48 protein-coding genes and 4 tRNA genes (2 of these 52 running past the window's edge) are annotated in these 57,671 nt (G+C 53.9%); 31 read left to right on the forward strand and 21 right to left on the reverse strand.

From position 1 onward, the window contains the following. Nucleotides 1-129, reverse strand: partial view of a tRNA glutamyl-Q(34) synthetase GluQRS gene (gluQRS, locus tag IDM49_RS02740; RefSeq protein WP_168614481.1) — the 5' end (the start) only. 828 nt of this gene lie to the left of the window's left edge; the window shows 129 of its 957 coding nt (coding positions 1-129); it begins with the start codon at nucleotides 127-129; its stop codon lies off the left edge, out of view. Nucleotides 130-335: 206 nt separating this feature from the next. Between gluQRS and IDM49_RS02745 the strand changes: the two genes are divergently transcribed. Continuing rightward, nucleotides 336-1,247, forward strand: coding sequence for an MBL fold metallo-hydrolase (locus tag IDM49_RS02745; RefSeq protein WP_190724945.1), 912 nt, complete (start codon nucleotides 336-338; stop codon nucleotides 1,245-1,247). Nucleotides 1,248-1,325: 78 nt separating this feature from the next. Here the strand turns inward: IDM49_RS02745 and IDM49_RS02750 are convergent, their stop codons facing one another. Further along, nucleotides 1,326-2,705: a phosphatase PAP2 family protein gene (locus IDM49_RS02750; RefSeq protein WP_228008165.1), complete on the reverse strand. Its 1,380-nt coding sequence runs from the start codon at nucleotides 2,703-2,705 to the stop codon at nucleotides 1,326-1,328. A 143-nt stretch (nucleotides 2,706-2,848) separates the two neighbouring features. On the opposite strand from IDM49_RS02750, the gene IDM49_RS02755 reads away from it, so the two are divergent. The 8 genes from IDM49_RS02755 to IDM49_RS02785 all read left to right on the forward strand — a co-directional run bounded on the left by IDM49_RS02755 (nucleotide 2,849) and on the right by IDM49_RS02785 (nucleotide 10,793). Continuing rightward, on the forward strand, nucleotides 2,849-3,862 hold the full coding sequence (locus tag IDM49_RS02755; protein ID WP_168614483.1) for an o-succinylbenzoate synthase: 1,014 nt from the start codon (nucleotides 2,849-2,851) through the stop codon (nucleotides 3,860-3,862). Between the two features lie 319 nt (nucleotides 3,863-4,181). Further along, nucleotides 4,182-4,313 carry a hypothetical protein gene (locus tag IDM49_RS12395; protein WP_265578803.1) on the forward strand — a complete coding sequence of 44 codons (132 nt, stop codon included), beginning with the start codon at nucleotides 4,182-4,184 and terminating at the stop codon, nucleotides 4,311-4,313. Nucleotides 4,314-4,643: 330 nt separating this feature from the next. Further along, nucleotides 4,644-6,350, forward strand: coding sequence for a 2-succinyl-5-enolpyruvyl-6-hydroxy-3-cyclohexene-1-carboxylic-acid synthase (gene menD / locus IDM49_RS02760; RefSeq protein WP_190724946.1), 1,707 nt, complete (start codon nucleotides 4,644-4,646; stop codon nucleotides 6,348-6,350). Nucleotides 6,351-6,451: 101 nt separating this feature from the next. Beyond that, nucleotides 6,452-6,832: a cupin domain-containing protein gene (locus IDM49_RS02765; RefSeq protein ID WP_190724947.1), complete on the forward strand. Its 381-nt coding sequence runs from the start codon at nucleotides 6,452-6,454 to the stop codon at nucleotides 6,830-6,832. A gap of 114 nt (nucleotides 6,833-6,946) precedes the next feature. Further along, nucleotides 6,947-7,645 (forward strand): demethylmenaquinone methyltransferase, encoded by a 699-nt coding sequence (locus tag IDM49_RS02770; protein ID WP_190724948.1) that lies wholly within the window; start codon nucleotides 6,947-6,949, stop codon nucleotides 7,643-7,645. A 48-nt stretch (nucleotides 7,646-7,693) separates the two neighbouring features. Further along, nucleotides 7,694-8,752 carry a polyprenyl synthetase family protein gene (locus tag IDM49_RS02775; RefSeq protein ID WP_190724949.1) on the forward strand — a complete coding sequence of 353 codons (1,059 nt, stop codon included), beginning with the start codon at nucleotides 7,694-7,696 and terminating at the stop codon, nucleotides 8,750-8,752. Between the two features lie 312 nt (nucleotides 8,753-9,064). Further along, nucleotides 9,065-10,651, forward strand: a complete 1,587-nt coding sequence (locus IDM49_RS02780; protein ID WP_190724950.1) for a sodium-dependent transporter — start codon at nucleotides 9,065-9,067, stop codon at nucleotides 10,649-10,651. A gap of 4 nt (nucleotides 10,652-10,655) precedes the next feature. Further along, nucleotides 10,656-10,793: a methionine/alanine import family NSS transporter small subunit gene (locus tag IDM49_RS02785; RefSeq protein ID WP_190724951.1), complete on the forward strand. Its 138-nt coding sequence runs from the start codon at nucleotides 10,656-10,658 to the stop codon at nucleotides 10,791-10,793. An 84-nt stretch (nucleotides 10,794-10,877) separates the two neighbouring features. Here IDM49_RS02785 and IDM49_RS02790 read toward each other — a convergent pair whose 3' ends face one another. Genes IDM49_RS02790 through IDM49_RS02810 form a run of 5 tightly spaced genes read right to left on the reverse strand, consistent with a single transcriptional unit; the run spans nucleotide 10,878 to nucleotide 17,034 of the window. Further along, nucleotides 10,878-11,960: an alkylhydroperoxidase domain protein gene (locus IDM49_RS02790; protein ID WP_190724952.1), complete on the reverse strand. Its 1,083-nt coding sequence runs from the start codon at nucleotides 11,958-11,960 to the stop codon at nucleotides 10,878-10,880. Between the two features lie 16 nt (nucleotides 11,961-11,976). After that, nucleotides 11,977-13,647 (reverse strand): dipeptide ABC transporter ATP-binding protein, encoded by a 1,671-nt coding sequence (locus IDM49_RS02795; protein WP_190724953.1) that lies wholly within the window; start codon nucleotides 13,645-13,647, stop codon nucleotides 11,977-11,979. Continuing rightward, nucleotides 13,644-14,447 (reverse strand): ABC transporter permease, encoded by an 804-nt coding sequence (locus IDM49_RS02800; protein ID WP_190724954.1) that lies wholly within the window; start codon nucleotides 14,445-14,447, stop codon nucleotides 13,644-13,646. Before IDM49_RS02800 ends, IDM49_RS02795 begins: the two co-directional genes overlap by 4 nt. Before the next feature lie 2 nt (nucleotides 14,448-14,449). Beyond that, nucleotides 14,450-15,385: an ABC transporter permease gene (locus IDM49_RS02805; protein WP_190724955.1), complete on the reverse strand. Its 936-nt coding sequence runs from the start codon at nucleotides 15,383-15,385 to the stop codon at nucleotides 14,450-14,452. Then, on the reverse strand, nucleotides 15,382-17,034 hold the full coding sequence (locus tag IDM49_RS02810; RefSeq protein WP_190724956.1) for a TIGR04028 family ABC transporter substrate-binding protein: 1,653 nt from the start codon (nucleotides 17,032-17,034) through the stop codon (nucleotides 15,382-15,384). Before IDM49_RS02810 ends, IDM49_RS02805 begins: the two co-directional genes overlap by 4 nt. A 116-nt stretch (nucleotides 17,035-17,150) precedes the next feature. Between IDM49_RS02810 and IDM49_RS02815 the strand changes: the two genes are divergently transcribed. Further along, a complete protein-coding gene (locus tag IDM49_RS02815) occupies nucleotides 17,151-19,061 on the forward strand; it encodes an FAD/NAD(P)-binding protein (protein WP_190724957.1) in 1,911 nt (636 codons plus the stop codon). 53 nt (nucleotides 19,062-19,114) lie between these two features. Here IDM49_RS02815 and rarD read toward each other — a convergent pair whose 3' ends face one another. Together rarD and IDM49_RS02825 are read right to left on the reverse strand one after the other, a co-directional pair. After that, nucleotides 19,115-20,074, reverse strand: coding sequence for an EamA family transporter RarD (rarD, locus tag IDM49_RS02820; protein ID WP_190724958.1), 960 nt, complete (start codon nucleotides 20,072-20,074; stop codon nucleotides 19,115-19,117). Nucleotides 20,075-20,230: 156 nt separating this feature from the next. Further along, nucleotides 20,231-21,562 (reverse strand): DUF6882 domain-containing protein, encoded by a 1,332-nt coding sequence (locus IDM49_RS02825; RefSeq protein WP_190724959.1) that lies wholly within the window; start codon nucleotides 21,560-21,562, stop codon nucleotides 20,231-20,233. A 206-nt stretch (nucleotides 21,563-21,768) separates the two neighbouring features. Between IDM49_RS02825 and IDM49_RS02830 the strand changes: the two genes are divergently transcribed. Continuing rightward, on the forward strand, nucleotides 21,769-23,130 hold the full coding sequence (locus IDM49_RS02830; protein ID WP_193836672.1) for an SseB family protein: 1,362 nt from the start codon (nucleotides 21,769-21,771) through the stop codon (nucleotides 23,128-23,130). A 104-nt stretch (nucleotides 23,131-23,234) separates the two neighbouring features. Here the strand turns inward: IDM49_RS02830 and IDM49_RS02835 are convergent, their stop codons facing one another. Further along, nucleotides 23,235-24,716 (reverse strand): catalase, encoded by a 1,482-nt coding sequence (locus IDM49_RS02835; protein ID WP_190724961.1) that lies wholly within the window; start codon nucleotides 24,714-24,716, stop codon nucleotides 23,235-23,237. Between the two features lie 95 nt (nucleotides 24,717-24,811). After that, nucleotides 24,812-25,324: a Fur family transcriptional regulator gene (locus tag IDM49_RS02840; RefSeq protein WP_190724962.1), complete on the reverse strand. Its 513-nt coding sequence runs from the start codon at nucleotides 25,322-25,324 to the stop codon at nucleotides 24,812-24,814. A gap of 380 nt (nucleotides 25,325-25,704) precedes the next feature. Here IDM49_RS02840 and IDM49_RS02845 point away from each other — a divergent pair, with 380 nt between their 5' ends. After that, nucleotides 25,705-27,918 (forward strand): sigma-70 family RNA polymerase sigma factor, encoded by a 2,214-nt coding sequence (locus IDM49_RS02845; protein ID WP_190724963.1) that lies wholly within the window; start codon nucleotides 25,705-25,707, stop codon nucleotides 27,916-27,918. Between the two features lie 129 nt (nucleotides 27,919-28,047). Continuing rightward, nucleotides 28,048-28,926 (forward strand): zinc metalloprotease HtpX, encoded by an 879-nt coding sequence (gene htpX / locus IDM49_RS02850; protein ID WP_190724964.1) that lies wholly within the window; start codon nucleotides 28,048-28,050, stop codon nucleotides 28,924-28,926. A gap of 242 nt (nucleotides 28,927-29,168) precedes the next feature. Here the strand turns inward: htpX and IDM49_RS02855 are convergent, their stop codons facing one another. Further along, entirely contained in the window at nucleotides 29,169-29,660 is a 492-nt protein-coding gene (locus IDM49_RS02855) for a YajQ family cyclic di-GMP-binding protein (protein ID WP_190724965.1), read from the reverse strand. A gap of 292 nt (nucleotides 29,661-29,952) precedes the next feature. Between IDM49_RS02855 and IDM49_RS02860 the strand changes: the two genes are divergently transcribed. The 3 genes from IDM49_RS02860 to trxA all read left to right on the forward strand — a co-directional run bounded on the left by IDM49_RS02860 (nucleotide 29,953) and on the right by trxA (nucleotide 31,031). Continuing rightward, complete coding sequence (locus IDM49_RS02860; protein ID WP_190724966.1) at nucleotides 29,953-30,264, forward strand: hypothetical protein; 312 nt, start codon at nucleotides 29,953-29,955, stop codon at nucleotides 30,262-30,264. Nucleotides 30,265-30,378: 114 nt separating this feature from the next. Continuing rightward, nucleotides 30,379-30,460 (forward strand) — tRNA-Tyr (locus IDM49_RS02865). A 184-nt stretch (nucleotides 30,461-30,644) separates the two neighbouring features. Next, on the forward strand, nucleotides 30,645-31,031 hold the full coding sequence (gene trxA / locus IDM49_RS02870) for a thioredoxin (RefSeq protein WP_168614505.1): 387 nt from the start codon (nucleotides 30,645-30,647) through the stop codon (nucleotides 31,029-31,031). A 61-nt stretch (nucleotides 31,032-31,092) separates the two neighbouring features. Here trxA and IDM49_RS02875 read toward each other — a convergent pair whose 3' ends face one another. Beyond that, complete coding sequence (locus tag IDM49_RS02875; protein ID WP_190724967.1) at nucleotides 31,093-32,085, reverse strand: DNA-3-methyladenine glycosylase family protein; 993 nt, start codon at nucleotides 32,083-32,085, stop codon at nucleotides 31,093-31,095. Nucleotides 32,086-32,203: 118 nt separating this feature from the next. On the opposite strand from IDM49_RS02875, the gene IDM49_RS02880 reads away from it, so the two are divergent. The 13 genes from IDM49_RS02880 (at nucleotide 32,204) to IDM49_RS02940 (ending at nucleotide 45,665) form a co-directional block, all read left to right on the forward strand. Next, nucleotides 32,204-33,802 (forward strand): DUF2079 domain-containing protein, encoded by a 1,599-nt coding sequence (locus IDM49_RS02880; RefSeq protein WP_190724968.1) that lies wholly within the window; start codon nucleotides 32,204-32,206, stop codon nucleotides 33,800-33,802. A gap of 358 nt (nucleotides 33,803-34,160) precedes the next feature. Next, the gene (locus IDM49_RS02885; RefSeq protein WP_228008166.1) at nucleotides 34,161-36,191 is read left to right on the forward strand and encodes a DEAD/DEAH box helicase; all 2,031 of its coding nucleotides are present in this window, start codon (nucleotides 34,161-34,163) and stop codon (nucleotides 36,189-36,191) included. A gap of 199 nt (nucleotides 36,192-36,390) precedes the next feature. Next, nucleotides 36,391-36,462 (forward strand) — tRNA-Thr (locus IDM49_RS02890). Nucleotides 36,463-36,493: 31 nt separating this feature from the next. Next, nucleotides 36,494-36,567 (forward strand) — tRNA-Met (locus tag IDM49_RS02895). A 1-nt stretch (nucleotide 36,568) separates the two neighbouring features. Beyond that, a tRNA-Thr gene (locus tag IDM49_RS02900) sits at nucleotides 36,569-36,640 on the forward strand. Between the two features lie 135 nt (nucleotides 36,641-36,775). Next, complete coding sequence (locus tag IDM49_RS02905; RefSeq protein WP_311242221.1) at nucleotides 36,776-37,417, forward strand: HD domain-containing protein; 642 nt, start codon at nucleotides 36,776-36,778, stop codon at nucleotides 37,415-37,417. 92 nt (nucleotides 37,418-37,509) lie between these two features. Further along, entirely contained in the window at nucleotides 37,510-38,520 is a 1,011-nt protein-coding gene (locus IDM49_RS02910; protein WP_190724970.1) for an LLM class flavin-dependent oxidoreductase, read from the forward strand. 171 nt (nucleotides 38,521-38,691) lie between these two features. After that, the gene (locus tag IDM49_RS02915; RefSeq protein WP_190724971.1) at nucleotides 38,692-39,987 is read left to right on the forward strand and encodes an Nramp family divalent metal transporter; all 1,296 of its coding nucleotides are present in this window, start codon (nucleotides 38,692-38,694) and stop codon (nucleotides 39,985-39,987) included. A 156-nt stretch (nucleotides 39,988-40,143) separates the two neighbouring features. Beyond that, a complete protein-coding gene (locus IDM49_RS02920; protein ID WP_190724972.1) occupies nucleotides 40,144-40,602 on the forward strand; it encodes a MaoC family dehydratase N-terminal domain-containing protein in 459 nt (152 codons plus the stop codon). Between the two features lie 6 nt (nucleotides 40,603-40,608). After that, nucleotides 40,609-41,067: a MaoC family dehydratase gene (locus tag IDM49_RS02925; RefSeq protein WP_190724973.1), complete on the forward strand. Its 459-nt coding sequence runs from the start codon at nucleotides 40,609-40,611 to the stop codon at nucleotides 41,065-41,067. A 204-nt stretch (nucleotides 41,068-41,271) separates the two neighbouring features. Next, complete coding sequence (locus tag IDM49_RS02930) at nucleotides 41,272-42,537, forward strand: MFS transporter (RefSeq protein WP_190724974.1); 1,266 nt, start codon at nucleotides 41,272-41,274, stop codon at nucleotides 42,535-42,537. Nucleotides 42,538-42,556: 19 nt separating this feature from the next. Then, nucleotides 42,557-43,654, forward strand: a complete 1,098-nt coding sequence (locus IDM49_RS02935; RefSeq protein ID WP_190724975.1) for a UDP-N-acetylmuramate dehydrogenase — start codon at nucleotides 42,557-42,559, stop codon at nucleotides 43,652-43,654. 1,615 nt (nucleotides 43,655-45,269) lie between these two features. Further along, nucleotides 45,270-45,665 carry a TIGR02611 family protein gene (locus IDM49_RS02940; RefSeq protein ID WP_168614515.1) on the forward strand — a complete coding sequence of 132 codons (396 nt, stop codon included), beginning with the start codon at nucleotides 45,270-45,272 and terminating at the stop codon, nucleotides 45,663-45,665. A 21-nt stretch (nucleotides 45,666-45,686) separates the two neighbouring features. On the opposite strand, the gene IDM49_RS02945 is transcribed toward IDM49_RS02940, so the two are convergent. The 8 genes from IDM49_RS02945 to IDM49_RS02980 form a co-directional block, all read right to left on the reverse strand. Next, nucleotides 45,687-46,124: a GntR family transcriptional regulator gene (locus IDM49_RS02945; protein ID WP_190724976.1), complete on the reverse strand. Its 438-nt coding sequence runs from the start codon at nucleotides 46,122-46,124 to the stop codon at nucleotides 45,687-45,689. Between the two features lie 16 nt (nucleotides 46,125-46,140). Continuing rightward, nucleotides 46,141-47,280, reverse strand: a complete 1,140-nt coding sequence (gene asd / locus IDM49_RS02950) for an aspartate-semialdehyde dehydrogenase (protein WP_190724977.1) — start codon at nucleotides 47,278-47,280, stop codon at nucleotides 46,141-46,143. Nucleotides 47,281-47,418: 138 nt separating this feature from the next. Further along, a complete protein-coding gene (locus IDM49_RS02955) occupies nucleotides 47,419-47,991 on the reverse strand; it encodes a dihydrofolate reductase (RefSeq protein WP_168614518.1) in 573 nt (190 codons plus the stop codon). Nucleotides 47,992-47,993: 2 nt separating this feature from the next. Continuing rightward, nucleotides 47,994-48,815: a thymidylate synthase gene (locus tag IDM49_RS02960; protein ID WP_190724978.1), complete on the reverse strand. Its 822-nt coding sequence runs from the start codon at nucleotides 48,813-48,815 to the stop codon at nucleotides 47,994-47,996. A 227-nt stretch (nucleotides 48,816-49,042) separates the two neighbouring features. Next, nucleotides 49,043-50,038: an NUDIX hydrolase gene (locus IDM49_RS02965; protein ID WP_228008167.1), complete on the reverse strand. Its 996-nt coding sequence runs from the start codon at nucleotides 50,036-50,038 to the stop codon at nucleotides 49,043-49,045. Nucleotides 50,039-50,189: 151 nt separating this feature from the next. Beyond that, a complete protein-coding gene (locus tag IDM49_RS02970; RefSeq protein ID WP_168614521.1) occupies nucleotides 50,190-52,415 on the reverse strand; it encodes an RNA degradosome polyphosphate kinase in 2,226 nt (741 codons plus the stop codon). 51 nt (nucleotides 52,416-52,466) lie between these two features. Continuing rightward, a complete protein-coding gene (mshD, locus tag IDM49_RS02975) occupies nucleotides 52,467-53,477 on the reverse strand; it encodes a mycothiol synthase (protein ID WP_190724979.1) in 1,011 nt (336 codons plus the stop codon). Between the two features lie 97 nt (nucleotides 53,478-53,574). After that, on the reverse strand, nucleotides 53,575-54,267 hold the full coding sequence (locus tag IDM49_RS02980) for a winged helix-turn-helix domain-containing protein (RefSeq protein WP_168614523.1): 693 nt from the start codon (nucleotides 54,265-54,267) through the stop codon (nucleotides 53,575-53,577). 177 nt (nucleotides 54,268-54,444) lie between these two features. On the opposite strand from IDM49_RS02980, the gene IDM49_RS02985 reads away from it, so the two are divergent. After that, nucleotides 54,445-55,203, forward strand: coding sequence for a hypothetical protein (locus IDM49_RS02985; protein ID WP_168614524.1), 759 nt, complete (start codon nucleotides 54,445-54,447; stop codon nucleotides 55,201-55,203). Nucleotides 55,204-55,535: 332 nt separating this feature from the next. Beyond that, nucleotides 55,536-57,671 carry the 5' portion of an MDR family MFS transporter gene (locus tag IDM49_RS02990; protein ID WP_228008168.1) on the forward strand. The gene runs 324 nt beyond the window's last position, so the window shows 2,136 of its 2,460 coding nt (coding positions 1-2,136); the start codon lies at nucleotides 55,536-55,538; its stop codon lies beyond the right edge, outside the window.

Genomic DNA, 57,671 nt, shown 5'->3' on the forward strand with positions numbered 1-57,671 from the left:
ATCGTGCCCCTCAGATCGCGCAAAAAGCCACGCGAACAAGGCGGTGCGCAGGTTGCCCAGGTGTAAATCGCCGGAAGGTGAAGGAGCGTAACGGCCAGCAGAAGGTGAAGACAATGTTTGAGAATCCATAGGCTTCAATATTAAAGGGTGGGACGCTAAACCTTTGAAAAGCGGCTAAAATACCGTAAAAAATAGGCTTCACTAGGAGATTCTTTCGCCGCTTATTACTTAACAATGAGGTCATCTTTGCGTCTTAAATGTGATAGAGAACGCAAAACACGGCGATTCTAGGTGCAAACCGCATCGATTCCTCAAGAGTGAAGTACCGTGGTGCTATGGCACGTACTACAGAAATAGCTGACGGCGTTTATCTCATTGCAACAGATAACTACCGTCTAAACTCCGGTCTTATTCTTGGATCGGAAGAAGCTATGGTGATTGATACCGGCGCTGGCCCTAGGCAAGGCGCCGAGATTTTACGCGCAGTTCGTAGAATCACCGAGCTCCCTCTCAGCGTTGTCAACACTCACACGCACTTTGACCGCTTCATGGGTAACGCCGTCTTTGAATCCGACGGTGCAGATGACTTCTGGGCGCATCCGCGCGCGGCGCACGCCATCGAAAAATACGGTGACCGTCAGCGCACCTATGTTGAGGTTCTTGAACCTGAAATGACTCACCAGCAGGGTGCCAATACCCACCTAGTTATTCCTAACCGTTTGCTTCCGGGCGACGGCAGCCGCGCATCCTTCACCAGGGTTGAACTTGGCGACCGCGCAGTCACCCTCTTTTACCTCGGCTTAGCGCACACCGATAACGATGTTCTGGTGGGCGTTGACGATGTCCTGTTCACCGGTGACATTCTTGAACAGGGTTCTGACCCTGCATTTGACGATTCTTACCCCGATCAGTGGGTCAGCACCCTTGAACAGCTTGCAGCGCTAGACCGTTACCGCGTGTTCGTTCCCGGCCACGGCATGCCCGTGGAGAGCCCCTTTATCGAGCGCATGGGGCAGACCATGAAGGACGCTATTCACAGCATTCGCGCTTCAAAACTGGATCAGAACGCTAGCACCACCGCGGCTATGTACAAGCTACCGTACAGCCCCGGTGCAACCCGCATCCTACTTGATCGACTCACCTGGCTGGATCAAAAAGAAGAAGCCGGCGTGAGCCTGTCGGAGGTTCACTTTGGCGATAACGAAACCGGACTTACCGGGCCTATTACCTTGGGCGAAGGTCAGTAGCTTTTTCGTAGATACACTCAGGGCGGCTGGAACTTTTGATGAGTTCCAGCCGCCCTGAGTGTATGCGCTTGTATGAGGTCAGTAAGTCCAGACCTTGGTGTAGACCTTACGCTTCTTATTTTGCGGTCTGAGCAGAGCAATCAAGATAGCGGTGCTGAAGAAAGCGACGGCCGCAATCATGCAGGTTGCGCCAATAACCGCTGAACCCGCCATGGTGTCGGTGTAGACCAGCAGATACATAGCAACCGCGCAGAAGCTGAGGAAGAACCCACCAATCAGTAGCAGCGGAATCATCACCAGGCCAGAGCGTTGTGTGTTGCTCATATCAAGCTCTTCGGATCGCAAGAAACGCAAGAGGGCGAGCCCCACGATGGTCCAGCTGGCGGTGACGAGAATGCCCGAGATGACGTCCACGGGGCGGTGCCATTCGTTGATAATCGTTGAGTAGCCAGCGGCAAGTGTAAAGAGCATGCCGATAAAACCGACCGCCGGACGCAGGCGCTTAGGCGATGCGAGGAACAGCATGGCAACAGCGCTTGCCGCGAACGTGGTATGCCCTGAAGGCGCTGAGTTCATCGTAGCTTCTTGAATGCCGTAGTTGGGCTTGGTGAGTATGACATTTTTGATGACCTGCGTTGTTGCGTTGGACGCCAACGCTACACCGATGCCGACGATAGCCGGGATAAAGCGGTGCTTCCAGATCAACACAAAGAGAAGGCCGGTGACAGCAAAGATGCCTGCTGCCGCGGGTATTTGATCGAGACCTGTGGCGGTCTGCGGCTGAATAGTGAGGAACTGGTAGGCGTATTCGCGGAAAGCTACTTCATCAAGTTGCTGGCCACTGGGGGTGAGCACAAAGAACCAGAGGCTTGCGCACAATAGCCCCACAATGAGTAGCCAGGCTAAGAGGTGCTGAATGATTCCCCAGGTGCTGGGGCGAGTCTGCCGAATATGCGAGGGTAGCCCTGAGCGCATAGCATTTGGAGCTTGGGGATTGGACTGATTGAAAGTCTGCGGGGCAACCTGCGTCTGATAATCGCGAGGTAGCTCTACCTGCTGATGAGAATTTTTAGTAGGCTGAGCGGGCAGAAGAAAGGACGCGACCTTGGAACCTTTTAAGGTAGGGCGCGTTATTTTCTGTAGCGGTCGTGTAGCATTTTTGCTAACGGGCATCTGCTGGGTTGCAGGCGCGGTGTGTGCTGCTCGCCCCGGAAAAACTTCGGTGGGATCATCGTTGAACTGAGAGCTACGTGCGCTTGCCGGTATTTCGTGGTGAGATTTATACGAAGAAGCCGCGGTAATGACGCGGGTTGGTTCGGTGTCGGGGCCTGCGACAGGGTGAGAGTCATTATCGAGGTTGAGAACCTCAGTTTTCTCGTCGTCAGAGAAAGCGTCGAATGAGAGGGTGCGCGAAGTGTCGTGAGGGGTGTTGCCCCGGTGATTATTTCGGTAACTCATAGACGGTATCCGCTTTCGCTTGATGACGTAAAAGTGAGTGTCGCAGCAAGATGCGACCAGTAGTTAACTATGCCCGAGAAACCTTTAGCTTTGCTGGGAATCTACTGTATTCGGTGTCAGCACTTACGCGGTAACGTAGAGCTATGACGAGTGCTAATGAATTAGTTGTACCCCCTCTTGACGATATTTTGTCCACTCTGCGTGTGGTGAGCATCCCTATGAAAGTGAAGTTCCGCGGAGTCACGTACCGTGAGAGCGCTCTTATTAAAGGCCCCGCTGGGTGGGGTGAGTTCGCTCCATTTCTTGAATATCAGCCAGCTGAAGCGTCCGCATGGCTGAAGGGCGCACTAGAGGCGGCGTGGCAGGGCTTCCCTGAACCTAAGCGTCATGAGATTCCTTTGAACGCCACTGTTCCTGCTGTTGGGGCTCATGAGGTTGAGCGGGTCCTTTCCCGTTATGAAGGCTCAATCCGCGAGGTAAAGGTGAAGGTTGCTGAGAAAGGACAAACGCTGAGCGATGATTGCGCGCGCGTGGCAAAGGTTCGGGAGCTTTTGCCCGATGCCGGTATTAAGGTGGATGCGAACATGGGCTGGGATCTACCGCAGGCCGTGGAATCGCTGACGCACCTTTCGGAGTATGACCTTCTTTATGCTGAGCAGCCGGTGGCAACTATTGAAGGTCTGGCGCAGGTTCGCGCTGAATTGCGTGAAAAGGGCAATTCTTTGTTGATTGCTGCGGACGAGTCGGTGCGCAAGGCGGAGGATCCGTTGAAGGTTGCGCAGGCTAAAGCAGCAGATGTGTTGATCATCAAAGCCGCCCCACTAGGAGGAATACGAAGTGCACTTAGAATTGTGGAAAAATCTGGTCTTCCGTGCGTGATTTCTTCTGCGCTTGAAACGTCTATAGGTATAAGTGCAGGTGCTGCGCTTGCGGCGTCGCTACCTGAGCTTCCTTTTGGATGCGGCTTAGGTACTGTCTCTTTGTTGGACGGCGATGTCACTGAAAACTCGCTCGTTGCACGAGATGGAATGTTGCCGGTGCGAACCGTGGAGCCTTCGCAAGAGTTGCTCACGCGATTTAGTGCTTCGGACGCGCGTGTGCGCTGGTGGCGTGAGCGAATTGAGCATAATTATGCGCACCTAGTAATAAATAACTAATTTAACGATTGGTTAAATAAATTTATAGCGATGAAATTTAGTTTGTTTAAAAAATAACGTTGGGTAAACAAAGCCCCTCACTTGGTTAGTTACTGGTGAATAGGGGACAAAATCTGGAAGTTGGTGCTGCTCAAATTCCTGAAAGTACCCTTGTATATAAAGAAAAAATAGAATCGGTGGAAAATATTTTTAAAAAATTGTCCCCAAACCGCCCACAAGTATGTTAGGCTGGTGCTACCGCAAACGGATACCGTAAATTACCCAACGGTAATGAAGTTTGTAGAGAATAAGTTGTAACCCCCGAACTTAAGGAAAACCTATGTTTTTGTTGATGGCCCCCGCATCAAAGAAGGCTCACTCTGTAGCGAAGAACCTGCGTCAGGTTTTCTTGACTCCTGAGCTCACCGAAGATGAGCGCTGGGATCTCTACTACGACTACCGCACCAACTAAGCTTCAACTGGTTGCGACCGTCCCCCAAAACTTAGTGTGGATTACTCCTTGCCACACTTGGCTACAAATGAGGTAGCCATATGCCAAAGCTCCTTAGCTGCCTTCCCCTAAAGCTAGGTTGAGCTGAAAGCATATTGATAAGCCCTCGCGTCTTACCCCAGACGCGAGGGCTTTTGTTTTAAGCATGCTCGTAGCGGAGTATGTCTAGGAGGATTACCTGACCACGGAATAACAGATGCGGTGGAAACTATTGTGGTGCGGTTTTTCACGTTAATCTGCCTTTGTTGCGCACCGGCTCAGATGTTAACGGGCGAGTAGAATAGAGCGGTGATGAGTGAATTACCCGTACCTGCTTCGATCTTTACCGCTGTTTCAGTTCTAGATTCTCTAGTTCGCATCGGTATGCGCCATGTGGTGGTATCACCGGGGTCTCGTTCCGCCCCCTTAGTGTACGCTGTGGCCGCACTTGAAGAGGCCGGGGTTGTGCAAACCTATGTGCGCACCGATGAGCGAACCGCAGGTTTCACCGCTCTTGGGTTGGCGAAATCATTGAATGAGCCGGTTGGAATCATCGTGACCAGTGGTACGGCGGTAGGCAACCTTATGCCCGCTGTCATGGAAGCTGATCATCAAGGACTGCCTCTGGTGGTTTTGAGTGCGGACCGTCCGCCGCGTCTTCGGGGAACCGGTGCTAACCAGACCACGAATCAGGTCAATTTTTTCGGCTCACACGTGCGCGCGACCGTTGATTTAACTGCTTACCCTGAAGAAAGCACGGGTGAACAGACCGTAGGTTTCAACGAGTGTCTTGCGGCATTAACCGGACGCGACGCGCATGTGTGGGGCAACGCATCGGGCACACCGGCAGGCCCTGTTCAGGTTAACTGTGCCTTTGATACACCGCTGACTCCGAATGACGCTGCCGAACAGATTCTTCCGCAGTGGGCGCAGAGCCTTAAAGAAGTAGAGCGTCCGGCATCCGTTATTGCTGCTGATCCCACCGTAGAACCGTGGCTTGGTTCAGATCATCTGCCCGCCGAGGGCTATCGAACCGTCGTCGTTGCCGGCGATGGCGCGGGCGCAATAGCTGCGGAATTTGCTCAAAAACTCGGGTTGCCGTTATTCGCTGAGCCATCATCGAACGCCTTGTTTTCTGCCAACGCCATTTGCGCATATCGAGAGGTGCTTTCTGAAAGCTTAGGGCAGCAGATAGAACGCGCTGTAGTTTTTGGCCACCCCACCCTGTCGCGTCCTATCTCGGCTTTGCTCGATAACGCAGATGTTGAAAAAGCTATCTATGAACCTGCACCCGTTGCCTGGTACGCTCCTGGGCGCCGTTCCGAAAAACCCTATAAATACATAGCTGACCTGGCACGGTTCGCCGGTAGCGGTCACGGTGTCTCAGTCGTAGGTTCTGAGCAGAGCTGGCTGAGTGCGTGGGTTCAGGCAGGCGAGAGCCGCCGCATCGAGCATCAGCAGAACATTGATCGATACCGTGAATCCGGCGAAAATTCAGGACGCGCCGCTGCGCTTGCACTGGTGCAAGATGCCTGGAACGCCTGCCGTGAAGACGGCGCTTCACTGGTCGTTGGGTCTTCGAATATTATTCGTGATCTCGATTTGGGTGTGGTGTCGCGCGCTACCTCACCGCGCGTCTACGCCAATAGAGGGCTGGCGGGTATTGACGGCACCATCGCCACAGCCATCGGCATCTCCCTAGCAGGGGAGAGCGGCAAAGAACGTGGCGCGTCCAAGCCCCAGAAAGTCCGCCTCATCGTTGGTGACCTCACCTTCTTGCACGACGCGTCCTCGCTGAACATTGGACCGCTTGAAACAAAGCCGGATGTAGAAATCATCGTGTTGAACGATCACGGTGGCGGTATTTTTGGCACGCTAGAGCACGGAAAATTAGGCAAAAAGCCCGTATATAAGAACGCGGTGCAACGGTATTTCACCACCCCGGTAGATGTGGATCTTGAGGCTCTAGCGCGCGCCTACGCATCCTCAGGAATTAGCGTAAAAATTGTGAACGTCTAGGTGCGCATCTGAGATTTTTCGCATAGCCCCTGCACAGTGCCATATTCAAGGCGTAACGTGGGGAGTGGAACGATCACTTTGCGTTTGCGAAAGGACTCATCATGGCAGGAACTCATGAAGGTACGGCTCTAGTTTTTCCTCAGCTTACCGAGGCCTTTGAACCGTTTGATAACAAGCCTCACGCGCAAAAGATTGTTGATGCAACCGGCGCTAACCTCGTCATCCTTGAATTTGCGCAGGGGCAGGTGTGGCGCGAGCACCACAGCGTTCACCCCGTGATCGTTCAGGTTCTCAAAGGACGCGTAGAGTTCACCGTCAAGGACGAGATTATTGACCTCGTGCCAGGCACTCCTATTCACCTCACCAGTCATCTGCTTCACGAAGTGCGTGCGATGGAACCTTCCACCGTTATGGTCACCATGCTCACCGGTGAAACTCACGAGCCCGCAAAGACCAACGTTGAAGGCATCCGCAGCATCTAGTTTCTTTTCACTCACAGAAAATAACGAGTGAGAAAGTGCGTAAAACACACTAAAAAATGTGCTGTGCTGACCGCTACGTACCCACAAAGCGTCAGAACGTGAAACAATAGCAAGGTGAATCGAGCAGACCTTAATAAGAAAACAAAAGACATTGCCTCAATGTTCGACGAGGTAGCACCGCGCTACGACCTCATGAACGGCATCGCGTCCCTGGGCCAGCACATTTACTGGCGTAAGCAGACTGTTGCCGCGGTCGACGCACGCCCCGGCCAGCGAGTTCTAGATATCGCTGCGGGCACCGGCACCTCCTCAGAGCCATTTGCCGATGCCGGTGTTGATGTTGTTGCCGCTGACTTGTCAGAAGGAATGCTGGCAGTTGGTCGCAAGCGTCGCCCCGACATGACCTTCGTCCAGGCGGATGTCACCGACCTGCCCTTTGAGGATGAAGAGTTCGACGCTGTCACCATGTCCTACGGTCTGCGCAACGTCGCTGATTTTCCTCGTGCCCTGCGAGAGATGTACCGCGTCACCAAACCCGGTGGACGCATCGTTGTGCTTGAATTTTCAACACCTGCGTTCGCACCCTTCGCAGCTATCTACAAGAACTGTGTTTTGCCTGCTATTCCTCCGGTCGCCAAGGTGTTGTCATCCAACCCCGAGTCGTACGTTTACTTGGGCGAATCAATCCTCGATTGGCCGGGGCAGGCCGAACTCGCGCAGCACTTTGCAGATGCAGGCTGGGCAGATGTGAAGTACCGCAACCTGACGGGCGGCATCGTTGCAATCCACCGCGGTTTCAAGCCTTCCAAGTAAACTGATAAAACACCTTCCTGATTCGAATAAAAGAGAAGCAACACTACTGTGACTGATACCCCCGTACATAAAGCGTCGGCTGATTTAGCTGGTGAGTTTGAATTCAACCTGCCTAAGGGGTTTGACCTCATCGCTGAAGATCCGGAGTTGGGCCCGAAAATCGTCGAGTCGCTGGCTGAAATTGAGCAGCGACTCTCACGTGCTGTCGAGAACACGAATCACTTGGCAGATGTAGCGTCGCGTCACTTGCTCGACGCCGGTGGTAAGCGTGTGCGCCCCCTGCTGACTCTCTTGGCAGCTGCAGCGGGCGGCGAAATCAACGATAAGGTGCTTGATGCCGCCGTCGTTGTTGAGCTCACCCACCTTGCGACTTTGTATCACGATGATGTCATGGACGATGCGCCCAAGCGCCGCGGTGTTGATACCGCGCAGACTATTTGGGGTAACTCTGTTGCGATTCTTACCGGTGACCTCATCTTTGCTCGTGCCTCTTTGATCGTTTCTGAGTTGGGCGCTCGTGCGCTGGCTATTCAGGCTCGCACCTTCGAACGTCTGGTTCTTGGCCAGCTGTTTGAAACGACTGGACCGCAAAACGGTGATGATCTTTACAACCACTACATCAAGGTGATTGAAGGAAAAACCGGTTCGCTGATTTCCGCTGCCGGCGAGTACGGCACTGTGCTGGCGGAGGCACCTGAATCCGCTGTGCAGATGCTGGTTCGCTACGGCGAATTGGTGGGTGTAGCCTTCCAGCTTGCAGACGATGTTATCGACCTGACCGGCGGTACCGCTGCCGGTAAGACTCCCGGCACTGACCTGCGCGAGGGCGTTCCCACCCTGCCCACCATTTTGCTGGCACAGGAAGCCGAGGCAGGAGATGAAGAGGCTCAGCGTATTCAGACCATGATTAGTGGCGGTTTGAGCAGTGACGCCGCGCTTGCAGATGCGGTAGCTGCCCTGTCAGCTCACCCCGTGACTCAAAAGGCATGGGACATTGCCTACAGCTGGGCTGACGAAGCGATCGCTGCTATTGAGCCGCTGCCGGATTCCACCGCTAAAGAAGCGTTGAAATCCTTCGCTCACGCTGTAGTCAAGCGCGAGATCTAAGGAATCTTTGAGGCTGGGCTTTCCGAACAGGGGAGTCCAGCCTTTTTGTATGCCCAGTAAAGGCCCTAGCCAGCAGTGTAGGTTCTCAAAATGTAAGACTACTGTGAATCAGTTCTTTACCCCGCAGTAGAATCATCACATTGATAATTTGTGGATTATGAGCCAGACCCGGCGCTCTGAACACAAGAAAAATCGTATTTTGCTTTCATCACCGCACCCAGTGATCAGCAAAAGACACACGCATCATTTTTTCTGGGGCAACCACGTCGAAAGACAGCGTTGCCCATTTTTGTGATTTATAAGGTTATTCAGATGACTCAATCATCGGTTGCGGCACCTAAGAAGCGCGAGAGCTTCTCAAGCCGCAAGGTCTTCATCTTCGCTGCTATCGGCTCGGCAGTGGGTCTGGGAAACATCTGGCGCTTCCCCTACATTGCTTTTGACAATGGCGGCGGCGCATTTATGATTCCCTACCTGGTAGCACTGCTCACCGCTGGTCTGCCTTTCCTCTTCTTCGACTACGCAATCGGCCACCGCGGACGCGCATCCTCGCCTCTTGCCTTCCGCCGCCTCAACCGCAAAACCGAGTTCATCGGTTGGTGGCACATGGGCATCAACGTCATTATCGCGATTTACTACGCGGCAATTATCGCGTGGTCACTGCGCTACATGATTTTCTCGGTCAACCACGCCTGGGGCGACTCACCGGCTGACTTCTTTAGCGGTAACTTCTTGCAGACATCAGACCCCACCGCTGGCGTCACCTTGGACTTTGTTCCCGGCATTTTGATTCCGGTTGTTCTGATTTGGGTGGCTCTGTTAGTCATTATGTCTTTGGGCGTGCAGAAGGGCGTTGGCGCGGCGAATATCGTGTTTATTCCCGTGCTCATCGTCATGTTCTTGGCTCTGGTGATTTACTCGCTGACTCTGCCCGGCGCATTCGACGGCTTGAACGCTTTGTTTACCCCTAACTGGTCTTCCCTGCTGGATGCAAAGGTTTGGGTGGCTGCATACGGCCAGATTTTCTTCTCGCTGTCCATCGGCTTTGGCATCATGATCACCTACTCGTCGTACCTGAAGAAGCAATCAGACCTCACCGGTACCGGCGTGGTCGTTGGTTTTGCAAACTCAGGTTTCGAGCTGCTGGCAGGCATCGGCGTTTTTGCGGCTCTCGGCTTCATGGCAAACGCTGCTGACACCCAGGTTTCTGAGGTTGCGACCTCCGGTATTGGTCTGGCGTTCATTGCGTTCCCGACCATCATTTCTCAGGCACCTGCAGGTACCCTGATCGGCATCTTGTTCTTTGGCTCCTTGCTGTTTGCCGGTATTACCTCGTTGATCTCAATTGTTGAGGTTATCGTTGCGGGCGTACAGGATAAGTTTGGCGCTTCACGCGTGGTCTCAACCGCAGCTGTCATCGTGCCTCTCGCTATCGCATCCACCCTGCTGATGCCCACCACCTCGGGCCTTTACGTTCTGGATATCATGGACAACTTCGTCAACCAGTTCGGCATTCTGGCAGCGGGCTTGCTCTCCATCTTCTTGGTGGGTTACGTAGTGCGTGCTTTGCCCGTTCTGCGCGATCACGTCAACCAGACCGCGTCCATCAAGATTGGTCCTATCTGGATGATTCTGCTGGCGGCAGTTACCCCCATCATCTTGGGTTACTCCCTGATCAACACCTTTATCGGTTTGGTCAAGGAACCCTACGAAGGGTACCCCGCAGAAATGATTAACATCTTTGGCTGGGGCATGGTTCTTCTGCTGCTCGTTGTCGCTGTCGTAGTTTCATTCCTGCCGTGGTCATCGCGTTCACGCGCAGCCCTTAAGGCACCGGCTCCTCCTGTGGCAGCTGGCAAGATTCAGCACGATGCGTCTACCGAAGTGAAAGAAGGTTAGTCCCGTGGGTACTTCAGCAATCGTTATGCTCATCGTTGCAATCTTGATGATTTGGGGCGGCCTTGCACTGGCAATCGTCAACCTCCTCCGCAACCCTGAGGACGCCGAAGCTTACGCCAATAGCGACGGCGATTTGGAATAGTCCGAAAGACCGTTCATCAGTAAACCCCGGTGTCTTGAGATTCTGACATCTCAAGACACCGGGGTTTTACTGTCTTAAAGTAGGCTAGCGAAAGCGCTGGGGAAGTTCAGGCTCACCTAGCGTCAGCATCAACCTATTTGCCCAGTTGAAGAAGGCTGAGGCGTTGATGACATCGATAATAGAGGCATCATCAAAACCTTCTGCGCGAAGGGCATCCACATGCTTGTAACTAAAGGTCATCTGCGTCAAAGCCACCGCAGCATCCCTAATAGCGCTCCACTCAGTCGATCCCACATCGGCGTTAACATCGGCGAGCAGGGCATCAAAATCTTCACCGCGGTCAGACTCTTTGGCACCGCGTACCGAGTGAACCGATGCGCAGTAAATACAGCCGTTGACTTTAGACGCAGCGGTAGCTGCCAACTCGCGTTCTGCTCTGCCCAAACCGCCATCAACATTGTAGAAAATATCGAAATCGGTGAGGGTACGAGCGCGAAGCGCACCGGGATCTCGCACTAGCAACCTGAAGTATTCAGAGCCTTCTCGGTCTTTAGAGACCAAAGCTTCACGATGCTCATCGGTGAGCTCATTCTTTTCAAGCGGAGCTACCCAGGGTTTCCACCCCAGCGAATGACGAACGAACGTTGTCGGCCCAACCAGGTCCGGGTAAGTGCGCACATTATCGCCTACCGTCAGATGATCAACGGCCACGTGTTCATCGACCAAGCCAGAACCTGACGCCCCGCCAGCGAGTACCTGCAAACCCAGCACAACTCGTAGCTGAAAAGCTAGAAAAGAGATCAGCTGATAAAGGGTAACGACCTCGTCCTCGGTGAGGTACTGACGTACCTGCGAGAGTACCCGAGCATCAGCCTGCGCAGGAGCCAAAGTAATGACGCGCGTTGCCGCTAAAATCGCGTCCAGGCGCTCGCCGGAGGCCTGCTCTTCAGCGGCAATTTCTTGATAGAAGGTTGTTGCCTTTTCTACCTGATGCAGGCAGGCGACCTCAGCTGCCACCGCAAAACGTTCCGCTGGAGTCAGGGAACTCTCGCCCTCTACCAGCAACTCGAAGCTCTTCTGCGCGTTGTCCACAGCGTCCTGACGCATGCGTCGCACTGAGCGAAGGTTGTCCGGAATCTCTGAGAGGATATCGATAATATCTGCCATCGTATACTCCTTATCTCTACAGTCCCATGTTCAGTGAGCCGTCCCGAAAACGCTGACCCGGGATAGCATCGATCAGCGATCGTGTGAAGGTACTGGTGGGTGATGAGAACACGCGCTCTGTCTCACCGTATTCGACCTGCTGGCCGGCAGTCATCACCGAAACGGTGTCTGAAATCTGACGAACCACTGCAAGGTCGTGAGAGATAAAGACATAGGTGAGTGTCAGCTCTTCCTGTAAACGCGCGAGCAGGCGCAGAATCTGAGACTGAACGGTGACGTCCAGCGCCGAGACTGCCTCGTCGAAAACAACAAGCTCAGGTTCTACAATCAGTGCGCGGGCGATAGCAACGCGTTGACGCTGACCACCGGAGAGCTCTGCCGGGCGCCGGGAAGCGAACTCAGGGTCAAGCGAGACAAGTTCTAGGTAGCGAGCCACCCTCTCTTTAATCTGAGACTTGCCGACCAGTTTAAAGTTTTTGAGTGGTTCGGCGAGCGTAACTCCCACTGTCATTTTGGGGTTCAGCGATGAGTAGGGGTTCTGGTAGACCAGCTGAACATGCTTTCGCAGTTGCTTGCTCTTGGGGTCAATGCGCTTGCCTTCAAAGAGGATCTCGCCGGTGGTGGGGCTTGAGAACCCTGCGATGGCGCGTCCTGTCGTGGTTTTGCCGGAGCCGGATTCATCCACGATAGCGTGCGTGGTGCCGCGCTGAACGTCGAAGGAGATATTCTCAGCGGCGGTGAAGTCCCCAAATTTCTGTGTAAAGTTGCGGACGCTCAGCAGGGGAGCGGGCTCTGCCTGCGCAGGGACATCGCGTTGCCAAGGCGCTACCGCGTGAGCTGATTGCTGGGCACGGACTGAACCTGCAACGCTGCGTCGCTGGGGGACGCTTGCCACCGACAGCGACGGCGCATCGGCAAGTAGCTGTCGGGTATAGGAGTCCTGCGGGTCAGAAAGAACACTGGCTGCGTACCCTGTTTCTTTCACCTGTCCATCGTGCATCACCACGATGCGGTCTGCCCGGTCGCCTGCCACAGCCAAGTCGTGAGTAATGAGCAGAACGCCAATGTTTCGGCTGTGCCGTAATTCGTCGATGAGATCGAGAATGGTTTTTTGAACGGTGACATCCAGGGCGCTGGTGGGCTCGTCCGCGATAATGAAATCCGGTTCGAGCGCCAGAGCAGCTGCAATGAGCACGCGTTGCTTCATACCGCCGGAGAGCTCGTGCGGGTACTGACGGTACCGACGCTCGGGATTATCAATACCTACCATCTCAAGCAGTTCGATGACTCGTGCTTTTCGCGCCTCGGTTGATAGCGAGGTGTGAATTTCTAAACCTTCTGAAACCGAAGCTCCAATGGTTTTCACCGGGTTCAGCGAGTTATTGGGATCCTGCGGAATGAGACCGATGCGCGGCCCGCGGATGCGTTGCCACTGCTTGTCAGTGAGCCTTGCGAGGTCAATCCCGCCCAGGTGCATAGTGCCAGCGGTGATTTGCGCGTTATCGGCTAACAGACCAATGGCGGCCTGCGCGGTTGTAGATTTACCGGAACCTGACTCACCCACCACAGCCGTAATCTGGCCGGGCGCCACGCTCAGAGAGACATTCTGCACCGCCTGGACGACGCCGCGCGAGGTGGAATACGTGACAGCAAGGTCTGAAATAACAAGAGAATCGTGAGTGCTCATCGTGCCTTCTTCTGAACGATATGGCTGAGGTGGTTTGCTGACATCACAACAGCGATGATGACGGCACCGGGCAAAACGGTCAGCCACCACGAGGTTGCAATGTAGTCACGGGCGTCCGCAATAATCAGGCCCCACTCGGGAGTAGGCGCCGGCGCGCCGTAGCCCAAGAAGCCCAGCACAGAAAGCTGCAATATAGCGCTACCAAACTGTACAGCTGCCAGTGCAATCACAGACGTCAGCGAGTTCGGCAGAATGTGGCGGGTGAGCACCTGAAAACGTGATGCACCCGATCCATAGGCAGCCTCGACAAAATCAAGCGAAGATACCGAGATCACCTGTGAACGCGCCAAACGGGCAAACGTAGCCACAGAGGTAATACCTACCGCAATAGCCGCGTTAACCGTGCCGTAGCCCAACAAGATAATCACAGAAAGAGACAACAGCAACGAGGGAATCGACAGCAACACATCCACGATGCGCATGAGCAGAGCATCCAGCCAACCACCTTGTGCACCTGCAATTAGACCGAGGATTGTACCGACAACCAGCCCCACCAGAACCGCTACAAGAGCACCGAGCAGAGACTGACGCGTTCCGTAAATGACGCGGGAATAGAGGTCGCGTCCTACCGAGTCGGTACCGAACCAGTGCTCAAGACTGGGGGAGAGAAGCGCCCCGCTGGTGCCGCTGAGCGGGTTGTGCGAGGTAAAGAGACCGGGAACTAGCGCCGCAAGCACCGCGAGAATAAGGATGATCGAAGCGAGTATGACGCTGGGTTTTTTGAAAGTCGCCGTATTCATCGTTATGCGCGTTCCTTTCGGCGCACTCGCGGATCAAGTACCGGGTGCAGCAGATCGACGAGGAGGTTGATAAGAACGTAGAGGGTCGCGGCTATAACAACCACCGCCATGAGAACGGGGGTATCGCGGTTAGCAACGGCGTTGACCGTCATCTGACCAATTCCGGCGCGTCCAAAGACAGCTTCGGTAACAACTGCGCCGCCCACGAGCTCACCGAAGAGCACACCCGCGATGGTCAGCGCAGGAAGGAGCGCATTGCGTAGAACGTTGCCAAAGAAGATGCGTGATCGCGATGCGCCGCGGGCCTTGACCACTGAGATAAAGGGCTGACGTTCAACGTCTTCGATGGAACGCACGAGCACCTGAGCAAGAGGCGCCGCAATGGGAATCGAGAGCGTGAGCGCCGGCAGAATCAGCGACTGCACGGGGGATGCGCCGATAACCGGTACCCAGCCGAGTTTAAAGGAGACCAGCTGAATGAGAATAATGCCGATCCAGAAGCTGGGGAGCGAGACCATCAGCGACGGTAAACCGAGAACAAAGCCACGTAGACCGCGAGAGAAGGACGCCGCCACTGCGATGAGAAGAGCCCAGATGCAGGCAAGAACAAAAGCTGAAATGGCGAGCGCCAGCGTTCCGGGCAATGCTTCTGCCACCATGGATGCAATCGACGCACCGGTTTGCACGGAGTAGCCGAAATTGCCGGTTAGAAAGCCGAACAGCGAGGTGAAGTACTGGACAATGAGTGGTTTATCTGCACCGTATTCGGCACGAATTGTATTGATCTCATCGCTGCTGAGCCCTAAATCGGGACTGGCATAGCGTGCCATGATCGCATCGGACGGTAGCGCTGAGAGCAGGATAAAAGCGAGCGTGTACGTTGCGAGGAGAACAAGGAGAGCTTGCCCTATGCGCAACCACAATTGGCGAGCGGTCACTGTGATTCCTCCAAACGATCATGGTTGATACGGACGTTATAGAAATTGGGTCGGCCGATAGATTCTTCTTCAAAGCCTTCAAGGTAGGGCTGGACGCCGTAGACCTGGGGCTCTTCAAAGAGAGGTAGCGCGTAGGCTTTTTCGGCCATCATGCGCTGGGCTTTGGCTGAGGCTTCTGCGCGGTCTTCTTCGCGGGGTGAGGACGCGATTTGCTCCAGGAGCTTCTCAAGTTCGGGATCGCCCAGCTCACCGGTTTCTTCATCGAGGTTCAGCAGGGAGTCTCGGTTGTCTGAGTGAAGGTGAGATTTGAGCACGTCGTAGTCTGCGCGTCCCACCATAGTGTGGCGAATCTGAACCTTGTTGATGTCTTTAGAGTCGGCGTCCTGCGCTGCTTGATCACCGGGGTTGAGCGTGATTTCAATGCCGATGCGGGCGAGTTGCTCTTGAACCTTGGTGATGACTTCGCGTGAACGCGGCTGGGGCAGGGCTTCGTTGATGTTGAGCGTGAGGCGCTGACCGTCTTTGCTACGGATGCCGTCTTCACCGCGTACCCATCCAGCCTCATCGAGCAGGCGTTGAGCCTTGTCAGGGTCGTAGACGTAGTACTGGCTCATATCTTGATAGCCCAGTGCAGAAGATGACAGCACAGAGTTGGCTTTGGGATAAGAGTCAGAAAACAGCGTCTCTAGAATTTCATCACGGTCAGTACCCGCAATGATGGCCTGACGAACGCGAATATCAGACAGGCGAGGGTCCCTGAAACGGAAGGCCAGCTGGTTGGTGACGCCGTTGGTGGAGTGCGATGAAATGGTGAGTCCCTGCTCCTGCAGGTGTTTTTCAACGGGGGCTTCGATCTGGCGAGCGATGTCGCCTTGGCCGGAGACGAGGCCGCCGGTACGCACGGATTCTTCAGCCGCTAGCACGTACTTGATGCCGTCGATGTAGGCGCGTCCTTGATGCTCAGACTCAGCAGGAGCCCAGTCATAGTCTTCACGGGCCTTCATGGTCAGCGATGAGTTCATCTGCTCATCTTCAATGACGAAGGGGCCGGAACCGATAATCTCGGTTGCCTTACCCGGGGCGAATCCCGTGGTGTCTTTATCAAGCGTGGCATCAGAGAGCAAACCGGCATTGAAAGAGCTGGTTGCCTGCGCGAAACCGGGGGCGGGTTCAGAGAAGAAGAAACGCACGGTATCTTCATCAACTACTTCACCGTGATCGTAATTAGTAATCTGCTCCGACGAGGTGAGCTTGCGGGACTTATCTCCCTTGCCGTAAAGATCGAAGTTCTTGACAACGTTCTCAGCAGTGAGCGGTGAACCATCGGAGTAGGTGACATCGGTGCGGATGTCAAAAGTGTATTCGGTCGCGTCCTCGTTAACCTCGGGAAGCTTAGTCGCAATCCAAGGAGACAGTTCAAGCGTCTCAGGGTCCTGATAAAGCAGTCTGTCTGTGACCTGGTTGAGCACACCACCGTTAGCGTAGAAACCTGCCGACGGCGGGTACAGCGTCTTGAAGAAATTGGGTTCGAGGTAGATGACGATATCGTCCTCGGCTTCAGAGGCATGTTGCGTTACGTTACCGCACGCTGTGACACCGAGGAGCAATGCGAGCACAATGGAACTCAGCGGCATTGCACGTTTTTTCATCTGCGTGGTGGCTTTCTTGCTGGGGGCTTTGGCCCGTACGGTGAGAATGTGAGGGCTTTTTCACCCTAGCTCAACGCGTGCAACAGTTGATAAGTAAAACGTAAAAGGAGTTAACATTGAGGCCCTCGGTCGTTATCATTGGTGCTGGTCCGCGCGGTATTTCGGTGCTTGAGAGGTTAGGCTCATATCTTGCGGCTACGGGATCTAAGCAGCCGCTTGACGTGCATATTGTGGATGATGCACAACTGGGCGCCGGACGCATCTGGGACACCGAGCAGACGCGTACCCTGTGCATGAACACGCTTGCCGGTGCGGTGACTCTCTTTACTGAACCCGGTTCAACGGTGAGTGCTCCGGTTATTGAAGGGCCCACGATGTACGAGTGGATTCAGATTCTTCGTGGCGAGTCGGTGCGCGAGCAAGCCCAGAGCATGTTTGATCGTTTTCCTGAAATTCTTGACGCTAGCTTTGATGAAGAAGTGCGCGCTACCCGTGTGGAATCTAATCCCTCGCGAGCGCTGTACGGTGCTTACCTCAGGTGGTGCTTTCGCGTTGCCCTGGGGTTGATGCCTGAGCACGTTACCGTGCATCAGCATCATTCACGCGCTGTTTCCATTGACGAGCGTGACGGCTACGATTTGGTACATCTTGCCGATGGCACAGAGTTGGTCTCTCACTCGACAGTGCTTGCAACAGGCTGGCAGCAGCCGCATCCTACCGCTGAAGAAGAACAGCTGGCATCTGCACCCGGAACATGGATCGCACCCGGTAACCCCCTTGACCAAGACGTGCAGCAGATTCCAGCCGGAGATAAGGTTCTGGTCCGTGGGCTAGGCATGGGTTTCTTTGACGTCATGGCCCTGACTACCATCGACCGCGGTGGAAAGTTTGTAGAAGATTCTGACGCGCGCTCGGGCCTGCGCTATATTCCTAGTGGCCAAGAGCCCCACTTCATCGTGAGTTCCGGACGCGGCTACCCCTACCTTCCCAAATCAGAATATAAGTCCTTGCCACCCAAGGCTGCACTTCCTCGGCTCAAAGCGGTTATTACTGAGCTGACCGGCGAAGAGCGCCAGCACGAGCGCATCGATTTCGGTGAACAGGTGTACCCCGCCATCGTCAAGGACGCCTACGAGGCCTACTACCGCGTCCTTGCTCAAAATCACCCCGAGGCGCTGACCGCAGGCATCGAGACCGTAGTTGAAACCATCGATGCGAGCGAGCTTTCAGAGATGGATATCGCCCTGGAACTTTTTGTGCCCAACCCGCACGATCGCTTTAGCCTGAGCTACTGGCAAGACCCTGTTACAGCTCTAGCGGGAGATAAGCCGCTCAGCATTGACGAGCTCACCTCGCGTATTGCCAAGCACATGGTCATTGACATTGAACAAGCGCTTCTTGCCCGCGACAGCGCGGTCAAGGCAGGGCTGTGGTCTATCAGTGCCTCCCGTAAACCTGCCAGCATCCTGGGCGCAGAAGGACGCTACACCTACGATTCACGCCTATCGCTGTACAAATCATTTATGGCATTTGGGCAGATGGTAGGTTCCGGTCCGCCACTGTTTCGCACTCAGCAACTTTTGGCGCTCGTGGACGCGGGTTTGGTCAGCTTCGCCGGCGCTCGCCCGCAGGTTCGTGTAGAGGGCGAGGGTTTTGTTCTAACGGGCAAAAATATTGCTGAAGAAGTGCGAGCATCCACTCTGGTGGACGCGTGGATGTACAGTCCCGATACGCGTCGCCCCGCCGATGCCTCAACAATTTCCATTCAGGAGCGTACGCGTCCGTTCCGAGAGACATTTGCTGATGGCTCACCGGTGGCAACCGGATCGCCCGAGGTTGTGCCTGCAACCCGTCAGCTGGTCAATCCTGACGGAACCGCTGATCCGCGTCTGCACCTCATCGGTATTCCTACGTACGCGCAGTTGCCCGACACCACTATTTCTCCCATGCCGGGCACCAACCCGCTCATGCTGCAAGAAACAGATAAGGTGGCGGCGCATCTTCTTCAGGTAGTGGGCATCAAGTAGCCTCACGATCGATACTCCAAGCCCCCGTGTATTTACACGGGGGCTTGGAATATCTAGGCGCGTGTGCTGGCAACCTGCGCCTTGCGATGGACGCGACGACGCTGGTTGTGGCGTAGTGCATCCAGAATAAAGAGGGCGACTGCTACCCAGACGAGGATGAACCCTAACCAACGTTCTGTACTCATGTGTTCGTGGAAAATCAGCAGGGCAATGAGGAACTGCATAATCGGAGTCATGTACTGCACCATGCCCACCACCGACAGTGGCAGGTTTGCTGCCGCTACCGCAAAGCACAGTAGCGGAACACCGGTGACAATGCCTGAGAACGCGAGAACCCAAAAATGCGAGGCGCCTTCAGATAACAGGGTGAGGTTGCCTTGCGCATAGATAAAAGCAATAACAGCCAGGGCGATAGGGCTCAGCAATAGGGCTTCTGCGCTGAGCGAGTTCAGAGCCGTCACTCCCTTGCCCAAGCGGCTTTTCACCAGACCGTAAAAACCAAAGGTAAAAGCGAGACCAAGCGCCAACCAGGGAACCTGGCCGTAGAGAATACTCATCGCCAACACCGCAACGGTAGCAATTCCCACAGCCACCCACTGCAGTTTTCGAAGCTTCTCATGGAGCACCACTACACCCAACAGCACAGATACCAGCGGGTTGATGAAATACCCCAGCGAGGCCTCCAACGTGTTGCCGCTGGTCACCGCAATGACATAAATCAGCCAGTTGCCACCCACTAAAATCCCCGCCACAAAAAGGCGCGCCATCAGCGAGCTGTTGCACACCAGCGTCCAAAAGCTTCTCCACGTACCGGTAACCACCAGTAGAATGGCGCAGAAAATTAGTGAGAAGACCACACGCCACGCAACAACTTCAAGGGCAGACGCCGGGGACGTCAGCACAAAGTACAGCGGGAAGACGCCCCACATCAGATAGGCACCAAAAACAGCTAAAAGACCTGTGCGGCTGAGCCCATCGGAGGCCGGGGCTACTAAAGGAGAAGACTGAGCCATAGAACCTGCTTGAGTTAGAGAAAGAGTATGAAAGTGATTACTCATCATAAAACTTTTATGAACACTCAAAATCAAATGAGGTCATTAGAAACCCCGGTTCGCCGTAAGAAACGGCAAACCGGGGTAACGCACGAAACGTTTAGCTTCGCTTTAGTCTTACAGACCGAAGAAACGTGAGAAGAAGCCCTTCTTCTCCTTGGTCTCCTTCTTAGGAGCGTGCTCAGCTTCTTCGCGTTCTGCCTCAAGATCCGGAGCTTCACCGGCAACACGGAATGCTGCGGGCTTGTAAGCTTCGTGAGACTCTTCAGTCTCTTCAACCTCAACGGTCTCACGCTCGGTAGTTGCGGGAGCTTCCTGAACCTCTTCGGTCTCAATCTGCTCGAACTCATCAGCAACCACAGCGTCGTCGAATGAGCCGGTGGTAACGCGGCCGGGCTGAGCATCGTCGCGAGGATCCTGATCATAGGGATCAGAAACATCGGTGTAGACGCGGTCGGTGGTGGTGGTACCCTCAACCTCTTCAGCTTCACGAGCTTCACGTTCAGCGGCTTCGCGCTCGGCGGCTTTGCGTTCTGCGCGGGCAGCTTCTTCACGAGCTTCCTGCTCAGCTTCGCGCTGTGCAGCTGCTTCTGCCTCAGCCTGACGCGCAGCAGCCTCCTCGCGTTCTGCTGCCTCACGTGCGGCTGCTTCTTCGCGGGCCGCGCTGTGCTGGGCTGCCTCTGATGCTGCAATGCGCTCAACTTCGCTACGTTCGCTGCGCATCTGTTCACGCAAGGATGCTGCGTGGGCGGCGCAACGGTTGAGTTCGTCAGCGTCAACGGTGGGCTCGGCAGGCTCAATGCCTGAAATCTTGCCCTCGTCGAACCACAGGCGCAGGGCGCCGTCGGTTGCAGTGATGACAGCGGTCGCTTCGGTGTCCCACTCAATGTGCGCACCGCGCAAACGTGCGTAAGAATCAACAGCCTTGAGGTGGTTCACAGCGGTGCCGGTCTGCAGAGCCTGTGCCATTACGCGTCCCATGCGGTTGACGGTGGGAGCTTCAAGTTCAAGAAGATCACCATCGAGTAGCAACCATGCGCGCACGCCTGCACCGGCCTGAACGGGGTAGTGCGCGTAAATGCCGGTAACTGCCTTGGTAGCAAGGGTGAGGCGGCGTGCTAGACCATCTTCAAGAACCAACTCGTCGGTGGTCAGCTCCGAGATTCCGTGCTGGCTTCCTGCCTCGCGTGCCTGAATAGCTGCTGAAACTACAGAGTCGGGAAAATGACCGAGTTCCTGCCACGACCAAATCCAAGAACCGCGTGATTCTGATTCGGTACCCAGAAGGTAGGGGGAAAGAGCAACTGAATCATCAGATGAAAGAGTAAAAGACGGAGCTGAGAAGTCCACTGACCATTCCGAGTCGCCGGTCAGCTCAGCCAGGCGTGCCTGGTATTCGGTAGAGATAAAGATTGATTCGTCAATCAAATCCTGCAGTGTTTTAGTCATAGCCTTAAGGCTATCAATGTTTGCCTGAGATGACGCACTATTTACGGTGTCTTCGGGAGGGCTTTTATCCTGCTAAACATCACATCGAGTTGCAGGCTTTCAGGGCTGGTGTGCTGGGGCTGGACGGTGGTGTCCACATAAATAACGTTCATTCGCAGAAAACAGTGGCAAGATCCCTTCCTGTCTGCTGAAAGGAGGGCGGTAGAATGAAAGGCAAACTTGATTACGTTGTCTTCAACCAGAAAATAACTTTATTTATGAGTAATTCACCCCGTTTTTCAGTGTCTGAACGTCCGGCACAGTTGCAACAGGCCCTCAATGAAGTGGGTAGCTGGATGCTTTCAAAGGTGTCTACCACCGGTTGGAATGAGCTGGTGCTTGAGGCTAAGCCCGTTGGCGATTCATTCTTTGTGCGTTTTACGGAAAGCTACGATGAACGCGATGTGACTGGCACTTCTCGTTTGCTTGATGATGAAGAATTCGCCACGGAGCAGCTCTCTAGACTGCAGCACGCATCCTACGACGAGGCTGAGGGTGCTTGGCTGTCAGTTACCGTGGTGGTTGCCGCGAAGAACTGGCCAACTCCTGAGTATCAGGTCGGTGCCGCGTATAACCGCACCCATGAGCCGCAGAACTGGGACGGCGAGGGCGGGTTCAGCGCGCGAGATGTACGTGAGCACCTTGAGAAGTTCCCTCGCACCGATGCTCTTCCGGCGTGGGCTGATGCCAAGATTAATCGCGGACGTTCTTTGAACGTTGCCGATATTAATGATGAAGAATCGCCCAACCCTTATCTTCGTGACGCCCTCGTGCAATTTTCCGAAGAGCGCTCAGAACGCGCCCTCGTTAACGTGATGCGTCAGCTGATGGGTGGCGATATTCTTCTGGATGCTACCAACTCAGACTTCGTGGCCGATGGCGATAACCCGTTTGGTCCTGAAACCACGGTGAAGTACACCTTCGCAACGTTGGAGGGATACCGCGGTCTGTGCCTGTTCTCTTCTCCTGAGGCAGTTTTGAAGTCTCATCAGGAACAAGGACGCGAAGGCGAGCCTGTGATGGTTCGTGAAAATTCAGTGAAGGTCATGATGGATTTCTTGAACAACCAAGAAATTGATCTGCTGGTAATCGACCCGGGTTCACCGACAATGAGTGTTCTGGAACGTCCTCAGGTGCAGTGGGTTTTGGGAACTCCCCATAACCCTGCCGCGAAAATGGCTTTGATGGGTCAGAACATGCAACAGCTTCTTTCGGCTCTTGCCGCCCCCAGCACTTTCTTGCTCTTGGGCACTCCTGCCGGTTCTATTGACCGTCAGCCGCTGATTATCGACGGTGAAGCAGAAGAAGGCCGCACCCTGTTGACTTTCACCTCAGCTGCAGAGGTCTCCTCGCTTGATCCCACCCTGGAGGTCACCAGCGCCACTTCCATGGACGTCCTCCGATTTGCCGTTGACTCCGGTGTAGATAGCGTGCGCATTAACGGACTGAACCCGTACGCAACCCTGCCCATCGCCCAGGTTAAAGAACTGGTAGAACTCGTGGACGCTGCATCCTTAGGGATCAAATAGAGGGCAGTCAAAAGATCTTTACTAAGAAGAGCGCATAAAAAGGTGGGGCTACCGGTATCAACCGGTAGCCCCACCTTTTTATGTCTCACATAATTGTGATAGACCTACTTCTTTTCAGCCACAGCCTTGCGGACGCGTGCGCCAAGTTCTTCGTGCACGTTCTCCCAGTACTGGAAAGCGCGCTCAAGCACAGCGTCGTTATCAATTTCGCTCATGTGGCCAGCGATGTTAGAGACCAAACGCTCACGAGCAGCGTCGTCCAGAACATCGGTGTACAGGGTTCGAGCCTGACCCCAGTCATCATCTTCAGCGTGAAGAGTAGCTGCCGAACGTACCAGCTCACCGTCAAACTCCCAGCCGGTGTTCTCTTCGTGAGCCTTCACCGGGTCAGCGTGCGGACCGCCGTATGAGTTCGGTGCGTATACCGGAGTGGAAGGATCGTTGAAGGTGTAGCGCATAGCGCCTTCCTTCGAGTAAGAGTTAATTTCAGCGTTCTTAGCGTAGTTAACCGGCAAATCAGCGTAGTTAGTGCCCACACGGTAACGCTGCGCATCGGCGTAAGAGAAGATGCGGCCGAGCAACATCTTGTCAGGTGAGGTTGCGATACCGGGAACAAAGTTGCTCGGTGAGAACGCAGCCTGCTCAATCTGAGCGAAGAAGTTATCGGGGTTCTTGTTCAGCGTCATCTTACCCACCTTAATCAGCGGGTAATCAGCATGAGGCCATACCTTGGTGAGGTCGAAGGGGTTAAAACGGTAGTTCTTCGCGTCATCAAACGGCATGATCTGAACGTAGAGAGTCCAGCTGGGGAAGTCCCCGTTCTTGATGGACTCAAAAAGGTCCTTGCGGTAATAATCGGGGTCAGTACCGGCAAGCTCAGTTGCTTCTTGATCGGTCAGGTAATCGTTGCCCTGATCGGTCTTGAAGTGGTACTTCACCCAGAAGCGCTCCCCGTCAGCGTTGATCCACTGGTAGGTGTGTGAGCCAAAGCCGTCCATGTGGCGGAAGCTCTTGGGAGTACCACGATCGCCCATAAGCCAGGTGACCTGGTGGGCTGATTCGGTGCGCAGGCTCCAGAAATCCCACTGCATAGTGTGGTCGCGTAGGCCTGAATCGGGTTGACGCTTCTGCGAACGGATGAAGTCCGGGAACTTGATGGTGTCGCGCAAGAAGAAGATCGGGGTGTTGTTACCCACGAGGTCGTAGTTACCCTCGGTGGTGTAGAACTTCAGCGAGAAGCCACGCGGGTCGCGCCATGTATCGGGTGAACCCTGTTCGCCTGCAACGGATGAGAAACGCGCGAGCATTTCGGTTTTTACACCGGGCTGGAAGAGCGCAGCCTTGGTGTACTGCGAGATGTCCTCGGTGGTTTCAAAAACACCGAAAGCACCGGAGCCCTTAGCGTGTACTACGCGCTCGGGAACGCGCTCGCGGTTGAACTGCGCGAGTTTTTCAACGGTGTAGACATCATGAAGGACGATGGGGCCGTCCTTGCCAACGGTAAGTGAATCGTTGTCCGATGCCACGGGGGTCCCGGTGTTGGTGGTTGTGAATGTACCGGTCTTGTTAATGGGGTTACCAGTCATATTCAACTCCTTTGGTGTTTTCGACTGCACGTCTCTTCAACGTGTTGCCGTGGGTTTCCAGTTGCTTGGCGGGTGCCAAGTAGCTGCTGGGAAATCTATGAAAGTATGGTGCTTTGCGCCGCCATTTCTCGGTCAATTTCTTGCTGACAGTCAGCACAGATACCTCGGTAGAGAACATCGGCGCTGATAAAGGTCATGCCGTGATGTTCGCTAGGAATGAGGCAGGGTGCCTCTCCCACAGCGCAGTCAACGTCTTCAACGCGAAGGCAGCGAATGCAAAACGCGTGGTGGTGATTGTCGCCGGTGCGGGTTTCATAAAGAGCCGGTGTTCCGGGAGGCTCAAATTTTCTGAGCATGTCGATGCTGGTTAGGTCCGCCAGTACCACGTAGACAGACTGCATGGTGATGGTCGGAAGTTCTTTGCGCACGCTCGCGACAATGGCGTCGGCGGTAGAGTGCGGGGCTCGGTGTATAGCTGAGAGAACGGCTAGGCGCTGTTTGGTGACGCGGCGCCCATGTGCTCGCAGTCCTTGTATCCAGGCACGACGAATTGCCTCCGTCGCCTCCTGGTGGGGGCGAGCAGTTTGCGTTTGTTGAATCGTAGCCATGCTTATAGTTTATAGTTATTATGAACAATTCACAATAAAAAGTTTGTGTCCCATCATGAGCTGACATGCTCTTTCAGTAAAATATGTACTGGTTGGACTATATTTAAGTGATGCGAATCAATAGGTTTAACTTTACATAGGGTGTTGTTGCCAAATACTACTAAGCGGTAACATTGGAGGGATAAGATGAAGTGCAGTCATGCCAATCCCACAAGCAACTGGCCAACCCTGGCCCCCGAGGCTGACATCGCGCGCGGTAGTTTCAGTACAAGCTACCGGCATCGATAAAAGTTGTAATGTCATGACGATTACCCACACTTAATCCCCCTACTTATAAAAACCACACAAGATAGAGGCTCATCATTACCCCGTCGTACTCATTGCTCGAGGACTCCAGAACAGAACTTTCTGATGAAGTTCTGCTAAAAGCTGTACGCGCCGGCGAAGAAGGTGCATACGGCACCCTTTATGAGCGCTATCGTTCAACAGCTCAAGCTATCGCATACAAGCACACCAGTGACCCCGGTACCGTTGACGATATCGTGGCCGAAGCTTTTGCGCGCATCCTGCAAGCCCTTCGAAACGGTAATGGCCCCACCACCTTTATGGGTGGTTATCTTTCCACCACCATTGCGCACCTTGCGGGCGAATTTGGTCTCATTCGCGGACGCGAAGTTCCCGCTGACAGCGAGTCGCTAGAGAACCTTGCGACTTTTGATGAGACGGTGTTGCAGCTCAAAGACTCTGACGAGCTCATTAAAGCCTTTACCTCTATGCCCGAACGCTGGCAGTCAGTCCTGTGGCTCACCGAAGTTGAAGAGCGTAAGCCCCGCGAAATCGCAACCGTTCTAGACCTCACCCCCAACGCGGTATCAGCACTTGCTGTACGAGCGCGCGAAAGCTTGCGCGAAGGGTTCCTGCGCGCACACCAATCAGCGCCGCAAACGGATCAGTGCCAAAAATACTTTGATTACCTGCCAGCGCTCGTCCGCGGTTCACTGAGCGAACGACGCACTCAGCAGGTACGCGAGCACCTCGAAGACTGCACCTACTGCACTTCTGAATACCTCTCACTGCTGGGTATCAACAAGTCCATGCGCGTCTGGGTCTTTCCTGTGCTCGCCGGCCTTGTTCCCTGGACAACCGATGGCGCTACCATCCTGAGCTTTATCAGCAAAACCGCTGTAGCTGGCACGTTGGGCGGAGCGTCCCTACACACGTCATCGACTTCCGCTTCGGGGCTGAGCGCGTCCTCACATCAGGTAGTAGCAGGGGCTTCTGCCTCTCACGGCACCGGTAGCGCGCTTGCAGGTAGCAAAACCTTTGTTATCAGCCGCCCGTCAACCTGGCCATCTGCCGCGGGAACAAGCCCGCTTGCAATCGCCGGTGGCGGTGCGCTGGCCCTGGCCGCTGTGGTCGGCGGTATCTCAATGGGTATCAACAACTTCGCAGAAGAACCCGTGACTTCATCCGGCTACTCCGGAAGGAGCGAAGCCTCAGTAGCACCCGACTCAAAGTCCTCAACGAACGACTCTAAGAGCGGAACTTCCGCAGAAGCCCAGCGAACAATGGGCGGCTCAATGGACGCTGAGTCCTCCTCAGATGAGGTGGCTGCAAGCTCAAACCGTCCTAGCTCGCTGGCTTTAGCCGGCTTGGGATGGGGCGCGAACGACAATTCAGCCGCTAACCCTTCAAGCGGTTCTGCTCCCGATGCAAATGCAGGGTCGTTGCAAAGCTTTGGTCAGGCATCAGACGGTGCTTCTGCAGCCAGCTCGCTACCTCTTGCCGGAGGTGCCCTTTTTGGTGGGTCCGCGGACTCTGAAAATAGCAATGCTACGGCAGGTCAGGAGTCTGTGACCGCAGATTCAAACTCATCTGCGCCTTCGAACGCCACTGACGCCACCGGTGAAAACGGTAGCGCTTCACGTGATGCGCAGAATCAGCAGCCTGCCGATAATTCGGACGGCTTTACTCCTACTCAGCCAGAGGAAGAGAACCAGCCGGGGCCTGTCGTAACACCGACCACCCCTGACCCGGTCGAACCTACGCCTCACGAACACCCGGTGGATCCCGAACCGATCGATGATCTGCCAGAGCCTATCGACCCGGCACCTGCGCCGATTGATGATCCGGTGGACCCCGATCCTGCCGAGGACCCGGTTGTTCCCGGACCTGTAGACCCGGATCCCGTGGTGGATCCGGTTGACCCGGCTCCCGTCGTGGATCCTGCTCCTATCGATGAGCCGGTAGACCCGGCACCTGTTCCGGACCCTGAGAACGGTGAAGATCGCGGTGCTCCGGCACCTGACCCCGTGGAGGATAACCGCCAGGTTCCTAAGAAGGTTAAGGACCCTGAAGCCTTTAAGCGATGGATAGCGTCCTTCCCTGTGAGGGATTTTGAGACACCGGATCCCGCTACTCACTACTTTGCGTCGTACCGCTACGTTGAAAACGGTCAGCACTACACGGGTGGAAAATGGCTGCCTAAGGATTTTGTTAACAGCCGCTGGTTCTACTCGGGCATGGAATACCTCTATGGGTACGACAAGATGTTGAATGCTGAGATCATGTGGAATGAGAATCCCACTCCGTAACGGATGCTAAGACCCCGCGTAGTGCGGGGTCTTCACCGTATGTGGGGTATTGTCACGGCAAACTCACATGAAATCTAGGTATTTTAGAACTGTATTATCCGTTGAATGTGAAGGGATGCTGAAGCTACAGTGCACAACCACAATAATGGGCTTAAAACCGCTGTACTGATGGGCGGACTGATGGCATTTTTGGTGCTCATCGGTGTCTTTCTCGCGTACTTTACGAATAACAGCATTTTTATTTTGCTGATGTCTTTGGTGGGCTTGGTCAGTATTGCCTACAGCTATTGGAATTCAGATAAGCTGGCGTTACGTAGCATGAATGCTTATCCGGTAACCCGCGAACAGGTTCCTGGTTTGTACGCAATTGTTGAGGAGCTTTCGGCGCGCGCGCAGCAACCGATGCCGCGCCTGTATGTTGCTCCTACCGCAACACCTAACGCTTTTGCAACCGGCCGAAACCCCGAGAATGCGGCGGTCTGCTGTACCGAGGGCATCCTGCAGCTTCTTGATGAGCGTGAGATGCGCGGAGTTCTTGGGCACGAGCTGATGCATGTTTATAACCACGATATTCTGACAGGATCAATAGCGGCTGCGATGGCAGGTGCGATTGGTTCTATTGGCCAGATGCTGTCTTTCTCGATGATGTTCGGTGGCAATCGCGACGAGAACCGCACCGGGGCGCTTGGCTCACTCGTCATCGCCTTTTTGGGGCCGTTGGCTGCTGGCGCTATTCAGATGGCTATTAGCCGAACTCGTGAATACGATGCCGATGAGGATGGCGCACAGCTCACTGGCGATCCGTTGGCTTTGGCATCGGCGCTCAGCAAGCTCCACGGTGGAATTGCTCGTGTTCCGATGAATCCTAACAATCAAAAAACCGAGGGCGTGGCGGCGATGATGATTGCTAATCCCTTTGGCGGTTTGCGTAACGCCATGAGTACGCACCCGCCTATGGAGCAGCGTATTGCGCGTCTGCAGGATATGGCTCGCAGCATGGGGCAGTGAGACCTCTTCAGAGGGGTGCCTAGAGTCCAAATGTTGCGGACGGCAAACTGGTTTGCTCTGACATGAATAGCCTTGAGCGTGAGGTGAACCGGTAGGAAGAACCGTTGAACGTCCTTACGTTTGTGCTGGGCTTTAGATCCTTATGAATAAAGCTCAGCGCTAAAACAAGAAAAAAGCGTCCACCCGCTAGCAGGCGGACGCTTTTTTGGTGCTATGACGTGAGCTGTCGGTGCCCAGCGAGTTTAGCGGTAGTTGGTGAACTGAAGGTCAACGTCGAGGTCTTTGCCCTTGAGCAGCGCGATGACGTCCTGAAGGTCGTCGCGTGACTTGGAGGTTACGCGCAACTCGTCACCCTGAATGGTTGCCTTAACGCCCTTAGCGCCTTCTTCGCGGATAATCTTTGAGATTTTCTTTGCGTCGTCTTGAGCGATACCTTCTTTGATGGACGCTTCAATGCGGTATTCCTTACCGGATGCGTAGGGCTCGCCCGCATCCAGGGACTTCAATGAGATGCCGCGCTTGACGAGCTTTGACTGGAAAACGTCAAGAACTGCAAGAGCGCGTTCATCTGAGTTTGCCTTGATAAGGATTTTCTCGCCGGAGAAATCAATCTCTGCGCCTACACCGCGAAAATCGTAGCGCTGTGCTACTTCTTTCTGCGCCTGATTGAGGGCGTTAGATACTTCCTGCTTGTCTACCTTTGAAACGATGTCGAATGATGAATCGCTAGCCACGGGGCCGTCCTTTCGTTCTTATGCGCTGCCGGCGAGCGCGTTTGGTGTTAACGGTACAGGGTTATTCGTTGGTGTGTCAGGTTCCGCGTGGCTTTGGGGGGGGCTTTATGAATCGTTACCTAACTGTGACCGCTTTCTCAGCTTTTGTTAATCTTTCGGGCGAAGAATAGTAGTTGTCCCCTAAACGGTAGGCGAATCGTTTGCCGTCTGAGAGAGTACGAGCGCACCGTTGATATTCTTCGGGCGCATACGGGATGCGGAAAGTACCGCACCTTTAGAAAAGAGGAAGCCAATGGCGATTGCTGATAAGAATGCATACGTTCTTGATGAGTACGCAGCTATCGTTGAGGAAATTATTCGTGAAGACGCTGATTCGCGTTTTGCATGGAGTGAGTCTGCTCATGGTGACCATGAGTATCCAGAGCTCGATAAAGTTGGTCTGACGCTTGAGCGTGCTGACCATATTCAGCGTTTTGAAGCGGTGAAAGAAAATATGGTTCGTGAGGTTCGTTCTGAGCTGAGCACGGTTCAACAGGCGTACCAGTATCTAGAGAATTTTGAGATGCGTCTTTTGCGCGAGGCGGAGCTGGAAGCCGCATCGTAAGCGCTTTTGGTGGCTTTTGTCACAAACCTTGGTTTGAGTTTTTGATTTTCAAAAATGTTCGGTAGAGTATTCATGTTCGCGCAAACGAGAACGAAAGTTTCCAAGCGTTGACGCGGCAGATTACCCGAGCGGCCAAAGGGGGCTGACTGTAAATCAGCTGGCATTGCCTACGGGGGTTCAAATCCCTCATCTGCCACAGATAATCCCGACTCTGATGAGTCGGGATTTTTTGTTAAGCTGGCCACCCCAATCCCGCCGAGATCCTGTTTTATCGACGTTTTACGGGGTTATAAGACAAAAAGTTTCCTTGCGAGTCGCTGGCGATTCATCGAGAGAGAAACTTCTGTAAAAACACGCCAGAAAGCTGTAGCGTGTAAGCCATGGCTACGATTGAAGTAACTCAAGAGAATTTGACCGAACTCGTTGAAAATAATGACATTCTGCTTCTGGATTTCTGGGCAGATTGGTGCGGTCCCTGCAAGCAGTTCGCTCCCGTGTTTGAAGCAGCATCGGAAAAATACGATGACATCGCTTTTGGCAAGGTTGACACTGAAGATCAGCAGCAGCTGGCGGCAGCAGCAGGTATTACCTCTATTCCTACGCTGATGGCCTTCCGTGAGGGTGTACTGGTCTTCTCGCAGCCCGGTGCTTTGAATGGCTCGCAGTTTGATCAGGTTCTTGACGCGGTCAAGGGCTTGGACATGGCAGAGGTTCACAAGCAGGTAGCTGAGGCTGAAGCAGCACAGGCTAACGAAGAAGCAAAATAAGATTCTTTAGATGAGGAGCCGGTCTCGTAGTGAGGCCGGCTCTTTTGCGTCCTTGCGCGAATTAGTGAAAACGGTGGTCTTGAGGTGCTAGGCGTGCGGATTTGCGGGGTTCTTGGATTCTGGCAACTTTGATGAGCGTGACAACCCGGTGCCGGTGCCCAGCCCAAGGACGCAGTAGTTCTATCATGCCCGCGTCGTTGGTTCTTCTGCCGGTGAGCGCGTAGCCCACAGTATGCGCTAGGTGGTAGTCGCCTACGCTAATGGCATCCGGGTGGCCGACTGTTTGTTGCAGGGTCTCGGCGATGGTCCACGGACCGATGCCGGGAACGGCATTGAGAGCGCGTGCCACTGCCGCGACATTGTGAGTGCGCAACAGGTGTTCTAGGGAATCTGCCCGTTGTGCGTACTCAACAATTGCTCGAGAACGAGCGCCATCAAAACCGCTGGTGTGCCAGACCCAGGAGGGGAGCGATGCCCATACAGACGCGTCCGGAAAGACCTTGAGATCTTTGGGTTGATCCGGGTCGTCGGAGCGAGGTGCGTCGTTGCCGTAGCGCTTGATGATTGCTCGTAGACCGCCCATTGCTTCGATGCCGGTGACCCGTTGTTCTGCGATAGCGGTAATAGCATGACGCGTGAGTTGCCCTGTCGAGGGGATGCGTACACCGGGGTTTTCGCGGTGGGCAACGACTAATGAGGCTGGAAGTTTCTGGAAGGCGGGGTGCTCCGTGAACGCTGACCAGTCGTCTTCAAAGCCTAGCCAGCGGTGAACTGAGGTTCCTATGGTCTGGAGTGCTTGAGCAGATTCGCTCCATAAACGCACGCGAATAGGGCGCATCAACCGTTCATGAAGGTTGTAAATGTTCTCAGGTAACCGGTCAAAGCTCAGCAGAACATCGGAGCCATCAGCGGTCGCTGTTGTCCAAATCTTTGTGTGCCCCTGCAATCGCGTGATTCGAAAGAGGGGGTCGTAGTGACCGCGCGCCATTTGTCCCAGTGTTTGCGGTAGGTGAACCGGATGCGGGGGAGTGAGCATGAATGTGGCACGGAGCATGCGTTTATTCTTTCACGGGTCTGGGGGAGCATCGTAATTTTTACGGTAATCTAGCCGGTAAGAAAGCGAGGGAAAAACCATGGGTGTGAAAGTATCTGCACGAGAAAAGCTGAGGAATATGAGTACTCGACATGCTTCGGTACGTAGCGAAATAGATAGCTCACGGAATTCTCTTGCTCGCACTCGAACAGCCGCTGAGCTCAGCGGCGCGGTGCTTGGCGCTGTAGTGGCTGGACTCTATACCCTTTTCTCGTGGATGCAGTGGAGAAACTGGGTGACTCCCTCATGGGATCTTGGTATCTTCACTCAGATGGCGAAAGCATATGCTGCTTTTGAGCAACCTATCGTGAGCATTAAGGGGCACGGCTTTAACCTCTGGGGCGATCATTTTCACCCTATCTTGTTAGTGCTTGGTCCTATCTATAAACTTTTTCCCTCGCCATTCACCTTACTGGTGGTACAGAATCTGCTGATTGGACTTTCTGTCTACTTGCTCATTCGATATTCAGCGCGGTTGATTCCTTTGCTGGGAGCTATCTGCGTGGGACTCGCATATGCCTTAAGCTTCGGTATTCAAGAGGCTGTGGCGGTTCAATTTCACGAAGTCGCTTTTGCCCTGCCGTTTCTTGTGGCGTCCCTTTCTCACCTTGTTTTAGCGCGTACTGAGCTCCCACAGTTACACGTCAAAAAGGCCGTGTTGTGGGCCTTGCCCTTGGTATTCGTCAAAGAAGATATGGGCCTGACCGTAGCTGCTCTTGGGCTGGTTGCCATGATGCGCAGCGGCTGGCTGGCATCTGTCAAAGACGCTGTTTTCCCCGTGACTCATGAGGGGCGGAAGCCGCCGCGTCAGTGGAGATCTCTGGTATCGGGTAAGGGCTCGACCTCAGGGGTAGTTCTTGCCGCCTGGGGTGTTTTCTGGACGCTTGCCTCGGTCGCTGTCATTTTGCCCGCTTTCAACGTGGGCGGTGTCTTTGACTATTCCAATAAAATCGATGCCAAAGCGGTTCTTGCAGATCCCTTGCAAAGCGCAGGTCTCATGTTCTTTCCCTGGGAAAAATCCCTGACGTGGTTGGCGCTTCTACTTACCGGTGTATTCGTCTGGATTTTTAGCCCTCTTGCACTGGTGGCTCTCCCGACGTTGGCGTGGCGTTTTCTCTCACCTAACGAGGGGTACTGGGGTACCGGCTGGCACTATTCTTTGGTGCTGATGCCCGTGGTTTTCTGTGCCCTGCTCGATGTCATTGTTTCGCTGCGGGGCGCTCGCTATCCGTGGATGCGTCGCGGCGGCGAACACGCCGCGCATCGCGCTAAGCTCTTGAAGCTCATGGGGTACCCGGTGCTTCCCATAGCGACGCTGGTGGTAGCCTTACTCTCGATTCCCTCATTGCCGCTGAGTGATCTCACCGGCACCCAGTACGAGAGCCCGTCCTACCAACAAAGCCTTACCAACAAGCAGAACGCGGCGAACACTGTACCGGCGGGAGCCAGCGTGGCATCCGACCTATCAGTTCTCACCTACCTTATACCAGAGCACGAAGTCTACTGGATTGGTGGTAAAAACGATCCCGCACCCGACTATGTAGTGATTGACCAACAAAACTCAGCATGGGGCTCAACTCCCGTTGAATATCCCGTCCAATACGCGGGTGAACTTTACGCTTCAACTTATGAAGAAGTTGCCCACTTTGGCAGTGTCTACGTGATGAAGCGCATCTAATTTAGCGTGTAGGTTGCATCACCCACACCGGTTTAAACGCCGCGCGTAGGGTAGAGTGAAATACGCAATCAACGGTATAACCCCGTCCAAGAATGTTCTTCGGTAGTCAAGCTACCAGCATCCCGCTTTACGATATAGCGGTTGAAAAAGAACCTCTCCAAGTACTTTCAAGTTCGCAAGCGCTAACTTTCAGGCCTATGTACATGGCCATCGTCTCTGTTTGTTGATCCCAACAGAAGTGTGTGAAGGTGGCGCGGATATACTGCCACCACAGTCAAATCAGGCGAACTTTTCAATGGGGCACACACCGTGCAGTACAGCCAAAACCGGCTGTATCACCCCACTCGAGAAGAGAATAATGACTGAAAATAACTCTGTTAACCTGACCACCGAATTCGTAGAGCCCACTCTCGAAGACGCCCAGGCTGACACCGTTAAGCCCGAAGCTACTGAAGAAGAGGGCATTCGATTCACCGATCTCGGTTTGGACGCTCGTGTGCAGGCAGCAATTGACGCTGTCGGCTACGAAAAGCCTTCACCGATTCAGGCTGAAACCATTCCGTTGCTGCTAGAAGGCCGCGATGTTGTTGGTCTGGCTCAGACCGGTACCGGTAAGACCGCAGCATTTGCTTTGCCCGCTCTGTCACGTTTGGCTGAGCTTGCAGACATCAACGGTGTTTCTAAAGACACTCAGGTGCTTGTTCTTGCACCTACCCGTGAGCTCGCACTTCAGGTTGCTGAAGCTTTCGGTTCTTACGCTAACCAGATGGAAGACTTCACTGTTCTTCCCGTTTACGGTGGCTCACCCTACGGTCCGCAGCTTGCAGGCCTGAAGCGCGGTGCACAGGTAGTCGTTGGTACTCCCGGCCGTGTTATTGACCACCTCAAGAAGGGTTCATTGGACCTTTCAAACCTGCAGTACCTCGTGCTCGATGAGGCTGACGAGATGCTGCGCATGGGCTTTGCTGAAGATGTTGAGCAGATTCTTGCTGACACCCCGGATTCCAAGCAGGTTGCTTTGTTCTCAGCAACCATGCCTAAGACTATCCGCAAGATTGCAGAGCGGTACCTGACCGATCCTGTTGAGGTTCGTGTTAAGTCCAAGACCACCACCAGCGCTAACATCAAGCAGCGCTACATGCAGGTTATGCACTCTCACAAGCTTGAGGCAATGACCCGCGTCCTTGAGGTGGAGGACTACGACGGCATCATTGTCTTTGTGCGCACCAAGAAGGAAACCGAAGAGCTTGCTGACAAGCTGAAAGCTCGCGGTTACCAGGCGGCAGCAATTAACGGCGATATTCCGCAGAACCTGCGTGAACGCACTGTTGACTCCCTGCGCGATGGTCGCATCGATATTCTGGTGGCAACCGACGTTGCTGCTCGCGGTCTTGACGTTGAGCGCATCTCACTGGTTGTGAACTTCGATATTCCTCACGACACCGAGTCATACGTGCACCGTATTGGCCGTACCGGCCGTGCAGGACGTGAAGGTGCAGCAATCCTCTTCATGACTCCGCGTGAGAAGTACATGCTGCGTCAGATTGAGAAGGCTACTCGTCAGCAGGTTGAGCAGATGCACATGCCTTCTGTTGAGGATGTCAATGAGAACCGTAAGACTCGTTTTGCTCAGCAGATTACTGACACCATCGAGACCGAAGATCTTTCAATCTTCCGCGAAATCGTTGATTCTTACGTCAATGAGCACGATGTTGAACCCGAGGAAGTTGCAGCTGCTTTGGCTGTCATTGCTCAGCAGGGCCGTCCCTTCTTCGTCGAAGAGTTGCCCGAGATTCGTGACCGCCGCGACCGTGGCGATCGTGACCGCGGTGGACGCGATGGTGACCGTCGCGGACGCAAGCAGCACAATGACGAGGGTATGGTTTCATACAAGCTCAACGTTGGTCGTTCATCGGGTGCTAACCCCGGTGGCATCGTTGGTGCGCTGACTAATGAAGGTGGCATCGAGGGCTCACAGATTGGCTCCATCGATATCCGCCAGCACTTCACCATTGTTGGTCTGCCCGAAGACCTTCCCCGCGATTTCTTCGATCGCTTGGAAAACACCAAGGTTGCTGGCCAGTTCATCAACATTCAGCGCGATCGCGGTCCTAAGGGTGGCGGACGCGGCGGTCGTGGTGGACGCGATTTCGGCGGTGAGCGTCGTGGTGGTGGCTTCCGCAAGAATCGCGGCGACCGTGATTTTGGTGGACGTGGTGACCGCGGTGGTTTCCGTGGCGACCGTGACCGTAATGACCGTGGTGGACGCGACGGTGGCTTCCGTAAGGATCGCGGTGGTTTCCGTGGCGACCGTGACCGTAATGATCGCGGCGGACGCGACTTCGGAAGCGAGCGTCGTGGTGGTTTCAAGGGTCGTAAGAAGTACTAAACTTACCGCTACTTTGTAGCGTGTGAGACTTTGAAAAAAGGACGCGTGTTCCTGCCTGCGCGGGTGGGGCATGCGTCCTTCTGATGAGCTTGTAAGGCTTTGTTGTAGCCCTTGGGTGCTTTCCGTGGCGTATAACACCAAAAAATTGATGTTCTCAAGTTGCGCGGCGGTCAATAAATGCCGTAAGGTATTACCTGTTGCCCCGATAGCTCAGTGGTAGAGCGCCATCTTGGTAAGATGGAGGTCCCGGGATCGATTCCCGGTCGGGGCTCTCGTATGAGCCCGCAAAAAGGTAAATACATGGCGGTGTAGCTCAGCTGGTTAGAGCGCACGACTCATAATCGTGAGGTCGCGGGATCGAGTCCCGCCACCGCTACGCCCCGATAGCTCAGTGGTAGAGCGCCATCTTGGTAAGATGGAGGTCCCGGGATCGATTCCCGGTCGGGGCTCAGATATGAAATCCGTTCAGTCTTAGGACTGGGCGGATTTTTTGTTATCTGCATTGATCGTATTCTGTGTATCCTCTGGCGGATGCCTGCCTTTGGGGCGTAGTCTGAAGCTACACAGATCATGAAAGTAGGCTGATGATGTCAGTGGATATTGCAGGTATCAACATTCCCGATAGCGCGCTTGCGCGAGAAGCTACAGAACTGGTTCGAGACACCACTAATGAGCTCATCTACCATCACTCGCGTCGTACTTACCTCTTTGGTGCACATCGCGGGTTGCGTGATGGGCTCACCTTTGACGCTGAACTTCTCTATATCGGTGCTATGTTTCATGATTTTGGGCTAGTCGCGCCGTATGCAAGTGATAATCAGCGATTTGAAATCGATGGAGCTGATGAAGCTCGTGCATTCCTTCTCAAACACGATATAGCGCAAGCAGAAGCTCAAACGGTATGGACCGCAATCGCGCTACACACCACACCTGAAATCCCGTTGCATATGGATCCGGTGATTGCCCTGGTGACGCGAGGTGTTGAGCACGATGTGATGGGGGTGGGGTATGAGACTGTTTCGGAGCAGGAGCGTGCTGAAATTCTTAAAGTGCATCCGCGTCCTGATTTTAAGAACCAGATTTTGCAGGCTTTTACCGAGGGTATTAAGCACCGCCCGGACACCACGTTTGGGAATGTGAAAGCCGATGTGTTGGCTCATTTTGTGCCGGGATTTGTTCGTGGGGACTTTGTGAAGGTAATCAAGGAATCCCCGTGGGGCGAATAGGTTGCTGCGAAGATGACTTTGGGTTTCACACCCCTATAAAAAGTTTTACAAAGAAAGTATTATGAGGGTAAAAGCTGGCGAAAGGACTGCTCGTGGCACCTCAAAATATTGGTTTTCTTCATCTTGTTCCCTTCACTCGTGATAATCCCGCCCAGGGGTTTGATGAGGCTATTGAACTCTTTACCCTCGGTGAAAAAATTGGACTAAATTCCGGCTGGTTGCGCACCCGCCACATGCAGTACGGTGTGCCTTCACCGGTGGTGCTCTTTGGCGCGCTCTCTCAAGTAACATCACGCATTGAGCTCGGCAATGCTGTCATTCCCGTGGGCTTTGAGAATCCTTTCCGTTTGGCTGAAGACCTGGCAACCGCTGACGTGCTCAGCGGCGGACGCTTGCAGCCGGGACTGGGCGTCCACCCGCCGCAATACGATGAGGCTTTGAACGACACCGTGCACGGTAAAGGCTGGCAGCAACAAGACTTTAGTTATGAACGCATTCAGCAACTGCGCTCACTGCTGGCCGGCGAATCATTGCGTGACTTACCCGAATATCAGGGATTTGGTGGCCAGATCGATAGTGACCGCGTAGAACCTTATAGCGAGGGACTGGCAGACCGCCTGTGGTGCGGTGCAGGATCGCTGAAATCTGCTGCCTGGGCAGGAAGCGAAAACCTGGGATTACTGGTTTCGAACATCAGCAAAGCTGAAGAAGGCAAAGAAATTTTCGATCAGGCACAGCGCAACCAGATCGATCGTTACCGCGAGTCGTTGCCTGAGCATATATCGGGCAGAGTAGCGGTAGCGCGCGTCGTTGTACCTACTGATAACGCAACCGCCAGCCAAGTTGAAAAATACGTACAGTACGCACAGGCTCGTAACCCGCGCACTGAAAAGCACCTTCCTTCTGGAACAATCATCGCGAAAGATATTATCGGCTCCAGCGAAGAAATTGTGGAGACTATTGTCAACGATGCAGCTTTCCAGGCGGCCGATGGCTATATCTTCGAGCTTCCCTTCGAATTCGGCATTGAAGATTGGACGCAGATGCTGCACGAATTTGCAGAAAACATCGGCCCTGCATTGGGCTGGAAAGCAACACTGTAACGCGCCGGGGAGAAGGAATAGTAACTGATAAGGCGACAACACCCTGTTGTCGCCTTTTCTATTGCCGTGGGGCGGGTAATACACAGCGGCGTGGTCAGCGGATATTAAACAATTCTGTAATGTGCGCTGTGTAACACTAGTAAGACACTGTTCACTAGTTTGGAGAGCCTCATGAGCCGCACAGATGCTGAAAAGTACCCGTCAGTACTGGTTGACCCCAACGAGCCGGTAGAAGACGTTAAAAAATACAAAATTATTGGGCCCGGCCTCGTTGTCGCAGCAACCGGCATCGGAGCTGCAGACCTTGTAGCCACCCTCGTTGCGGGCTCACGCTATGGCTACGCCCTGCTCTGGGCGGTTGTGCTCGGCGTGGTCCTCAAAATTATCCTTGTAGAGGGCGCAGGACGCTACACCCTTGCTACCGGGCGCACCATTTTTGAAGGCTGGCGTTCCTTAGGACGCTGGACGTCGCTCTATTTTGGCCCCTACATCATCATTTGGGGTTTTGTGTACGGCGCAACAGCCATGAGCGCGTCGGCGATGCCTTTAGCTGTTCTGTTTCCGTTCTTTGACCTAAAAATTTGGGCAATCATCATGGGCCTAGTCGGGTTGGTAACGGTCTGGGCCGGTAAATACCATCTCGTAGAGAAGCTGACGGCCGTGTTAGTGGGACTAATGTTCCTGCTCATTGTGGGCCTGGCGGTTTACACGCTTCCTAACATTCCCGCCATCCTGAAGGGGCTCATTCCATTTATCCCGGCTGGTGGGCTGAGCTATACCCTGGCTCTGTGCGGCGGCGTCGGCGGCACTATTACCTTAGCTGCCTATGGTTACTGGTTGCGCGAAAAAGGGTGGGACCGTCCACGATTTATGCGCGTGATGCAACTGGATAATACCGTTGCGTACGTTCTGTCTGGCATCTTTGTTGCAGCTACTTTGGTCATCGGTGTAGAAGTTCTTTACTCAGCTGGTCTTGCCGTATCGAGCGGTGACAAAGGTTTGTTGGAACTCGCGGACGTCCTCAAAGACCGTTACGGCACAGTAGTGGGTAATCTCTTTCTTGTAGGATTTTGGGCGGCATCGTTTTCATCCGTTATTGGCGTGTGGTCGGGTGTCTCGCTCATGTTCGCTGACTTTTGGGGAAACCTACGCGGTAAAGAGCACGGGCATCCTGATACTGTCACAGGCGGGAAGTACTTCAAGTTCTTTTTGCTGTGGATCACCTTCCCACCCATGACGCTTCTGCTCCTGGACCGACCAATCTTCTTGGTCTTGCTCTACGGAGTGCTGGGTGCTCTGTTTATGCCTTTCTTAGCGCTTACTCTTTTGCAGTTACTCAATACCAGGCGCGTCCCGAACCGTTGGCGTAATGGACTGGTCACTAACATTCTGCTGGTGATTACTACCGTCTTTTTCGGAGCTTTGGGCATTATGCAAACCTGGGAAGTTATTGCTAAGGCACTCTAGTTACAGGCTGGGGTCCCCTCGATACGTGACCATGTTTTTATCACTGTGACCACAAAAATCTCAAAATTACCCCTCATGACTAGGTACTTTGAGAGTTTTAGGGTCACTGTGAGAGTTTCGTGGTCACCTTATCATCAGCGTGACATACTGGAGTACATGGCAGAGACTAAAGAAATTAATCCCGATATCGTAGGCAGGATCTACCCTGCTGACGAGATGTACTCGGTAGGACGCGAGAAAATCCGCGAGTTCGCGCGCGCCGTAAAAGCAACCTCGCCCATCCACTTTGAGGTGGATGCTGCGCAGGCAGCTGGCTACGTTGATCTTGTTGCACCGCCGACCTTCGCTATTATTCTGGCGCAGAAGGCGGATGCCGCTTTGATTCAGGATGAGAGCGCGGGCATCGATTTTTCCCGTGTCGTTCATGCTGACCAGCGTTTTACACACCATCGTCCTATCATTGCCGGAGATGAGCTCGTCACCGAAGTACACGTGGATAACGTGCGCGTGATGGGTGCTGGCGCCATGCTAACTACTCGCGAAGAAATAACGACTGTCACCGGTGAAAAGGTAGCGACTTGCATCTCTTCACTTCTAGTGCGAGCAGGGGAGTAGAGAAGCATGACTATTCGTTTTGAAGACCTTGAAAAGGGTACTGAAATCGGTACCCGCGAAATCACCGTGACGCGTGCTGACCTCGTGGCTTACGCTGGCGCGTCCGGCGACTTTAACCCGATTCACTGGAACGAGCGTTTTGCCACCGCTGTCGGACTACCCGGCGTGATTGCTCACGGTATGTTCACCATGGGATCCGCCGTTCAACTGGTAACCGATTGGGTAGGCGACCCCGGTGCAATTATCGATTACCAGACGCGTTTTACCAAGCCGGTACCTGTGGCAGATGCCGAGGGCAATAATGCGCCTAACACCGGTGGCAACGTTATCTCGGTTAGCGGTAAGATCGGTGCTCTTGATGATGACGCGCGAACCGCTCGCGTAGATCTCACCGTGAGTGCCCCTGACTCAGAAGGCAAAGACCAAAAAGTTCTGGTCAAAGCCCAAGCAGTCGTCAAGTTCTAAGAGACTTTTTTACCTGCTCATTCGTGCCTCGCACCCGGTTTCTCATGACCGGATGCGAGGCACGTACCATCTAAGGGCTGACCGCGATGAACCTCTCACGACATAAGAGGTAGCCACCGCTCACCGAACTAGAAATGATGCCTTTTACTGCACTAGAGTTTAAAGACTCTCGCATACCACCTCGCACTTGAAAGCATCTTTGTCGTGAAAGCTACTCTTACCGGCCAACAGATAAAAACCTGGTACCGGGCAGTACTTATAATCTTCTTCGCATCCGGTCTTTTGACCGCATCCTGGCTGACTCGACTGCACGATATTTCGCACGGTTTGCACCTTAGTCCGGGACCCATGGGGATGCTGCTTCTGGCGCAGACGGTGGGCTCGTTTTCTGCGGTGTCGATGTCAGGGTATTTGGTATCGAAATTTGGTGCCCGCACCTGTATCTTAGGCTCGTATATTCTTGCAACTGCGGGAGTGGCACTCGTGGGGTTAGCTGTGAGTATCGCAAGCGTTCCGCTGGCGGCTTTCTCGCTGATGATTATGGGTCTTGGTATTGCTGTCTCTAACGTTGCATCCAACGTTCAGGGCGTGGCGGTTGAACGCGCGCTAGGACGCTTTGTCACCCCGATTATGCACGGCTTCTTCTCGATCGGCACAGTAGTTGGTGCTGCTATCGGTACCGCAGACACCTTTCTCGGAGTGCCGTTCGGTGTGCACATGCTCTACATGGCTATTTTGATTATCGCCTTGGTGCTGTACTCGTTGCGTCACTGCCACTCTGAGAACTACGGTCAAGATAGTACCGCCATGATGGCGCAGGTTACCTCGTACCGCGTCAAGGATGCATGGCGCGATAAGCACACCATCCTCATCGGTATTTTTGTGCTGGGTATGGCACTGGCTGAGGGCTCAGCTAACGACTGGATTGCACTTGCCCTCACTCGAGAATACGAAACGACGGCTACCGTGGGGTCACTTGGCTACTTCACTTTTGTGGCTGCAATGACCACAGGACGCTTGTTAGGTACTCGCTTCTTAAACGCTCACGGCCGCATCAGCGTGCTACGCGTCACCTGCTCACTGGCAATCATCGGACTCATTATTTTCATCTTTGCGCCGAATACCGCCCTCGGGTTTGTGGGCCTAGTCGTTTGGGGTCTCGGCGCATCCCTGGGATTCCCCACCGGTATGAGCGCCGCATCCGACGACCCCGTGAAAGCTGCGGTGCGTGTATCTGTTGTCTCGACCATTGGCTACGCCGCTTTCTTGGGCGGTCCGCCACTGCTGGGAATGCTGGGCGAAGCTTTCGGAATTCGCCACGGTTTGCTAGCGGTGCTGATATTCGTGGTTTCCTCGCTGATGCTTACCCGCTATCTTGAAGTTTTCAAGAACGATAAGCCTGTTCACACTGAATCTCTTGGACCTGATCCAGCAACTGCTGTGCCGCAAGAACAGCCCAACCAACCCTAAATACAGATAAACTAGGGGAGTGAGTGAAATGTTATTAAGCGAACTGACGACCGCCGCTGTGGGCGGACCCATCAAAAATTATGTTCGCGCAACCAGCGAATCTGAAATTATCGAAGCCGTAAAAACTGCTGACGAAGCAGGGGAGAAACTGCTCATTGTTGGCGGTGGCTCTAACCTGATTGTCGCTGATGCTGGCTTCGACGGCACCGTTGTGCACATCGCATCAGAGGGCATTCGCGATCTTGAGGTACCTGCCTGTGGCGGTGCAAACATCCGCGTGCAAGCCGGCCACAACTGGGACGCTTTTGTGCAGTACGCTATCGACCACGAATGGGTTGGTATCGAGGCGCTCTCAGGTATTCCCGGTACCGTTGGCGCAACCCCCGTACAGAACGTAGGGGCGTACGGTGCAGAAGTTGCTCAGACCATCTCATCGGTTCGCACCTGGGATCGCGAAAAGGGCGCTGTAAAGACCTTTGCGCTTTCAGATCTAGACTTTAGCTACCGCCATTCTGTGCTCAAAGAAAACACCGTCAACGGCTCACCGCGTTACGTGGTGTTGACCGTTGATTTCCAGTTCACCTTTGGTACTCTTTCTGCGCCTGTACGCTACGCTGAACTAGGACGCCGCTTGGGCGTTGAGGTAGGTGAACGCGCAGACTCTCGCAAGGTACGTGAGACCGTGCTTGAGCTGCGCGCGTCTAAGGGCATGGTGTTGGATGCGGATGACCGCGACACCTACTCCACTGGATCGTTCTTTACCAACCCCATCGTTGATGAGTCAGTGCGAGAGCAGCTACCTGCGGATGCGCCGTCCTACCCTGCAACCAACGCGGCTGGTGAGGTTCTTGAGGGCAAGATTAAACTCAGCGCGGCCTGGCTGATTCAGAACGCTGGCTTCGATAAGGGCTTTGGGCTGGAGGGGGATTCTCAAAAGATTGCTGGTGGTCGTGCATCGCTATCTACCAAGCACACCCTGGCTATCACTAACCGTGGTGAGGCTAGTGCTGACGATCTTATGGCAATCGCTAGCGCGATTCGCGATGGCGTGAAAGAATCCTTCGGCATCGAGCTTGTACCCGAACCTGTGATTGTGGGAACAGGCTTAGCGAAGTAAGTTTTCTATAGAAATTTTTTTATCGTTGTAGCGACGATGTGGGGGCGGTCCTGTGAAAGGGCAGCCCCATTTTTATATGGTTTACGGCGTAGAGAATCGGTGTAAGAGGGCTTCCCGGAGACAAGTAAAAACGCGGCGCACTGGTTGAGTCTGGCATGAATCGCTTTGCGAGCGTAGCGAACCAAGCGAGAGGGGCTGTGCGCCGTGGTTGTACTTGTGGAGGGAGCTGAAGTTAGGTTCTTTGAGTGCTATCCAAAGCTAACTAGCTTAAGGTAATTCTGCTCACCCGACACATCGAGGTTCCCGGGCGCTGAAAATGAAGCTGAGGACAAATAGCTGAGTCATCTGCGCGGCGTAGAAACCCCTACCAATACGTATATTTATACAAAATGATGCATCCGCCGACACCTTTGGTGGTGGGGTGGGGTGCTGGGATGTGGGCACGCTTTGCGCCCAACCTTGCTTGATAAATAAGAATCTTTCTCAATTTTAAGAATATGATTGCGAATGCTGTGTGGCTCGCTATTGATTTTGAATCGGGTATAAGTTACCATTTGGTAAATAATTATACAAAGATAAAGATTTCTTCTGAAATAAAATCAATCGTGACTTAATCGGGTTGATTTGTTTATATTTGCATTATTGCAAAAATGTTCTCAGTGGTCTATCTAATCAGTATTATTACTAGTCAGGTGTGTTCTTTGAGAAAAAAATATTCTGTGGTCAGACCAATAATAAATATTTAAAAATCTTGCAAAATTGTTAAATATGCGCAAAGATTGGTGAATACTCATAACGATATTGGCTATCTACTACGACGGAATTTTTAACGGTGGGCGTACGCACCTTTACTCGAAACACAGCTCAAGGAACCCGGTGGGCATCTCCGGTTATACCCGCCACGGTACCCGTTCCCACCTACGCCGCGTCCGCCCCTCAGACCTTCGAGTTGCTTGCGCCAGCGCATATTCAGTATGACTATACGACGTATGGCGCAATCTGCACGAGCGTTAAACCACGGTGAGCACTCACGCGCTCGGTTGCATCCAGCGCGTGAGGGGAATTCAAGAACTGATCGCTCACGGTGCTACGGAGCTCCACGCGCATTCACTGATCGTAGCCTTCCCTCGCGGATGTACTAGCGGGGAATGGACTATCGATAACCACAACTGGTCAGCACATAAAATCCAAAAAACATATATAGAGCCCGAAGGATGTTCCCCGCACGGTATCTCCGAATACGCGGGCGACTGTGATGTGTATGAGTTCCGTTTTAGAACGCCACGACATTTGTGGGCAGAAAACCCCACCGAGCTTCTCGACAGCTGGTGTAGCGAAGAATTTTTGGCCTCTGACTGCGCGCATAACCCTCGCTGCTTTCAGCGAGAAACGTTTGAGTGCGTAGTCGCTAATACTTGGAGATTTACTGATAGACACGGCGAGACTCAGACCGCGACTGACGTCTTTCGCGTCCCCAATCAGTAACACCGTGTGGGAGGAGAATGTGGGGTTCTTCTTCCACACAACTTTTATAACTTATGCTTAGATATACGCGGCTATCATTCAGGTTGCTGAGGTAGATTCAAGAGCAACTACTGAGATTATGGGGGAATGCATGGGTCTTAATCACGAGCTTGACCGCAGCTCGGGTGGCGCTGTGCACCGCCTCATGGCCAGGCTGCGAGGCTTCCTGCATCATCACCCTGCACTTTTGCTGTTATACCGCACCCTTGTGATTGTCGTTGGCACTATTTTGATGCTGATGGGGTTAATCATGCTGGTGACGCCCGGCCCTGGTTGGCTCTTTATTTTTATGGGCATGGGGCTGTGGGGAACAGAGTTTCACTGGGCACACCGTGTGAACGTGTGGGGTAAAAAGAAAGTGCTTGATGCCTGGAATGCAGCTAAACGCAAGCGGTACGAAAGGTATCTGCGACAGCGTGCCCGCATCTGGCAGGGCCGAGAAAACCAAACTCATTTTTGCCCGACAGGCACTCACTACCATTCATAAAGCAGCGGAGCACCGCAAGGCTTAGGCGTGATGCTGAATCTGCTCAAAACCTAGCGCATGACGGCACATGGTTAGGATTTGGGGGTCCTCAAAACCGAGTCCGCGCATAGCGGCAACGTAGTCAGCCGTGAGTTGATGAGCCTTATGCTCGGTGGCGTCCACCGCTGTAATAAAGCTTCCTGCGCGTCCGTGGGTCTCAATAACACCCGCGGCTTCTAACTCTTTATACGCCTTTGCAACAGTATTTACCGCGATATTTAGTTCCTGCGCTAAAGACCGCACCGGTGGCAACCGATCTCCTGCCTTGAAGGTGCCCTGCGCACGTGCACTAATAATCGCCCGCCGTAACTGGGAGTACGGGGGAGTGTCTGAATCTTTATTGACCGTAAAATGCAAAATACTGACGTCGCTAGCGGGGCTAACGACGTCAGTATTAATCTGCGATGATGCGTGAAGCATACGCCTATTGTCTCTTCTAGAGGGTGCCGGTGGCAATCTTGAGCATACGGCGAACAGGCTCAGCCGCGCCCCACAGTAGCTGGTCACCCACGGTGAACGCGCTGATGTACTGCGGTCCCATTGCTAACTTGCGGATGCGCCCTACAGGGATATCCAGTGAACCGGATGCCGCTACGGGGGTCAGACCCTCCATCGAGGCTTCCTTGGTGTTAGGGATGACCTTCGACCACTGATTATCTTCATCGATAATCTTCTCAATCTCTTCAACGGAGAGGTCTTCGGTGAGTTTCATAGTGAGCGCCTGTGAGTGTGAGCGCATGGTTGCAATGCGTACGCACAGACCATCCATGATGACGCGGTCTTCTTCGCTGAGTCCTAGAATCTTGTTGGTTTCAGCATCGGCCTTCCACTCTTCTTTGGACTGGCCGTTGCCAAGGTCGGCATCAATCCAAGGAATCAAGGAGCCGCCCAGGGGAGCGCCAAACTGGGTAGTATCGAGCTCGCCCGAACGCTGCTTAGCAAGAACCTTGCGGTCGATCTCCAAAATAGCGGACGCGGGGTCAGCAAGTTCTGCAGAAACGCTACCTGAGAGGTCACCGAACTGCTTGAGCACCTCGCGCATGTGGCGCGCACCGCCACCGGATGCTGCCTGGTAGGTCATGGAGGTCGTCCACTCAACCAAACCCTGCTTGAAGAGTCCGCCCAAGCCCATGAGCAGGCATGACACAGTACAGTTACCGCCGATAAAGTCTTTGACGCCGGAGTCCAGCCCGCGATCAATCACGTCGCGGTTGATGGGGTCAAGAACGATGACAGAGTCGTCATTCATGCGCAGGGTTGACGCTGCATCAATCCATAGACCGTCCCAGCCGCGTTCGCGGAGCTTGGAGTGCACCTCTTTGGTGTAGTCGCCACCCTGAGCTGTCACGATGATAGGAAGCTTAGCCAGCGCATCAATATCGTGCGCGTCCTGCAAGGTGCTTTCTTCTAGCGCACCATCGAATGTGGGCGCGGGCTTACCCGCCTGCGACGTTGAGAAGAAAACGGGGGTAATACCCTCAAAGTCGTTTTCTTCCAGCATGCGCTTCATGAGCACGGAGCCCACCATGCCGCGGTAGCCTACAAAACCTACTGAGTCACCGGTTGTAAAAGTCATGTGTTTAGTCTAGCTTTTGTGGGCTGTTATGGCAGGATGCTTTCTTATTGTGAAACGAAAGCGCAACAAACGGGACGCGGCTCACAAGGTTTGTGAAGTCGCGTCCCGTGTAGTGAGGTTCGTCGAGAAAGATTGGGCTTAGCGGGTCCAGGTCTCGAAACGATAGGTCAGCGGTAGCTTCTGATCATTGTCATCCATGAGGTAGCCACGTTCAGAACGCTGGGAATCGCTCACGGCACTTTGGCTCCATTCCCCGCTCACAACCGGTGCAGACGCATCGCCCTGAATCGATCCGGTAAAGACGGTGCGCTCAACCAGGCTCACGCGTCCGTCGACGACGCCCGGAATATCGGTGAGAGCCAGTGTCTGCTCATAGATGTTGGCGCCACCAATAACCCATACGGTTTCGGCGTCCTGCGCATGATTCAATGCGTATTCAACGGCACTGGGAATATCTGCCACCCAGGTAGCGCCATCGCGTTCAGTAGGCTCGTCAACAGAACTCGTGACCACGATATTCAGACGCCCGGGCAGCGGCCGAAAGCGCGGCGGAAAGGACTCCCACGTCTTGCGTCCCATAATCACAGGAGCGCCGAGAGTCACCTCTTTAAAATGAGCCAAATCCTCCGGAGCATACCAGGGCATATCGCCGTTGCGTCCAATAATTCCATTCTCAGCCTGCGCCCACACAGCGCCTAAAATTTTAGCCATGATTAGACCGCAATCGGTGCTTTGATAGTGGGGTGGTGCTTGTAATCCACCAGCTCAAAGTCTTCAAATTCGTACTCAAAAATTGAGGACTTCTTGTTCTTGATGCGCAGCTGCGGGTATTCATACGGCTCACGGGAAAGCTGCTCGCGCACCTGATCAAAGTGATTGGAGTAAATATGGCAGTCGCCGCCGGTCCACACAAACTCGCCGGGTTCCATGCCCACCTCTTCAGCGATGAGCTGAGTCAGCAAAGCATAGGATGCGAGATTGAAAGGAACACCCAGGAACATGTCGGCTGAGCGCTGGTACAGCTGGCAGGAGAGTTCCTTGGTGCCGTCCTTACGAGTACGCACGTAGAACTGGAAGAGCGCATGGCAAGGAGGTAGCGCCATGTCATCAACCTCGGCAGGGTTCCACGCAGAGACAATATGACGGCGTGAATCCGGGTTGTTCTTCAACGACTCAATGACCTTAGCAATCTGGTCGATCGTTTCGCCGTGACCAGCGGGCCACGAACGCCACTGAACGCCGTAGACCGGCCCTAGTTCGCCGTCCTCATCAGCCCACTCATCCCAAATGGTGACGCCGCGTTCCTGAAGCCACTTCACGTTCGATTCACCGCGCAAGAACCACAGCAACTCAATAGCTACAGATTTAAAATGAACACGTTTAGTCGTAATGAGCGGGAAAGACTCACGAAGGTCAAAACGCATCTGACGTCCAAAGACGCTACGGGTACCGGTGCCGGTACGATCGCCCTTGTCATCGCCGTTTTCCATAATCTCAGCAAGCAAATCTTCGTAGGGTGTGGCGATATTGGTCATCAATGAATCTTTCGGTGACGGAGACAAAAACTATCTATAACTATAGTTGCGAAACGACGTGTTATCACATGGTATCCGCCTGTGATGTCGGTTAGCACATGCAGGCAAAACTTGCGCTCACCAGCTGGCATCGGGACTGGCGTGAATCGCGTCGTGAGCGTTAGCGAACCACGCGAGAGGGACCGCTGGTGAGCGCGAGTTTTGCCTCGTCTCTGAACTATCTACTCTTAGTCGTTAAAGGGCTTGATTTGCTCTACAGCAATAGCTTTGCGGTTGCCCTTTTTAGCTACATGAACCACAAGCATTTCACCGGGGGTCAGGTAGGGATCTTCCACAGGCAGCTGTGCTGTTAGTTTATTGCCGATGTTCTCAGACATCACCTGCAGGACGGTAGGTAGTACCGGGCGGTGCGTGCACAGGGCTACCGCGTCGTCCTTATCAAAAAGAGACTGCACAATCTTGGCGACCTTCTTAGGGTTGGCCTTGTGGGCGTCCTCCGTAAGCGGTGCTTTTTGCTTAATCACGACGCCGCTGGTCTTCGAAAACGGTGAGACGGTCTGCATACAGCGAACCCAAGGAGAAGAAATGAGCTTGGTGGGCTCCCACGTCTCAAGAAGCTTGCCCACTGCGATTGCCTGACGCTTGCCGGTAGCCGCCAAAGTGCGTTCACCTTCAGCTCCCGCCCATGATGAGCGGGGCTTCGCTTTTGCGTGACGCACGATAAGAATCGGACGGGTGTAAAGGTTTCCCTTGGCCTGCAAATCTACCAGCGCGTCTAAAGGCTCCCGGTCGGTGTCATTGGTGAGCATCTCGCGTGCTTTTTCGGGCGTCACCCACTTGAGATCATCGACTTCACCGTGATCCGCCTGAGCGTGTGCAGCAGCAGTGGTGCGAGCTGCCCAGTAGAAAACCTCTTTTTTGCCGTGCTTGACCTTGTACTTGGTGACAGCCAAAGGCACACCGAGCTTAACGTTCAGACCCACTTCTTCGCGAACCTCGCGCACAGCTGTCTCAGCGATGGTTTCACCGGCGTCCTGCTTGCCCTTAGGCCACGACCAGTCATCGTAATGGGGGCGGTGAATAATCAGAACTTCGAGCTGATCTTTTTTCTCGCGCCAAATAAGGCAGCCTGCGGCCACAACATCAGGCATGTTGTCCGATGTTTTTGTGACGGTAAAATCGCCGTCACGGCGTACCGCAGAGTAGAGCATATCTTTTGCCATGTGCGTGTGAATGACTTTCTGAAGTTCCTGTACAAAAATGTCCTTGGCAGTAAAGAACTACCAAGGACATTCTAGTACCTGCTATGCGGTGTTACGTTCCGTTGCGGTACCTCAATGTGTGGGCACGCAACGGTCGTTCCTGCGCGGCTGGTTATTTTTTGCGGCGTGAATCCAGGTACATCTGCTGGACGTCGGTGAGCTGGTTGCCGTCCGAATCCAGGTGATGACGCGTCCACTTGCCGTCTGAGTCAAGATGCCAGTTGCTGGTGGTTTCTGACATGTAGTTGCTAAACATATCGAGCAGGTACTTGATGTGTTCGCGGTGCTTAACGCGCACTAGGGCCTCAACACGGCGGTCGAGGTTGCGGTGCATCATATCTGCCGAGCCAATGAAGACCACCGGTTCGCCGGCGTTTTCGAAGGTGAAGACGCGGGAGTGTTCCAAGAAGCGTCCCAGGATTGAGCGGACCTTAATGTTTTCGCTGAGACCGGGAACATTTGGACGCAAGGCGCAGATGCCGCGTACAACCACGTTGACTTCGACGCCTGCCTGCGATGCGCGGTAGAGCGAGTCGATGATTGCCTCGTCCACCATTGAGTTGCACTTGATCTGAATCTTGGCTTTACGGCCAGCCAGCTTGTGCTCGATTTCTTTGTTGATGCGGTCGATTAGACCTGAGCGCAGTGAGCGCGGTGCAACCAGCAGCTCGCGGTAGGTGGTCTTCGGTGCGTAGCCTGAGAGCTGGTTGAACAGGCGTGATACGTCTTCGGTGATCTGCTGATCGCAGGTGATTACACCCAGATCTTCGTAGAATCGTGCGGTGGACGGGTGGTAATTACCCGTACCGATATGCGCGTAGCGACGCAGCCCGTCGGCTTCTTTGCGCACCACCAGTGAGAGCTTGCAGTGAGTCTTTAGACCCACGATGCCGTACACCACGTGAACGCCAGCGCGTTCTAGCTTACGAGCCCAGTTGATGTTCGCTTCTTCGTCAAAGCGTGCCTTAATTTCAACCAGCGCCAGCACCTGCTTGCCAGCTTCGGCTGCCTCAATGAGCGCGTCCACAATGGGGGAGTCACCCGAGGTGCGGTACAGGGTCTGCTTGATTGCCTGAACATTGGGATCAGCGGCAGCCTGTTCCAAGAACGCCTGCACAGAGGTCGCAAAGGAGTCATAGGGGTGATGCAGGAGCACGTCGTGCTCGCGGGTTGCCGCAAATACCTTAGCTGCCTTTGCAGTCTCAGTGGAATTGAGCCAGCGAGAAGTATGGGCAACATGCTTGGGGTAGTGCAAGGCAGGACGGTTGGCGCGAACAATGGGAGCCATACCGCGCAAATCAAGGGGAGCGGGAAGCTTGTACACTTCAGACTCCACCACGCTGAGTTCAGATACCAGAAGCTCAAGAATGTTGGGGTTAATGGTGTCTTCAACTTCAAGGCGTACCGGAGGGCCAAAACGGCGGCGCAGAAGCTCTTTCTCCAGCGCCTTCAACAGGTTTTCAGCGTCGTCCTCTTCAACTTCCAAGTCCTCGTTACGGGTCACACGGAAGGCGTGGTGTTCTACAACCTCCATACCGGGGAAGAGAATATCAAGATGCTCAGCGATAATCGCTTCAAGGGGAATGAACAGAGCTTCCTTACCCGGTGAGTTGACATCGCGCATCGATGACACTGGAATCATACGATCTAGCTGATCAGGCACCTTCAGACGAGCGAAAAGCTCTTTACCGGTCTGCGGGTTGCGCACGATGACAGCCAAGTTCAAAGAGAGACCCGAGATATACGGGAAGGGGTGCGCCGGATCAACAGCAAGCGGAGTAAGAATGGGGAATACTTCTTGACGGAAGTAATCACCTAGGCGCTTCTTCGCCTCATCATCGATATCTTCCCAGCTGACAATGCGAATGCCTTCTTTTTCAAGCTCAGGATAAACCTGATCGCGGAAGACATGAGCCTGGCGTTCCTGAAGCTGGTGGGCAGCTTCAGCGATTTCTTCCATCTGCTCTTCAGGCGTCAAACCAGCCGCAGACGGCACTGCAATACCGGTTGCAATACGACGCTTGAGACCAGCCACACGAACCATGAAGAACTCATCGAGGTTGCTGGTCACAATGGAGAGAAAGTTCAGGCGCTCTAGAAGAAACAGGTCGGGATCTTCAGCGAGTTCAAGGACGCGGGTGTTGAAGTCCAGCCAGCTGGTTTCACGGTCCAAGAAGCGGTCTGAGCCGAAGTCTCCGGCAAGATGAGGGAGCGTGATTTTTTCGCCGACGTCGATGCGGTCGCCGCGGGTTTCGGCTCGCTCAATTTTGTTGATGTCTGTGGCGATGTGATGAACCGCCTGAGGCTGCTTATTTTCAGCAGCTGGTGTCTTGCTCATTGTCGTCTCTTTCCGGTAATGACTCGGGTGGATGTGGTCTCTTGGTAAAAATTAGTGGGTGTACATGCGATCTACGCTGAGGTCTTCAAAGCCTAGCGAGCGGTAGAGATGCATGGCTGCCTGGTTGTCGTCATCGACATAGAGGACGATGCGCTCTAGCTGAGCCCCGTTCTCGGTGCGGTACTGCGCCAGATGGTTCATACCGGTGAGCGTGAGTGCCTTACCCAGCTTTTTGCCCTGCCATGCGGGCGAGATGCCTACCGCGTAGACCTCGCCTTCTTCTGCAGTTTCAACCTTGGTCCAGTGATAGCCCGCTAACCCATTGGGCGCGTGGGCGATGAAGAACCCGCGAGCATCAAACCAGGAGCTCTCCATGCGCTGTGCTAAATCATCGTGGGTGAGCTTGCCCTGCTCCGGATGCGACGCGAACGCCGCTGCATTGAGGGTTAACCACGCGAGCGCGTCGGTTGCGGGTTCAAAGGTCTTGATGGCAATTCCCTCCGGCAAAGCCGCGTTTTTGGTCGCGTTCTCGATACGCGTACGGCTGTCATCGGTAAGAAGCACAGCCATCTTGTGCAACTCGCGCACAGGAGTAAAACCGTACTGCGAGGTGAGTTGTTCAGCGGCGCTCGCGATAGCATCACCTTCACCGGTGAGAACCTGATGAACCCAAGCCGTGTACTGCGAGAGGTTTTCCTTCCCCAGTGCTGAAATAACGAACGATACTGCCTGGGATGCAACACCGCGTCCACGATGCTTCGGTGAAACTGCACCTTCTAGTACACCAGCTGCATCCGGGGTGGGTACAACAGCTACCCACGCGCCTAAGATCTCAGAGTCGTCGTTGGAGATGAAGAAAAGTCGTGCTTTAGAAGCAGACCGGTTGTGAGTGCCGTCGGTACGCGCTGCGCTTTCTTGGCGGACAGCAACAAGAGTTTGCTCAGAAAAAGCAGAGGTACCGTCGTGTGCAGTGACTGCATCAACAAAGGCCTCGAACTGTGCAAGGTGCTTAGCGCTCATATCGCTTTCTAGCGGGGTAAGACCCAGATGCTCAGTGTGCATAGTATTCCTTCGTTGATAGCTCTTGCTTACCTATTTACTCTACCCAAAACCAAGAAAATAAAGGTAAATAGAGCCGAAGTTACGCTAGAAGGTTTACTTAGATGTCATCTTTCGACGAAGAACGCGGAGCGTTGAAACTGTAACCCACATTTCGCACGGTCGAAATCATGTGCTCGTGGTCAGGTCCCAACTTTGAGCGCAACCTACGAATATGAACGTCCACGGTGCGCGTGCCACCGTAATAGTCGTAGCCCCAGACCTCCGACAGCAACTGAGCGCGGGTAAACACGCGTCCTGGGTGCTGAGCTAAAAATTTCAACAACTCAAATTCTTTGTAGGTGAGGTTGAGCGGGGCCCCTGCCAGGCGGGCAGTGTACGATGCCTCATCGATAGTTACCTCGCCGCTACGAATAATGGAATCGTCAGGTTCTTCTGGCAGGGAATGAGCAGATGCTAAGCGTAGGCGAGCCTCAAGCTCAGCGGGGCCGGCGGTGTCAAGAATAATATCGTCAACTAGCCACTGACTAGAAACCGCAGCCATACCGCCTTCGGTTAGAACCATCAACAGCGGAGCGGTAAGACCCGATGATTTGAGAAGTTGAGCAGTGTTGCGCGCCAGCACTAAGGCATCGCGGGCGTCAATCAAAATCACTACACCCGCATCGCGATTAAGGACGCTTGAGTCTGTAGATAGCGGAAGGATCGTCACCCTGTGGTTCAGCAAATCAAGGGCAGGTAAAACCTCACCGCTTGTATAAGCAGTATCTGATAACAGCATCAGATGGGTCATGTTTCACCGCCAGCCTACTTTTAGAAGAATCTTCTAAAGACACAATTTCCAAAATTAATACTACAAAACACAACCACGAACCTTTAGAAAAAGCGTTTCACAGAGCAAGATGGTGTGTAATAAAGTTTCACCATTCACCGCACTCAGTGCCCAAGGCGAAAGACGGCAGAACTCACCGTGACTCATACTGAACATTCAGATGCACAGACCACCAAGTTGCGTACCTTCGTTCCTGAGCTCAAGCAGATTCGCGATAAGCAGCGTCGCAAGATGTATGAGGGTCGTATTGGGGCTATCGGAGCATCGCCTCAGTCGCGCTACCGTCTAGTGGGTATTGCTGCGTGTGTGACTCTGCTGGCTGTAGTGGTTGCCTCTATTATTCATCCGTATGTTTCGGCAGCGGTCTGTTTGGGTGTTGTGGCACTGGTCGCTGGCGGTTGGCCTGCGGCCACTGGCGTGGCTGAGCTCCGTGGAACCCATAGAATTTATCAGCACTCCACGATCATTCTGCTCTCCGGTGTGGTGTCGGTGGTGCTAGCACTGACGACTCCCTCAGCTGATCGCTTGGCGATGCTGCCACTGGTGGCAGCGGTAGGCATCGTCTGCAGCTTTCTCGTTGAACTGGTACGCGGCGAAGGGTCTAAAGGACGCCTGGAGTCCACTATTTCTTGTGTCACGGGTGTGCTCGCTTCTGTTTCTGCCGCTGGCTGGGTTGGCATTTCACGCATCTATGACACACCGGGGGGAGCCTTGCCGATTCTATTGACCGGCGTCATCTTCGCTCTTTTGGTGGGACTAATTGGTTTGCGCATCATCTCAGCAGGTCCTAAAGAAGGGCCCCGTCGCGGCGCCTTAACACTTGGCGTAACACCCGTAGCATTTATTGGCGTTGTCGGTTACACAAGTGCGACCTTTCTCACCTATGTGCTAGGGTAAAACCATGATTCAAGCACTAGAAATTCTCTTCCTCTGCCTGCTGGGTGGAGCATTTGTATTCATCTTCGGTGGTATGGCTGCAGTTGTTCGCGGTCTCTTCCGAGGTCAGAAATAAATCACCTTTTACCCGAGTGGGGTTGCTAGCGAAGTAGCTGGCAACCCCATTTTTTGTGCCCATTTACGGCAGCGGGGTGTGATGCGCGGATCGCGCGGGTGTGTTTATGCTCCCAAACCGTCAAAAATTATCTTGCAGTAGTGCAAAAGTTGCAGAAGTGCATCTAGTATTGGTGAGTCTTAAATAGTTTTTCACCTACTTCAAAGTGAAGGTTTAAATGTCAGTAGCCCCCGCGGAGCGTGCTTCAACAGCATCCGCACAACCGGTGATGACACAGCGCCAGATTACGCTTGTCATCGTTGGCCTCATGGCCGGCATGTTTCTGTCATCTCTCGACCAAACCATCGTCTCCACCGCAATCCGCACCATTGGCGATGATCTTCACGGTCTAGAGCAGCAGGCGTGGGTAACCACCGCCTACATGATCACTTCTACGATCTCAACGCCGATTTACGGCAAGCTTTCCGATATCTTCGGTCGCCGCCCTCTGTACCTTTTCGGTATTGGCGTTTTCATTCTGGGCTCTTTGCTTTCATCATTCTCTACATCGATGATGATGCTGGCGGCTTTCCGAGCTTTCCAGGGCATCGGCGCAGGCGCTCTCATGTCGCTTCCTATGGCGATTATGGGCGATATGCTCGCTCCTCGTGAACGTGCAAAATACCAGGGTTACTTCCTGGCTGTCTTCGGTATTTCATCAGTGCTGGGCCCGCTCATCGGCGGTGTTTTCGCCGGTGCTGACAGCCTTCTCTGGGTGACCGGCTGGCGCTGGGTTTTCCTGGTGAACGTGCCGATCGGTATTATCGCGCTCGGTATGGTCTGGAAGTTCCTGCACCTGCCTTCATTCGGCAATAATGCCGCTAAGCCGCGCATCGACTGGTGGGGTGCAACGTTCGTTATTGTTGCTCTCGTTCCCCTCTTGCTGGTTGCTGAGCAGGGACGCGAGTGGGGCTGGGGCTCTACCGCATCAATCGCCTCCTATGTTGTCTCCGGCCTTGGCCTGATTGCTTTCTTGATTGTTGAATCCAAGATGGGGCAGGATGCGATTATTCCGCTTCACCTCTTTGGTAACGGTACTTTCTCGATGTCAACCATCCTGGGCTTCTTGGTGGGCTTTGCGATGTTCGGCGCGATGATGACTATTCCGCTGTACTTGCAGATTGTTGTGGGCTTGACTCCTACTGAATCAGGTTTGGCAACGCTACCGATGATGGCGGGCATTATGCTCTCATCGATTGTTTCCGGTCAGATTGTGTCTAAGACCGGTAAGTACCGCATCTTCCCGATCATCGGTACCTTGTTGGTTACTGCCGGTTATTACTACTTAACCTTCTTGACCGTTGATCGCCCCCTGTGGTTCTTGATGATCGGTATGTTCATCATTGGTTCAGGTATGGGTCAGCTGATGCAGTCATTGACTTTGGCAACTCAGAACGCTGTGCAACCGCGCGATATGGGTGTTGCGACCTCAGCTGCTACTTTCTTCCGTCAGATTGGCGGCACCATGGGTACCGCGGTTCTGTTGTCAGTTTTGTTCACCGCTATGCCCAACAACATCATGAGCGCTATGAGCAATGAAGATGATCTTCGTTCGGCGTTGGATGCTGCGACCAATCCGGCTGTGGCTTCAGCTCCTGAGAATGCCGGCATCATGGATCAGATGTGGAACAAGATTGTTGATCCTGTTAAAAGCAATATTCAGACCCAGCTTGATGGTGGAGCTAACCAGGCAAAGGCTGCCGCTGATCAGGCTGTGCGTGATCAGGTAACCGCTGCGGTTCAAGGACGCGTGGACTCCGGTGAGATTCCGGCAGAGGCTGCGCAGGGCATCATTGACCAGCAGGTTGCTGAAAATCAGGGTGCAGCTGAAGAACAGGCGCTGAGCGCTGCCGCTGAACAGGCTCATGCAACTGTTTCAAACGGTACCTTGACTGTTGACTGGGCTAATGACGATCAGCGCACCTACTGGGTTGATCAGATCGCTCCTCAGATCTCAGAGGAAATTTCTAACAACGCTGATTCTGACAGCGAAAATTCCGATGATTCTGCATCAACGTCGGATACTTCATACCTCGATGGTGCAGACTCACGTTTGACTCGCCCGTTCATGCGCGGTTTCACCGAGTCAGCTGTAACGGTGTACTGGGTAGGCTTTGTCGCGATTTTGGTCGCGTTCATCCTGTCGCTGTTCTTCAAGGTTCCGCCGCTGCGTAACTCATCAGCACTGCAGGAAACCGCCGATAAGCATCATGCCGATAACCGCGAACCCGAGGCAGTGACCTCAAGTAACGTCATCGTTGCCAAGACGGTTGCTCCCGGTACCGCGGCGCAGGCGATCGTTCCAGAAGGTATG

Source organism: Rothia terrae (assembly GCF_014705925.2).
GTDB classification, from domain to species: Bacteria; Actinomycetota; Actinomycetes; order Actinomycetales; family Micrococcaceae; genus Rothia; species Rothia terrae.

Bases quoted from the DNA above. Each gene is read 5' to 3' on its own strand.
- IDM49_RS02745 (WP_190724945.1), top strand. From the start codon at position 336: ATGGCACGTACTACAGAAATAGCTGACGGCGTTTATCTCATTGCAACA.
- IDM49_RS02750 (WP_228008165.1), bottom strand. From the start codon at position 2,705: ATGAGTTACCGAAATAATCACCGGGGCAACACCCCTCACGACACTTCG.
- IDM49_RS02755 (WP_168614483.1), top strand. From the start codon at position 2,849: ATGACGAGTGCTAATGAATTAGTTGTACCCCCTCTTGACGATATTTTG.
- IDM49_RS12395 (WP_265578803.1), top strand. From the start codon at position 4,182: ATGTTTTTGTTGATGGCCCCCGCATCAAAGAAGGCTCACTCTGTAGCG.
- menD (WP_190724946.1), top strand. From the start codon at position 4,644: ATGAGTGAATTACCCGTACCTGCTTCGATCTTTACCGCTGTTTCAGTT.
- IDM49_RS02765 (WP_190724947.1), top strand. From the start codon at position 6,452: ATGGCAGGAACTCATGAAGGTACGGCTCTAGTTTTTCCTCAGCTTACC.
- IDM49_RS02780 (WP_190724950.1), top strand. From the start codon at position 9,065: ATGACTCAATCATCGGTTGCGGCACCTAAGAAGCGCGAGAGCTTCTCA.
- IDM49_RS02790 (WP_190724952.1), bottom strand. From the start codon at position 11,960: ATGGCAGATATTATCGATATCCTCTCAGAGATTCCGGACAACCTTCGC.
- IDM49_RS02795 (WP_190724953.1), bottom strand. From the start codon at position 13,647: ATGAGCACTCACGATTCTCTTGTTATTTCAGACCTTGCTGTCACGTAT.
- IDM49_RS02800 (WP_190724954.1), bottom strand. From the start codon at position 14,447: ATGAATACGGCGACTTTCAAAAAACCCAGCGTCATACTCGCTTCGATC.
- IDM49_RS02810 (WP_190724956.1), bottom strand. From the start codon at position 17,034: ATGAAAAAACGTGCAATGCCGCTGAGTTCCATTGTGCTCGCATTGCTC.
- rarD (WP_190724958.1), bottom strand. From the start codon at position 20,074: ATGGCTCAGTCTTCTCCTTTAGTAGCCCCGGCCTCCGATGGGCTCAGC.
- IDM49_RS02825 (WP_190724959.1), bottom strand. From the start codon at position 21,562: ATGACTAAAACACTGCAGGATTTGATTGACGAATCAATCTTTATCTCT.
- IDM49_RS02830 (WP_193836672.1), top strand. From the start codon at position 21,769: ATGAAAGGCAAACTTGATTACGTTGTCTTCAACCAGAAAATAACTTTA.
- IDM49_RS02835 (WP_190724961.1), bottom strand. From the start codon at position 24,716: ATGACTGGTAACCCCATTAACAAGACCGGTACATTCACAACCACCAAC.
- IDM49_RS02840 (WP_190724962.1), bottom strand. From the start codon at position 25,324: ATGGCTACGATTCAACAAACGCAAACTGCTCGCCCCCACCAGGAGGCG.
- IDM49_RS02860 (WP_190724966.1), top strand. From the start codon at position 29,953: ATGGCGATTGCTGATAAGAATGCATACGTTCTTGATGAGTACGCAGCT.
- trxA (WP_168614505.1), top strand. From the start codon at position 30,645: ATGGCTACGATTGAAGTAACTCAAGAGAATTTGACCGAACTCGTTGAA.
- IDM49_RS02875 (WP_190724967.1), bottom strand. From the start codon at position 32,085: ATGCTCCGTGCCACATTCATGCTCACTCCCCCGCATCCGGTTCACCTA.
- IDM49_RS02880 (WP_190724968.1), top strand. From the start codon at position 32,204: ATGAGTACTCGACATGCTTCGGTACGTAGCGAAATAGATAGCTCACGG.
- IDM49_RS02885 (WP_228008166.1), top strand. From the start codon at position 34,161: ATGACTGAAAATAACTCTGTTAACCTGACCACCGAATTCGTAGAGCCC.
- IDM49_RS02905 (WP_311242221.1), top strand. From the start codon at position 36,776: ATGATGTCAGTGGATATTGCAGGTATCAACATTCCCGATAGCGCGCTT.
- IDM49_RS02915 (WP_190724971.1), top strand. From the start codon at position 38,692: ATGAGCCGCACAGATGCTGAAAAGTACCCGTCAGTACTGGTTGACCCC.
- IDM49_RS02920 (WP_190724972.1), top strand. From the start codon at position 40,144: ATGGCAGAGACTAAAGAAATTAATCCCGATATCGTAGGCAGGATCTAC.
- IDM49_RS02925 (WP_190724973.1), top strand. From the start codon at position 40,609: ATGACTATTCGTTTTGAAGACCTTGAAAAGGGTACTGAAATCGGTACC.
- IDM49_RS02940 (WP_168614515.1), top strand. From the start codon at position 45,270: ATGGGTCTTAATCACGAGCTTGACCGCAGCTCGGGTGGCGCTGTGCAC.
- IDM49_RS02945 (WP_190724976.1), bottom strand. From the start codon at position 46,124: ATGCTTCACGCATCATCGCAGATTAATACTGACGTCGTTAGCCCCGCT.
- asd (WP_190724977.1), bottom strand. From the start codon at position 47,280: ATGACTTTTACAACCGGTGACTCAGTAGGTTTTGTAGGCTACCGCGGC.
- IDM49_RS02955 (WP_168614518.1), bottom strand. From the start codon at position 47,991: ATGGCTAAAATTTTAGGCGCTGTGTGGGCGCAGGCTGAGAATGGAATT.
- IDM49_RS02960 (WP_190724978.1), bottom strand. From the start codon at position 48,815: ATGACCAATATCGCCACACCCTACGAAGATTTGCTTGCTGAGATTATG.
- IDM49_RS02965 (WP_228008167.1), bottom strand. From the start codon at position 50,038: ATGGCAAAAGATATGCTCTACTCTGCGGTACGCCGTGACGGCGATTTT.
- IDM49_RS02970 (WP_168614521.1), bottom strand. From the start codon at position 52,415: ATGAGCAAGACACCAGCTGCTGAAAATAAGCAGCCTCAGGCGGTTCAT.
- mshD (WP_190724979.1), bottom strand. From the start codon at position 53,477: ATGCACACTGAGCATCTGGGTCTTACCCCGCTAGAAAGCGATATGAGC.
- IDM49_RS02980 (WP_168614523.1), bottom strand. From the start codon at position 54,267: ATGACCCATCTGATGCTGTTATCAGATACTGCTTATACAAGCGGTGAG.